The organism is Pseudomonas sp. (assembly GCF_028293835.1).
GTDB lineage: Bacteria > Pseudomonadota > Gammaproteobacteria > Pseudomonadales > Pseudomonadaceae > Aquipseudomonas.
Window position 1 is genome coordinate 1 of record NZ_JAQGNX010000143.1, and the last position, 44,353, is coordinate 44,353.

Genomic DNA, 44,353 nt, shown 5'->3' on the forward strand with positions numbered 1-44,353 from the left:
AGGTGCTGGCGGCGGGTTCTGCCATTAGTAAAAAGTCCGGCAGCGTCTCGGCGAGTTCAATCATGACCGGTGCCAGCAATCGGGTTAAGGCCACGGCGCTGTCCAGTTCGTACCAAGCGTTCTTGCGCACGCAGTTAGTGAGCCGGACATGCATCGAGAACTTGAGAAAATAGGGCAGATCCGGATGGTAAAGCGTGCGCACCGATGACGTGGGATACAGCGCCAGGCCCTGCGGCCCAAGGTACTCCAGCAGCCCCAGGTCCCGGGCTTGCAGAACCAGTGGGTTGGCAAGGATGCGCTCGACCTGCCATGGATGGCATGGGTACACATCTTTTCTGCCACCGCACATCTGTTGCAGGGTGCGGCGTGGATCTTCGCCCTGATAGTGGATCAGCGTAGGGTCAACGCGAAACCAGTGAAGTTCGAAGCACGCGCCCACTTCCGGTGAGCACGCAAGCAGTGCTTGTTGCGAGATGCCTTCGCGACTTTTCGGCGTTGGATGCAGCGCATGACCCCATATCTGATGTTGTTCCGACATCAACAGGCTGTCTGCGGATTGAGGCTGATGCCGGGAGGAATGGCGAAGGAAAGTGCGGGTAGTCTGAAGGCTGTTATCAACCTGCTGAAGCATCTCTGCGACGCGTTCCGGCTCGCTCAACGGGACGCACAGCAAACGCGCCAGTTCGGTGGCGGTCAACGGGTGCCAACCGTGTGCGTTGCCCTTGAAATACGGCGCGCTGACGAAGTGACAGCGGCCCAGGGCGCTGGCTCGGTCGACCCGCACTGCCAATCGCCCGCTGGGTAACTGAATGCTGATGCATTGCCCGTGTTCTAGTTGACGCAGGCCCATTGGAAGATCTTGGGCGCGATAGTCGAGGTCTGCCTGTTTGCCAGGCAATGCGTACTCGCGCAAGTAACAGTTGAGTAGACATTCGATAGCGTGGCGTTCCGCTTCGCCATCAAGCGCGCGTTCATGCAATGAAGCGTTAGTCAAAGCAAGTGTCATGCTGGAATCTCTCGCGGGTTAACAAGAAGAGGGCGTGCGACAGCCATTGCTGCAATGGCGGCCAGGCAAGCAACGAGGAAAGGTGATGCGATCCCGCACGTCTGGCTGACCAGTCCGGCCGTAACGCCGGCCGCCGTGCCGGCCCATTTTCCGCTGGCGTCGAACCAACCGAACAGCCGCCCGGCACTGCCTTGGCGGCTGCGTTGACTTACGCAACGGTGTAAGCCGACGAAACATAGCAACATGCCAATGCCGCTGAGCAAGCGCAGGGCAAACAGCGGTTCTGCCTGGGTGCTCCAGAACTGCAGCCCATTACTGATGGCCAATAATCCCAATCCGTGCAGCAGCAGATTGGAACCGTGCCGTTGAGCCCACGGTAGGGCGAACAGGTAAACCAGATGGGGCAGGCTATAAAGCAAGCCGATCAAGGCGTCGTTGCCAATGCCTAATGTTTCGCCATAGGGGACGAAATAAGGAAAGGTCACCACCATGGCAAAGCTGAACAAGAACTGCACCGTCAACAGGCGCGGCAGGTCTATCGGTAACTGACTGAGCGGGTCATCGGTTTTTGTCCCTTGGTTTCGCGGGGAGGGTGTGTCGGCGGGCAGTGGCAGAATCATGACGAAGGCCAATAGCGGCAACCAGGCAAGGTATCGATACAGTTCCAGGCCTAATCCCTGCGAGGTGAACAGTCCTAATAGAATGGGGCCGCTGATCATTGCCAGGCGTGCAGAATACTGGGTCCAGTTCAGGGCCCGTGACAGGTCTCCATTTCTGAATTGGGTGGACAGGTAAGCGTTTGACGCCGCCATCGCGCCACCGAACGTGCCCTGAATGATCAGTGCCAGCACGAACATCGTCAGGTTGGTACTGAAACCAGCCAGTAAAAATCCAACAAATAATCCCCCGTGGGCCCGTAACAGCGACAATCGACAGCCTTTTCGGTCCGCCCATCGCCCCCACAGTGGCGCAGCCAGAGCGGTGCACAGCGTCGGCAGTACAAACAACACACCAATGCTCCATCCCGGGATATTGGGTGCTAAATCAGCGAGAATTCGCGGCAGATATAAGGGAATACCTAGCGCCGTGAATGCCGATAAGTAGTGCCCCAGCAGAACGCTGCCAATTAGTCTGCGGCGCATAAGCTTCCCTCCAGCAAGAAGTTGGCCGCGCTATAACCATAAAACTTATTGATGTCTCGGGCGCCGGAGTGCGCCTTGCTGAACAGGCTGCCGGCGCTGAGCAGGTATTTCACCGGTAATGTCGGGCTTTCCAGCAAGAAGCGTCGGGCTTCCGAGCATTCAATGCCTTCGCGCTCCAGTTGTTCAAGGCAGTGGGTCAAGCGTAGGCGCAACGTCTGGTAAAGGTCATGACGTGGCGCCAGCTCCGCGCTAATTATCGCTTCAAGCACGGCGACAATGTTTAGCTGCAAGGTGATCGTACAAAACATCTCGGCCAGTGCCTGGGAGCCATCGACCCGAATGCGTTCGTCATGTAAAGCTGCGGGTCTGTCCGCCATGTCCGGGCATGCAGCCGAGAAGCGCTTCGGCCAAAGCCGCGCGGCGTCGTTGTCTTTCATTAACAAACGCAGGGGACGCCCGGTGTCGAAAACGAGCACGGCGTTTTGCTGATTGGCTTCCAAGGCAATTCCGTACACCAGCCATAGGCGCAAATGCACGTTTAGCAATAGGTCCAGGTAGTCTTCAAGCCAGTGCCACAATGAGCCCGAATAATACTGTTCCAGAAGTAATTCAATAAAAAGTCGGCCGTCCGCCAGTGGGCTGGCCAATGCGGCGACCGGGACTAGAGTCGCCGTCTCCAACTCTCCAGGGTAGTGGCGGGCTATATAAGCCAGGTGACGGTTTTCATCGACATGACCGCCGTGTTCTTCATCGACGTGCAGGTAACGCTGGCGTAATTGAGAATCACGTTGCGATATGGCCTGCAGCGTAAGTTGAAACCAATAGCCGTCGTATAAGGTGCTGGACTTGATCAGTCGCAAATTACGCGCCCCGAGGGTTGTGATGAGCAACGGCAACTTAATATGCCAATGGGGTCGTTCGACGCACATCACCGTACGCACCGATAATGTTGGCTCAACCTCCATCGCGCTTAGCGGTGCCATGATAGAACCCTGGGGGAGGCCGTATTTTTCCAGCTCTGGCCATGTCAGCGGGTGCACCGGCATCAAGGTATGGCTGTTTTCCAGGTTTTGCTTCAAACCCAGTTCTATAAAGCTGGGCCAATGTTTGGGCGCAGGACTGCTGACAGTAATCGCTGTTTTCGGTACCGCCAGCCAGTTGAGCTTGAAGCGTGGCGCGTATTCCGGCGCATAACGTTCAAGTGCAGCTTGATCAAAGCCGCTTTTTGCCCTTGCGGTAGGGTAGTAAGGGTGGTCAAGGTAACTTGCCAACTGGTCGATACCGATCAGGCGCTTTGCCCAGGACGGGTTGCCGAGAATGCCGACCAGGGTCGCGGCGCGTTCTCCATAGGCTATTTGGCAGAGACGTTGATGCTGTACTGCGCAATCTGCTTCCTCTATATAAGCAGCGAATAGCGCCAGGCTGTCAGCGTCCAGACCATTACTCAGGTATTCGAGCCAGGGGCCGTAGCTCTGCTGCAAAACTGACTGCTCACCTTGACGGCAAATCCAGGCGTGACTTGAGGCACTCCACGCCTGTAGCGGCGTGCTTCGATGCACCGGAAGCCAAAGCTCCTGGTTGCTCAAATGGGTTATATGCAGCCAATGGGGACTACCTGTCTTTGGCCATAGGCCGAGCAGGTCTGCTGGCAAGTTTCGGACTACACCTTGAGTCAACAGCCCCCGGATATCTTCCCTCAGGCAACAGTCGATGATGCGCCGCGTAATGACTGCTCGATCGGAATCAAGGGCTAGTTCGCTCATGCCATCACCCAGCGAAGGTCGGCCAGGGTGGCAGCGAAACGGGCTTCCAGGCCTGCGGCATCCGGTGAAATCAGGCGCAGTACGCCCAGGTAATCTTTATTCGAGTGGCTGAGATGGACGTCGTCGCCCGCTTCGCGCAGGGCGCGGTAATCGCACCAGTGGGTGTCCCGTTGATGGCTAAAGCTGGCGGGGACTTGCTGTAGGCGTCCAGGTGCATCAGCCACCACGTAGTGAACCAAGGCCTCGGCTTGGTCTGGTACGGCAGCAGGCAAACTCTCACCCAGGTGCAGGCCGAGGATGCGGTCGAACCAGCCCTGGGGTAACAGACGATCGAGCAAGAATTCCCGGCCATCGCCGATGCTGCGGTAATTGATTTCCACCAACATCGGTCCGTCTGCGGTGAGAATAAACTCGCTGTGGCAAACCCCGAACTGAACACCGAAAGCGCGGACCTGCGCCAGAGCGTTTGCCCTGTGGGCGCGACTCAGTGGACCCTTCCAGCGTGCCGATAATTCGACAAAATAGGGCGGGGGCGAGAGGGTCACGTCAAAGCCACCGACTGCCTGAAAGCGCTGCTGGTCGCCTAGGGTTTCAAGGGTGAACAGCGGACCTTCCATGTACGCTTCAAGCAACAGTGCTCGACCAGGCTGCTGCTGCCAGAAATGAGTGCAGTAGTCGTTAAGTTCATCGGCATTTTGGCATAAGCGGACGTCGAGGCTGGCCACGCCCTGTGTGGGCTTTACCACCAGTGGGAAAGGTGCGTCGCCCGGTACAGTGTTGCCTGCTGTCAGGACTTGAAACCATGGCCCCGGCAAACCCAGATCACGCATGTGTTCGCGCATGGCGGCTTTGTTTTTTGCCCTGTGACACATCAGCCAGTCTTTACCCGGGACGTTAAAGGTTTTGGCGACCAACGCGGTAGAGGTCTGTAGGTGATCGCTGTTGGAAAATACGCCAATCGGACTAAGGCCATGGGCGTTGATCAACTCGATTACCGCCAGTGGATTGAACACGTCACATTCGAGAATCTTCAATTGCTCTGCAGGGGCATCGGAGGCAGCCAGCAGACGTCTATGTTCTTGGGCATGATCGGTGATCAGCACCACTGGGAACCCGCGTTTGTGGGCGGCTGGCAAGAAGCCCTCGGTAATCGCCGCATGTGGAACATGGCTGAGAAAGACGAGTGGACGTTGCATGGTGATGAGTTTCCCGGGGGCAGCAGTCACCCGTCCCGATGGGTTGGGCGACTGGTTTACAGGGGCGCAACTGCGCGTTTAGAAGCGGTAATTTGCGCCGAGCGTAAGGGCGCGTTCCGGGGCTGGCTGCCGGCCCCAAGGGCTGGTATCGATGCCGCGGAAGTAGTATTCGCGATTGAAAAGATTGCTGATGCCGGCTGAGGCGGTCAGGACGCTTTTGTCGTCCAGCTTGAATTCACGTTCCAGTGCGGTATTGAAAACAACGTAAGAGGGCAGTTTACCGACCGTGGCGGCGGCGTCTTCGGCGCCGCTGTTAGCGGCATCGGTGAAGGCGCTGCTGACATAAAGGCCGTCGAGGCTGTAAGTCCAGTGTTCGGCGAAGCGATAACGCGCTTCGGCATTGAACTGGTTCTTCGACGCGAACGGTACTTCGTTACCTCTGTAGCTACCTGTTCGCTGCTTCGCATCCAGGTACGCATAGCTCGCATGCAGGTCCACATTGGGCAACGCAGCGGGGGTCCAGAACAGTTCTGTTTCGATCCCTTGATGGCGGGTGCTGCCAAGGTTTACGTAGCGGTCGGTGGTGGCGTTGTATTCGATCTGGTCGTCGAAATCGATACGGTACAGGCCAACGTCCACCCGCAGGCCCTTCCACGGCGTGTAGCGCACCCCGGTTTCATAGTTCCAGGCGATCTCCGCACCTACGGCGCCTTCCTTGACGATCTGCGTGACTTGCGGCGGGCGCAATGAGCGCTGGGCATTGGCATATACGAACCAGTCATCGGTCGCCTGGAAACCCACGGTCAGCCCCGGCAGCCATTCTTTTGCCAGGTTGCTGTGGGTGAATCCGGTAACACTGTCGCTATAGTCCATCCGCGCATTTTCGTAGCGGATGCCTGGCGTGATGGTCAGGCGACGATCGAACAAGCTGATGGCGTTGCTCAGGTAAGCCGCTTTTGCTTCGTCATTGAATTTCCAGTCCCGGAACACACTGGTCACGCCGGTGTTGAGGGCCTGACGATCGACTCGGTAGTCGATGTCCTCGCTGACATAGCGCGCGCCCAGCAGCCAGGTTTGTCCGACAGTGTCGCCGTCAATGCTCATGCTTAAGCGCGGCTCGGTGCCCCAGACCTTAAAGTCCCGTGGGCCATCTTGCTTGGTGACGGCCGTTGCGTCCGGGGTGAAGGGCAAGCCGACGACGAAGTTGCGGTAGCTATTGTGGGCGAAGTTGGTCCAACTCAATTGCACCGAGTCGAACGGACCCATGGCTCCCAGTTGCTGCGTATACGTACCCCAGACCCGATCGGTATCGCCTTCGAAACGGTCCAGCGGGCGGGTTGACTGACGAGGGTCGTCCTTATAGTCCTTGACGCTCAATGCGCCGGCGAGGTCCATGTCAGCTTTGTAATGTTGTACGCCGAAACTGAAGTCATGGTTTTCATCGATGTTCCACTGCCCGCGCAGGCGGTAGTTTTGAATATCAGTATCGGAGTGTTCGCGACCGTATTCGCCGTTGATGGTATTGAGGTCCAGTTGCAGCCCGAAATTCTCCGTCAGGTAACCCCCCGTGCCCAAGTAGGTGTCGAATAACTGACGTCCGCCCGGGGCAAACGTGGTGCGTTCGGAAATCGTGGTTTGTAGCGCATGAGGAATCGGCGCGCTGATGAAATTAATAACCCCGCCGACGTTGTTCGGTCCGTACTGTACGGCTGCACCGCCGCGCACGATGTCCACTCGATCAATGGTTGCCAGGGTCATCGGGAACAGGGACAGGCCAGTCTGACCGTAAGGCGCCAAGGCCAGCGGGATACCGTCCGACAGGGCCTGGATACGTCCGCTACGGCTCTCATACAAACCCCGGACAGAAATCTGCGGCAGGGCGCCGGTGCCGGTTTCATCAAAAACCTTGATGCCGGGAACACGTTGCAGTGCGTCGTCGATACCCCGCACGCTGCCTTTTCTCAAATCGGCCGAGTCAATGACGCTTCGGCTACCGGAATAGGTACGGACTTCAGGATCGCTGGCGGTGCCGAGTACATCACCTTTAATGGTGATAGGGGCCAGGGAAACGTCGTTATTTTGCTCATCTGCGAATGCTATTTGGCACACGCTCAAGGAAATCAGGGCGAGGGGGAACGCAAACCGGCTGTTTGTTGTTTTCATGAGGGCTTCGTTTAATTCAGTTAGGGGATTGGAGGCTGCTGAGGCGGTCTTTTAATGCGTAATGCAGGAGGCCTCGGTCTTCTCCGGCCAGAAAGCTTCGGATCCCCCGTTTGCGCCAGAAGGCCTGCTGTTCGAAGGTGCGTGGATTGGCACAAAACGGGACGTTCGCGGTGGCGCAGATGTCGGCCATTGACTGGAGGGCGAGCCAAACGTCCGGGTGCAGGGGGTCGGGGCCCAATCGCAGGTCAAGGGCCAGGTCGAGCGCCCCCTCAAGCACCATCCCGACTCCAGGCAGCGCTAGCATTTGCGGCAACGCGCGCAGCCCTGCGGCCGTTTCGATCATTGGTACGATCGGGCTTTGCTGGTTGGCAAGTTCAATGTAGTCCGGTAACGGGATGCGACCGAAACCGGTCATACGTCCGCCGCTAATGCCTCGTTTTCCCCTTGGCGGGAAATACGCAGCGTCGAGCGCTCGGGTCACTTCGCTGGCGCTCTCGACCCGGGGTAGCACTATGGCCTCGACGCCGGCATCCAGAGCACGACCGATCAGTTTGGCATCGACTTCAGGAATTCGCAGCCAAGCCGAAATGCCTGCCGACTCGCAAGCACGAAGGCTATGCATCAAGTCATCGTCATTGCGCAGTAAGTGCTCCATGTCGAGGATGACGAAATCATAACCGGCCAAAGCGATCATTTCGCACAAGAGGGGAGAGGGCACGGAATTAAGTAACCCGTAAACCGATTCGCCGCTTTCAAGGCGGGTTAAAACAGCTGATTTCCTAATCACTGATCTCGTTCCATGATGTAAACGTGTTCCGATGATAATCGTTATCATTCGCTTGTAAAGATTTTATTTCATCATTTTGTTTCCGGATTATTTTTTCTAGCATCGTGAGCCCCGAAAACGGGGGCCACCCCCCCAATGTTGTGCATTGCAGCTGAAGGAATTGCATTGGCTGGCGAGCAAGCCCGCTCTTGGGCTCGAGGCAATCGGCCACTGTCACCGTTCTGCACGTCTGTGAAGCATGTACCCACCTTGCGCACCGGATTCAGGCATTCCGTCTGGGGAAATCAGTGAGGTATTGAAATTGGCGCCAATATTGTATGGGTTTTTATGAAATTGGCTCACAACTTGCTCTTGGTTCTAGCCAAACACATTGAGGTGGTGACATGAGTCGTCTGTTCCCGTGTATCGACATCAGCGGTGCTCCTTTTGAGCGAGGCGTGCAATACGGCAAAGCCTGCCCGCAGATCATCGCCCGCAGCATCGAAATCTACAGCCAGCAGTTGCTCGATATGGGATATGACTGGGCGGGGATCCGGCGTCTGGTCAATCAGTTCGTGCCCAATATCGAGGCGTTTGAGCCGCAGTATCTGGAAGAAATGCGCGGAATCGCTCAAGGTTCAGGTCATGATTTCGAAGCCATCGTGCTGATCAATGCGCGCACGGAAATCATCCATCTGGGTCGACGCAATCAACATGATCGACCGGAGCTGGACGGCTGCACCGGCGCAATTGTGTTGCCCGGCGCGACCAAGAATAACGAATTGCTACATGGCCAGAATTGGGACTGGCGAATGGAATGCGCCGAGACCGGCATCGTGCTGCGCATTCGTCGTGAAGACGGCCCGGATGTCCTGACCTTTACCGAGGCCGGTGGCTTGGCGCGGGCAGGGCTCAATTCCATTGGCACCGCGATCACCGGCAATAACCTCGAGTCCGACCGCGACTACCAGACCCTCGGCGTGCCGTTGCCGCTCATCCGCCGCAAGGCCCTGGAAGCCAATCATTTTGCCCTGGCGATGAAAACCGTGGCAGTCACCCCCAAGTCCGGCTCCAACAACATGATGCTGAGTCATGCCGGTGGTTTTGCCATCAATTTTGAGTGCGCGCCGGATGAAGTATTTCCGTTGTTTGAAGTCGACGGCCTGCTGGTGCATGCCAACCACTGGCGCAGCCCGGTGGCTCAAGTCAAATTGAAAAATACCGGGATTGGCGGCGCGCCGGAAAGCTTTTACCGCGACATACGCGTCGAGCAACTGCTCAAGCAGCGCCATGGCAGCCTGACCCTGGAACACATGAAAAATGCCTTCTTCGACAGCTTCGGTACGCCGTTCGCGGTCTGTCGGCCACCGCGTCCCAGCTCCAGTGGCGAGGACAATCTGTCGGCCACCGTGGCGATGATTTTGATGCGCCCAGCCATGGGTTTCATGGAAATTGCGCCACTGCCGGCCATCAACCAGGAGTTCGGTCAGTACCAGTTAGACATGGAATCCGATTACGCCCGATACGCCGTGTGGTAAGCGTGGTCCGTTCAGGTCGCGGACTGCGCACCATCATTGAGGGATACCCATGCTCCGTTTGATTGCTCAACGCCTGGCCATGGCGGTGCCGACGCTGTTGCTGATCTCCATCGCCGTGTTTGCCATGATTCGTATGATCCCCGGCGATCCGGCACTGTTGATGCTGGGCGACATGGCCGATCCCGCCAGCCTGGCGCGGTTGCGTCAAACGCTGGGTCTGGACCAGCCGTTGGTCATGCAGTACCTGATTTGGCTCAAGGCGCTGTTTTCCGGCGATTTGGGTCACTCCATTACCAGCGGGCAAGCGGTGTTGCCACTGGTGCTGGAGCGCTTCAGCGTTAGCCTGACCATCGTCCTCAGTGCGGTGCTGCTGGCGGCACTGATCGCTGTGCCGCTGGGCATGCTTGCCGCCTGGAAGCAGGACACGCTGCTGGACCTGGGCCTGGTTACGGCGGCAACGCTGTTATTGTCAGTACCGGGATTCTGGATGGGCCTGCTGTTGCTCTATGCCTTTGGACTCGAACTGGGTTGGTTGCCGGTGGTGGGTTACGTGCCGTTCGGCGAGGATTTCGGCAAAGCGTTGGCTTACGTGGTGCTGCCCATCGCCACCCTGGTGTTGCATGAGAGCGGGGTGATCATTCGCATGGCCCGGGCCAGCACCATTGAAGTGCTGCGCCTGGAGTACATCGCCCATGCACGGGCCAAGGGGCTGACTGAACGAGCGGTGCTCTGGCGTCACACCCTGCGCAATGCCTTTGCTCCGACCTGGACCTTGATCGGGCTGATCCTCGGCAACTTGCTGGGCGGCATTGCAGTGATCGAAACCGTGTTCACCATCCCCGGTATCGGCCGGCTGATGGTCGACTCGATTTACGCCCGGGACTATCCCGTGCTCCAGGGCAGCCTGCTGCTTATCACCTTCGTTTACGTGCTGGTCAACCTGTTCGTGGACTTGATGTATCCGTTGTTCGATCCCCGGGTGAACGTATGAAAACCCTGAGTGAAATCGCTCCGTTGCCGACCATCGCCGTGGTCCGCCGACCCCGGCGTCTGCCTTCTTTCAATGCCTTGATCGGCGGTGTGCTGGTGTTGATCCTGGTGCTGATGGCGGTCACCGGTATTTTCTGGACGCCCTATGACCCGCTGCGGCTGGACCTGGCTCACCGTTTTATGGCGCCGTCCTGGCCCCACGTGCTGGGCACCGACGAATTCGGCCGTGACGCGTTCAGTCGCATCATTATCGGGGCGCGCACCAGTTTGTGGATCAGCCTGTTGACCGTGTCCCTGGCCATCAGCGTTGGCACCGTGTTCGGTCTGCTCGCCGGCTACCTGCGGGGTTGGACCGACCGCCTGTTGATGATGGTCAATGATGCGCTGCTGGCGTTTCCCGGCATGCTTCTGGCCCTCGGCTTGCTGGCGATTGTTGGCGCCAGCCAGTACGGCATCGTCCTGGCGCTGGGCATCGCCTACATTCCCACCGTGGTGCGGGTGGTGCGCAGCACCGTGTTGTCCCTGCGCGAGCGTGAATTCATCGAAGCGTCGCGGGTGATCGGCAATTCCGAGCTGTACACCATGTGGAAGCACATCGCGCCCAATTGCGTGGCGCCGCTCATCGTGCTCGCCACCAGTATGTTTGGCTGGGCGATTCTCTCGGAAAGCGCCTTAAGCTTTCTTGGCCTTGGCGTTCCGCCGCCCGCCGCGACCTGGGGCAACATGCTCGCCTCCAGTCGCCCGCATCTGGTGACTGCGCCGTGGTTGGGATTCTTTCCTGGCCTGATGATCGCCATTGCGCTGATCGGCATCAACCTGTTCGGTGACGCGCTGCGTGATCGACTCGACCCCCGGATGACCCGCTAATGGATACCGTCAAGCCGCTGTTGCGCGTCACCGACCTGTGCATCCAAGTCGGTGGCGAAGGCCCGTTGGCCGTGGATCACTTGAGCTTTGACATGGCCCCCGGCGAAATCGTCGCCCTGGTCGGTGAGTCCGGCAGTGGCAAGACCATGGTTGCCCGCGCCGTCATCGGTTTGCTGCCACCGCCGATGCGGGTGGCGGCCGGTCAGCTGTGGTTCGGCGATGTCGATTTGTGCAGCTTGCCCTACGAGCAACTGCGCAGCATTCGCGGGGCGAAAATAGGCATGGTGTTTCAGGAACCCATGGTTTCGCTGAACCCGACGCTGACCATCGGTCAACAGATGGCCGAAGGCTTGCGTCTGCACACTGATCAGGATGAGAAAACCATCCGCAGCCGTTCGCTGGAAATGCTCCGGCGCATTGGTATCGACGATCCTGAACGCTGCCTGGGCGCGTTTCCCCATGAGTTTTCCGGTGGCATGCGGCAGCGCATCATGTTGGCCTCGGTGATGCTGTTGCGTCCGGCCTTGTTAATTGCCGACGAGCCGACCACCGCCCTCGACACGCTGGCCCAGGCCGATGTCATCGCGTTGATGCTTGAACTGACCCGGGAGCAGGGCACGGCGGTGCTGTTCATCAGCCATGACTTGTCGTTGGTGGTCCGCCATGCCCATAAAGTGGTAGTCATGCGCCATGGCAAGGCCGTGGAAAGCGGCCCGACGCGGCAGATTCTGCTCGGGCCAAAGGCCGATTACACCCGGCAGTTGCTCGACGCATTGCCGACTCGCGGGCACCTGGCGCCAGCCTCTCAAGCGGCGCCATTGGTCGACATGCGCAATGTGACCATCGACTACCCCGGTCGCCAGCGTTTTTTCACCCGCAGCGTCGGCAAGCGCGCCGTCGATGGGGTGAATTTGCACATCGCCGCTGGCGAAACCGTGGCGCTGGTGGGCGGCAGCGGTTCGGGCAAAACCACCCTGGGGCGTTCGGTGGTCGGCCTGATCAAACCGTCGGCGGGCGAGATCTTTTTCGACGGCGTGGACATCCTCAAAAGCGGCAACCGCGAGCACCGTTTGCAATGCCAAATGATCTTTCAGGACCCGGTATCGTCCCTGGACCCACGCGCGCGTATTGCCGACATTCTCGTCGAACCGTTGCGCCATGTGCCGGGCTTGAACCGTGCTGAACGGGCCGAACGGGTCCGTATCATCCTGAAGGATGTTGGCCTGGACGAGATGTTCGCCCAGCGCTTCCCTCACCAGCTTTCTGGCGGACAACGGCAACGGGTTGCCATCGGCCGTGCGTTGATTCGTCACCCGAAACTGGTGATCGCCGACGAGCCGATTTCCGCCCTCGATATGACCATTCAGAAACAGATTCTTGAGTTGTTCGAACGCCTGCAGGGGCAGTACGGCTTTGCCTGCCTGTTCATTTCCCATGACTTGGCGGCGGTGGAGCGCATTGCCCATCGGGTCGCGGTCATGCAACACGGTCGAATCGTCGAAGTCGGCACCACCGCTGAGGTGTTCGATCACCCGCAACACGCTTTTACCCGACGCCTGCTGACGGCCGCTAACCCACTGCAACGCCTGGCCGATGGCGGTTATCAACTGCGCAGCAGTGTCGGATCGTGAACTATTTGGATGCCGTCGTACCCGTGACGGCGCGGATGTCTCTTGGCTTGATAAGGAATCGCTGATGAAACGCTCTTTGAAGAACGCCTTGGCCCTTGGTCTGGTGGCCATGATCGGCACGGGCGTTGCCCAGGCCCAGGCGATACGCCTGGCGCTAAATTCAGACATTCGCAGCCTTGATCCTGGGGTCAACCGCGACGATCGCACTGACCAGGTGCTGCTGCACATGGTCGAGGGCCTGATGGCCTATGGCGAAAAGGGCGAAGTCAAGCCGCTGCTGGCGGAAAAGGTCGTTGTCTCGGCGGACGGCCTGACCTACACGTTTACGTTGCGTCAGGGCGTGACCTTCCATAACGGTGAACCGCTGACCTCGGCCGACGTGCTGTGGAGCTGGAACCGTGACATGGACCCCAAGACCCAGTGGCGTTGCTTGCCGGAATTCGATGGCAGTGGTTTGACCAAGGTCAGTGAGGTCACGGCACCAGACGCCCACACCGTGATCATGCGCCTGGACAAGCCCAGCGGCATGTTTCTCGCCACCCTGGCGCGTACCGATTGCGGTGGCACCGCCGTGCTGAACAAGGCCTCCGTGAATGCCCAGGGCGAACTCGTCAAACCCATCGGCACTGGCCCCTATCAACTGGGCGAGTGGAAACGCGGGCAGTACATCAGCCTCACCAGGTTCGCCAACTATCAATCATTGCCCGGTCCGCGTGATGGCTACACCGGCGGCAAGCAGGCGCTGACCGATGAAGTGCGCTTTGTGATCATTCCCGATCAGGCCACGGTCAAGGCGGCGTTATTTTCCGGCGATCTGGACATGGCCGAAGTGACCGAGACCGACCTTCCGGAAATCAAGAGCCACGCCAACCTCAAGGTGTCCACAGCCCCCAGCGCCACCATGAATGTGCTGATGTTCCAGACCCGCGATTCGCTGCTCAAGGACAAGCGCATTCGTCAGGCGATTGCCGCCGCCATTGATATCAAACAACTGGTGGCCACCACCAGTAACGGCTTTGGAGTCGCTAATAACTCGATCATCAGCGTCGCCTCGAATTATTACAGCGCCAAAGAGCAGGCCGGCTTCAACTACGACCCGGAAAAAGCCGCGCAACTGCTGCAACAGGCCGGTTATCACGGCCAGCCGCTGACCATCGTCGCCAACCGCCGCTCCATGGTGCCGAGTTATGACTTGGCAATCATTACCCAAGCCATGTTGCAGGCGGTGGGCATGAACGTGCAGGTGGAAGTCATGGAGTGGGGCACTCAGCTTGAGCGCTACCAAAGTGGGCGTTATCAGGCCATGTCGTTCACCTATTCGGCGCGTTTTGACCCTGCGCTGAGTTTCGAACAGGTGACTGGCAACAAGGACAAAGAACCGCGCAAAGCCTGGGAAGACCCTGAAGCCATGGAACTGTTGGCGCAGTCGCTGAAAGAAGGCGACGTGAACAAGCGTCAGGCGCTGTTCGACCAGTTGCATGCGCGCTTTATCGATCAAGTGCCGATGATCGTTATGTACAACGGCCTGGACATCATGGCTCTGAACAAAAACGTCGACGGCTACAACGCGTGGATTGGTCAGAAGCCACGGCTGTGGGGCGTCAGCGTCAAGCCGTAAGCTCAGTTCGATAGCGGGATCTGGCGGATATGGGCGGCGATCAGTTGCTTGAGTCGATCACGGTCGTCGTTGCGCAGCGCTTCCACCATTTGGAAATGTTCGCGACTGGACTGCTCGGCGCGCAGGTGGGTGCGCCAGGTTCCGCCGGGTGACGAAGGCGGGCGGCTGCGCATTTCTTCAATGAATTCCACCAATAGACGATTGCTGCACAGGTCATAGAGCGAGCGATGGAAGTCCAGATTGGCGTTATAGCGTTCCAGCAGCGTGCCTTCCTGCACCAGGGTGTGGAAGCGCTGGGCGCTGAGTTCCAGTGCCTGCAAGTGCTCGGGCTGGATCACCATTTGGTTGACCGCCGCGCACTCAAGGGCGACGCGGATTTCCCGTGCGTCCGAGACCTGGGCCAGGTCCGGGGTGTGCACGTAGTACCCACGATTGGGGATGTGCTCGACCATGTGTTTGAGCACCAGTTGGTCCAGTGCTCGCCGGACATCGAGCCGCGAGTAGCCGTAACGCTGCTCCAGGTCGATCTGTTTGAGCCAGCTGCCAGCCGCGAGGATGCCAGCGTTAATGTCTTTGGACATCAGCAGGACCAGTTGGCTGCGTTCGGTAACGGTTTTCTTCAACGCAAGCACTCACAAAGCCCGGAAGGGGCGAAATCATATCCAGCGAGAGGCGTCGGCAATGCATGACCCCTCGCCAACGACGGCTGCCAATAATGGCACAAATATCAACGAGGTTTAACGATGTTGGCCATCCCTGAAGACACTCCTGCAGCGCGGCATCGCAAGCTGTACTACCGCGGCAGCACGACAATTTTTTCCTGCCGCAAGGACCCGCGTTTCGCGTACTGCCTGTATGTGCCGCAGACCTTCGATGAAGCACCGGAAGACCATCGCCTGCTGGTTGCAGTGCACGGCACTGGCCGGACCATGGTCGAGTACCGTGATGCTTTCGCTGAGTTCGGCCGTTTCAACCGCTATGTGATTCTGGCGCCGCTGTTTCCGGTAGGGCCGCTGGGCGATGGCAATCCCCACGGTTTCAAATACCTGAAGGAAGGCGACATTCGCTACGACGAGGTACTGCTGGCCATGGTCGAGGAAGTCGGCCAGGCGTTGAATGCGCGGTTCGATAAATTTTCGTTGTTTGGTTATTCAGGCGGCGGTCATTTCGCTAACCGCTTCTACTATCTGCACCCGGAACGTCTGCGCTCAGTGTCCATCGGCGCTCCTGGTTCAGTGACGCTGATCGACGAAGGCCGCGATTGGTGGGTTGGCACCGGCGGCATCGAAGCACAGTTCGGCAAAAGCCTGAACGTGGCAGCCTTGCGCGAGGTCGACGTGCAGTTGCTAGTGGGGGCGGCTGATCTGGAAACCTGGGAAATCCATTACGAACCCGGATCGGTGCAGTACATGGAGGGCATCAATGACTCAGGGCGTACTCGGGTCGAACGCAACGCCACACTGGCGCGCAACCTCCAGGCCCACGGTATCCGCGTGCAGCAAGACATCGTACCCAACACCGCCCACGCGGGGATGTCAGTCGTGCCGTATGTGCAGGATTTTCTGTTGGGGTTGGCTGACTGAATACCTTATAAATCCGCAGGTCTCGGTGTGGCGTTGGACTGGGGGTGGGAAATCACAACCCATCCCCTAGCATTTTCAAATACAGCGGGCTGTCGGAGAGGGTGTTATGGCCGCTGTCGGGGATGATTTTCATTGTCGCGATTCCACTTTTGAAATGGGATAGAAGCTCTTCGGTGCTGGCGCGGGGGATGATCTTGTCGTTTTGTGCCGCAATAAAAAGCGTGGGCACATTGATCAGCGGGGCGTAGCGCCACGACTCGTAGGTATCGCGCAACATCCATTTCACTGGGAACAGCGGCATCCTCGCGATCCCGATTTGTAGCAGGCTGTTATAGGGCGTTATCAACACCAGGCGTGCGGCGGGTCGCTCGCTGACGAGGTGGATGGCGACGCCGGTGCCCAAGCTTCTGCCGACCACGGTCACGTGGCTATGCTCCTTGTAAACCGTATCAAACAAGGCTTCGGCGTCGGCGGTGATGAGCGCTTCGGAGGGTGACCCCGTGCTGCCACCGAAACCACGGTAGTGCATCAGGTACAGCGCCTGCTCGGGAAATGCCTGTGAAAACGGCAACAAGTTCAGCGAAACATCTTCGGCGTTACCCCCTAGATAAATCATTGCGTTGGGCCCTGTGTGGGGCCGTACCGAAACCATTATTTTTGCGTCAGGTCGCGCCAGCTCCACTACCGTGGACGCGCCGCCCACCGCCCGCGGCTGGGGGAGATAGATTAACGAACGCTGAAACACCCACAGCAGGCAGCAGATCAATAAATAAAGAACAACGGCCACCACCAGCAGCAACCCGATAAAGCGCAACGTTCGGATGATCATGGCGTCTCCAGTGACATTAGTGCTTTCAGGGTAGTTCAGCTCTGAGGTTGCGTTCGAGTGGAGTGCGGCCATTCCTGTTTCTGGTGTTCGGACCTGCAGAACGTTTCTTGGTCCATATCGAAGGCGGCAAGCGTAATGGCTCCGGCGTGCACATCGACATCAGCGGCCATGAGGGCGACCTGATAGTCAGCAACACCTCGGTCAGACGCGGTGCGTATGCATAAATTCATCGATGGGGCGATTGCCCCCCGCATTTCCACCCTAGCTGCTATGCGGTCCACGCCCTTCGGCGCAGCGGTGCTTTCTCACATACTCGATTCAGCCGCCCTGGCGATATGGCGTATTCCTGACTTATAAAAAATAACAAGCGCAGTCGCGTAATGGAGAAAAACCCTATGCAGTCCTGGTATCACAGCATGGCGCCTAACCAGCGTCGCACCTTCTGGGCGTGTTTCCTCGGATGGGCGCTCGACGCAATGGATGTTCAACTCTTTGCCTTTGTCATCCCTACGTTGCTTGGGGTGTGGGGCATGACCAAAGGCGAGGCTGGCATCATAGGCACTTCGGCGTTGATCTCATCGGCTATCGGTGGGGTGATTGCCGGTGTGCTGGCCGACCGTATCGGTCGGGTCAAAGTATTGAAACTGGCGATCCTTTGGTTCTCTGTGTTCACTGGACTGTCGGCGTTCACCGATTCGTTCCATCAACTGCTATTGACCCGCAGCCTGCAAGGCCTGGGGTTTGGCGGCGAGTGGGCGGCCGGCGCGGTGTTGATCGGCGAAGTGGTGGACAAGCACATCCGTGGCCGTGCGGTGGGTTCGGTACAAGCCGGCTGGCCGGTGGGCTATGCCCTGGCGGCGCTGGCTTACTGGGTCACTTTCAGCCTGCTGCCGGAAACAGAAGCCTGGCGCGTGCTTTTTTTGCTCGGAATTTTGCCCGGTCTGTTGGTGGTATGGATGCGCCGCAACATCAGCGAGTCCGAAGCTTTTGAAGCCGCGGCCAAATACCGGGTCAAAACCAGCCCGCTGAAAACCTTCGGGTTGATCTTCTCGCCCTCGATTTTGCCCATGACGGTCATGGCCTCGCTGATGGCAGCGGGTGCGCTGGGCGGCAACTACACGATCCTGACCTGGCTGGTCACCTACTTGCGTGAAACCCAAGGGCTGACCGTAAGCATGACCTCGTTGTACTTGGCAGTGAATATTTTCGGTTCGTTCTGCGGTTACGTCGGCATGGCGTATCTGAGCGATGGCATTGGTCGGCGCAAGACCTTCGCCTGGTCCGCCGCCGGTGCAACCTTGACCGTCCTGGCCTATACCCAATTCCACCTGCCCATGAGCGTGTTGCTGCTGTTGGGCTTTCCACTTGGCCTGTTCCAGTCGGGTATCGTTTCCGGCATGGGCGCGTGTTTTACCGAGCTGTTTCCTACACAAGTTCGCGGCACTGCCGGTGGTTTTTCCTACAATTTTGGTCGGGGCGTGGGTGCATTGGTTCCGGCTGGCGTCGGCATGACCAGCGGCTCGATTGGCCTCGCGGTATCCATTGGTATTTGGGCGGCCTGTTCATACCTGTTGGTGTTTGCGGTCGCGTTGGTCTTGCCTGAAACCCGTAACAAGGAGCTTGAAGTTCATGTCTGAAGTCACTCAACCACGCAACGGTGGACAGATCCTCGTTGAAGCCTTATTGCGTAACGCGGTGGATACCGTTTACTGCGTTCCTGGCGAAAGCTACTTGCCGGTACTCGATGCCCTGCACGATGCCCAAGCGATTCGAACCATCGTTACTCGTCACGAAGGCGCCGCCTCGAACATGGCTGACGCCTATGGCAAGTTGACCGGCCAGCCGGGGATTTGCTTCGTGACCCGCGGTCCTGGCGCCACCCATGCCAGCAACGGCGTGCACACGGCCAAACAGGATTCGACGCCGATGATTTTGTTCATCGGTCAGGTCGAAAGCAGCTTCAAGGGCCGGGAGGCTTTTCAGGAAGTCGATTACCGGCAGATGTTCGGTGGTCTGGCGAAATGGGTCACCGAGATCGACAGTCTCGAACGTATTCCGGAAATCGTCGCTAAGGCGTTCAGCATCGCGCTTTCCGGACGTCCGGGGCCGGTGGTGATTGGCTTGCCGGAGGAGGTGTTGTTCGGCAGCGGATTGTGTGTCGATGCGCCGCCGGTACGGATTGCCCATGGGGTGCCGGACCCGGCAGCCTTGGATGAGTTGCGGGGATTGTTGGCAACGGCCAGGCAGCCGTTGGTGATAGTGGGCGGCACTGCCTGGGACGATGAGGCGCTCCAGGCCATAAAGCGCTTTGTGACCGCCAACAACTTGCCGGTCGCAGCTTCGTTTCGCCGTCAGGACTTGTTCGATAACCGCGATCCGCATTACGTTGGCATGCTCGGCCTGGGGGTGTCGCCCAAACTTGCTGAGCGTTTGAAGACCAGCGATCTGCTGCTGGTAATCGGCTCGCGGCTCAGCGAAACCGTCTCCAACGGCTATACCCTGATCCAAAGTCCGGTGCCAACCCAGCCGATGGTCCATGTGCATCCTGATCCGCAAGAGTTGGGCCGGGTATATCAGGCACGCTTGCCGATCTTGTCTTCGTTGCGTGGCTTTGCCCATGCCTTGGAACAGCTGACACCGCTGACGGAGCAACCGTGGAAAGCCTGGACCGAAGCAGCACGCGCCGACTATGTGCAGCACTCAACGCCGCTGCCGCCGCACCCGCAACTGGTGGGTGTGGACATGGCGCAAGTGATCGCTCATCTGAACGACGTGCTGCCGGATGATGCAGTGATCAGCAACGGTGCCGGTAACTACACCGTATGGGTTCACCGTTTTTACCGTTATCGTCGGCCCGGCACGGAACTGGCGCCTACCAACGGTGCCATGGGCTACGGTTTTCCGGCTGCGATTGCCGCAAAACTGCAACATCCGGAGCGCACTGTAGTGTGCTTCGCTGGCGACGGTTGTTTCATGATGTACCCCCAGGAATTGGCCACCGCCGTACAATTTGGCGCGCCACTGGTGGTGATTGTGGTCAACAACGGTATGCTTGGGACCATCCGTATGCATCAGGAACGCGAATATCCAGGCCGAGTCTCAGCGACCGACCTGGTCAACCCGGACTTCGTCAACTTGGCCAAGGCCTTTGGGGCTTATGGCGAATTGGTTGAACGAACCGAGGATTTCCCCGCTGCCTTCCAGCGTGCCCAGCAAGCGGGCGTTCCTGCATTAATTGAACTGCGTACGGACTCACGGCAGATTTCGCCCCAGGCGCGTCTGGACTGACAGTTTTCTCTACCAAGGATTCCATCATGCAGATTTCAGGTGAAATGATCATCGGCCAACGTGCCGTCAAAGGACAGGGCGAAGGTGTGTATGCACTCGCAGCCGTTACCGGTGAGCGGCTGGAGCCAGTATTTGGCGCCGCTCAGACCCGCGACATCGACCAGGCGTGTGAACTCGCCGAGTCGGCGTTTGACGCGTACCGGCAGACACCTGACGACAAGCGCGCCGAGTTCCTGGAAGCGATTGCCCAAGGCCTGATCGATCTTGGCGACACCCTCACAGAACGCGCCCATCTGGAAAGTGGCTTACCCAAGCCTCGCCTTGAAGGCGAGCGGATGCGCACGGTGACTCAGTTGCGCCTGTTCGCGACCGTGCTGCGTGAAGGGCGCTGGCACGGCGCGGTGATTGACAGCGCGCTGCCACAACGCGCGCCGCTGCCACGCGCTGATTTGCGTCAACGGCGAATTTCTGTAGGCCCGGTAGCGGTGTTTGGCTCCAGCAACTTCCCGCTGGCGTTCTCGGTAGCCGGTGGCGATACCGCCTCGGCATTGGCCGCCGGTTCGCCAGTGGTGGTCAAAGCTCATAACGCGCACTTGGGTACTTCTGAGTTAGTCGGCCGTGTCATTCAAAAAGCCGCCCACAGTACTGGCATGCCTGAAGGCGTGTTCTCGTTGGTTCTGGGTACAGGTAACGATGTCGGCCAGGCGCTGGTCAGCCACCCGGCCATTCAAGCCGTCGGTTTCACCGGTTCGCGTCAAGGGGGGTTGGCCTTGCTGCGCGCTGCACAAGCACGTTCGGAGCCGATTCCGGTGTATGCCGAGATGAGCAGCATCAACCCGGTATTCCTGATGCCCGCGGCATTGCAGGCGCGCGGTTCGGCTATTGCTAAAAGCTTCGTTGATTCATTGGTATTGGGCGCTGGACAGTTCTGCACCAACCCTGGCCTGTTGATCGCGGTGGAAGGCGAAGCGCTGGAAAATTTCCTCAAGGTTGCAGCCAACGAACTGGCAGAACGCGCCCCGACCACTATGCTCACGCCCGGTATCCACGGCGCGTATTGCAAGGGCCTGCAACGCCTGCGCGACAGCGCTGACGTGAAACCGGTGGCTGAAGGTCTGGCGCCGAAAGGGTTGTACGAAGCGCAGCCCGCAGTTTTCCGTACCGACTCGCAAACCTTTCTGGCCAATCGCTCGCTGGAAGACGAAAACTTCGGTCCGAGTTCGTTGGTGATCGTCTGCCGCGATTTTGCTGATGTGCGCAAGGTCGCATCGCGCCTGGACGGTCAACTGACCGCTACGTTGCAGTTAGACGAAGCGGACTATGCCCAGGCGGCCGAATTGATGCCGACGCTGGAACGTAAAGCAGGGCGCATCCTGTTCAACGACTTCCCCACCGGTGTCGAAGTGAGCTACGCCATGGTCCACGGTGGTCCGTTCCCGGCCACTTCAGACAACCGCACCACCTCAGTGGGCGCTGCGGCCATCGAGCGCTTCTTGCGCCCAGTGTGCTACCAGAACGTCCCGGACCAATTGCTCGCACCCTCGTTGAAAGACGCTAACCCGCTGGACTTGTGGCGGTTGCGTGACGGTGAGTTGGTTAGAGGCTAAGCATTAAGCGCGGCGCGGTGTGTTTTTGGACACCTCAAATTGTAGGAGCTGCCGAAGGCTGCGATCAACCGGGAACCGGCTGCAGCGGTCGATGGCATGAAGGCCATATCGGCCTTATCGCAGCCTTTGGCAGCTCCTACAGTTAATCGGTTTGCTCCCGTGATTCTCCATTGTCCCCTGCTGTATGCAACACCGCATCCGGCCAGTCTCCTCGACGAACCAGTTCCGCCGTACGTTGACGAATAATCTGTGTAACCGCCCACAACCCATCCGGGCTGACGCGGTTTTTTGGCCAGACCATGGCCACGTTACGGCGTATCTCCGGGTCCTGCAGGCGAAAGCTTTTCAGTCTGCCGGCCGCCACTTCCTCGATCACCGCCGCTGACGGCAGCACCGTACACCCGCATTTGGCCAGCACCAGACGCTTGGTGATCGAAATCGAGCCATCGCACTCCAGTGCGATATTTGGCGAAAACCCATAGCGCGCCGCCAGGGTTTCCACCATCACCCGCAAACCGTGGTGTGTGCTGGGCAAAATCAACGGAATATCGGCTAAATCCCGGACGGAAATCGAGTCGCCCTCCAACGGATAGTCGATCGGGGTAATCAGATGGATCTCTTCGCTGAGCAATAAATCGAACTGCAGTGCGCCTGGATGCTCCGGCAAATACAGAATCGCGATGTCCACTTCGCCATCGCTCAAGCGCCCCAGCACCTGGCTTGCCAGTCCCTCGATAAACCGCACTTGGGTCAGCGGAAAACGTTCCTTCAGCGCATGCCCGAGGCTACCAAACAAAATGCGCGCAATGGTCGGTTGGGCAGCGATGCACAAGCGTGCCGGACCCAGTTCGGCACTGTCGCGCATGCCTTGCTGCGCTTCGTTAAGGGTTTGCGCCACCGTATGGGCATACACCAATAGCTGTTGTCCACGTTCGGTCAAACTGACGCCACGCCCGCTGCGATGGAACAACCTCACGCCGAGTTCCGCTTCCAGCAGCCCAATACGGCGACTGACCGTCGATTGGTCCGCGCCCAATTCCATGGCCGCGCGGGAAATGCTGCCGCTGCTGGCGACCTGCGCGAACAGGCCAAGATCATCCGAATTCATGGGGGCTCCTGAGGTGAACAAAAGGGCGCCGACATGATGCCTTGCAATCAGCGGTCGCCGATTGAGATTCGTCAGAATGATTGAAACGAGCATTTTGTCTGATTGGTTTGCGCATTATTTGCCTGTGAGCTAGGATTATTTGATTGAATCAATCAGTGAATTGATCAAGTCCGTCACCCTTAACGTGACGTTGCTCGGCCCCCATAATTATAAGGAGCACCGTGTGGCCCAGTTTCCAATCAAACGCAGCATTGAACGCGTCCCCGGCGGAATGATGATTGTCCCGTTGCTTATCGGGTCGCTGGTGGCTACGTTCATGCCGGACATGCCAAAATTTTTCGGTTCGTTTACCAACGCGCTGTTCACCGGTGCGCTGCCCATTCTCGCCGTATTCTATGTGTGCATGGGCGCCAGCATCGACGTCAAGGCCACGCCTTACTTGCTGAAGAAAGGCGGCGCGTTGTTTGCCACCAAAGTCGGCGCCGCGATCATCATGGGCATCGTCTTCGGCCATTTTCTTGGGGAACAACCCATCTCGTCCGGTTTCTTCGCGGGCATCTCTACGCTGGCGATTGTCGCGGCGATGAACGACACCAACGGTGGCCTGTATATGGCGCTGATGGGTCAATACGGGCGTTCCGAAGACGTCGGCGCCTATACCGTAATGTCCCTGGAGTCCGGCCCTTTCCTGACCATGGTCACCTTGGGTGTTGCCGGGCTGGCGGCGTTCCCGTGGCCAACCCTGTTAGGCAGTATCCTGCCGCTGCTGGTCGGCATGTTGCTCGGTAACCTCGACCGCGAAATGCGTGAGTTCCTGGCCAGGGCTGTGCCGGTGATGATTCCGTTTTTTGCCCTGGCCCTGGGCGCGAGCCTGGATTTGCACAACGTTTGGCAGGCCGGCTTGCTTGGTATCGGAATGGGCGTAGCCGTGGTGGTCGTGACCGGGATTCCATTGTACTTTGCCGACCGGCTTACGGGCGGTACCGGGGTTGCCGGGGTCGCGGCAGCAAACACCGCAGGCAATGCCGCCGCGGTGCCTGCATTGATCGCGGCGGCCAACCCGATCTATGCCGACGCCGCTAAAAGCGCGACGTTGCTGGTGGCGGCCTGCGTAGTGGTTACCGCAATTCTGTCGCCAATCCTGACGGCCGCGGTTGCCCGGCGCTACCAACAACGACAACAGGCAAAAATCCACGCGCAGGCCCTGCCAGAACGAGAGACAACGCGATGACCATGTTGATCATCGCTGACGATTTGTCGGGCGCAGCGGACTGCGCCATTGGTTTCGCCAGTGCGGGCCTGCACACCGTGGTCACCCTGGACCCGCTGAACGCTGGCGCTGATGCCCAAGTGATTGCGGCCGATACGGACACCCGGCGCTTATCACCAGCGCAAGCTGCGGCGCACACCACCGCAGCGTTCAATGCATTGATCAAACCCGGCCAGCGCTTGTACAAAAAAATAGATTCGACCTTGCGCGGTAACTGGGCGGCGGAAGTGGCCGCGCTGCAACAGCTTGCCGGTCTGGCCATTGTCGCCCCCGCATTCCCTGCCACCGGGCGCACCTTGCAGGGCGGCCGCGTGTACGTGAATGGCGAGCCGCTGGAGACTACCGACACCTGGAAGCTGGAAAATTTCGATCGTCCGGCCGACGTTGACGCCATGCTGATGGCTGCCGGGTTGCGTACTGCTCAGTTGGGTGTCGAAACGTTGCGCGGCGACCGCGAAGCGCTGGCTCGGCATATCCTGGCGGTGGCTGACGGTGGGGTCCAGGCGCTGATCGTCGACGCGCACACCGCTGAAGACCTATTGCGGCTCGCCCAGGTGACTGCGCATTTAGAGCAGGCTTTGTTTTGGGTCGGTTCCGGTGGCCTGGCCCGTGAAATCGCTAAGCTGCCTGACTTTTTCCAGTCACTGCCACCGCTCGCTGTGCAGACGCCCCAAGGCAAAACACCACGTGCTTGCGTGCTTGTATTGGTGGGCAGCCTCTCGGCCGTTTCCGGTCGCCAATGCGCCATGCTTCGAGAGCGTGGTTCCGTGGATGAGCTAATGGTGCCTCCTGGGGTATTGCGCGAAGGCCCATGCCACGCTGACTGGTCTAGTTGGCAAGCGCGGGTCGGCGAAGCCCTCGACCGAGCAGACCTGCTGTTGCGCATTGGTCGCGATCAGGCTTTCGATCCGCTCGAAGGCGCGCACCTTTCCACTCAGCTCGCAGAGTTGGTAGCGCCACACTTTGGCAAAGTCGGCGGGCTGATTGCCACGGGCGGGGAAACCGCACGGGCCATGCTGACGGCGGTAGGCATTGGCAGCCTGCAATTGCTGGCCGAAATCGAAGCCGGTGTGGCCTTCGGTCGCCCCATCAGCACTCGCCATGGACATTGTCCCGGCGTTATCACCAAAGCGGGGGCCTTCGGCACCGATCACGCGCTGTATGCCGCCTGGCTGCATATGACTGGCGCCGTTGAACCCAACGGCCTTACGCCACACGAATCGCACATTTATGAATCCAAGGGGTCAAGCACATCATGAGTAATTACCTTCCGATTATTGGCATTACCATGGGTGACGCCACCGGCGTAGGTCCGGAAATTATTGTTAAAAGCCTGACCCACGACGTTGTTTTTCAGCAATGCCGTCCGCTGGTCATCGGTGACGCCCGTCGTCTTGAACAAGCCAATGCCATCGTGGGTGGTAGCGTAAAAATACGGCGCATTAAAGAAGCGGCCGAAGCGCTGTACGAAATCGGCGCCATTGACTGCATCGACCTCGACCTGATTCCTGATGATCTGCCGTTCGGCGTGTTGTCGCCTATCGCCGGTGATGCGGCGTATCAATACATTGCCCGTGCCGTCAAGCTGGCCCAGGCCAAACAAATTGATGCCATTTGCACCGCGCCGCTGAACAAGGAAGCCCTGCACGCCGGTGGTCATAAATTCCCGGGTCATACCGAGATGCTGGCCCAACTGACCAATATCGACGAAGTTTCCATGATGTTGGTGGCACCTCAACTGCGGGTGATTCACGTCACTACCCACATAGGGATCATCGACGCTATCCGCAAAATCGAACCAGGGCTGGTGCAGCGGACCATCGAGCGTGGCAATGCCACCTTGATCAAGGCCGGTATCGCCAAGCCGCGAATCGGTGTCTGCGGGATCAATCCCCACGCAGGGGAAAACGGTTTATTCGGTTATGGCGAAGAAGAAGAAAAAATTATTCCGGCCGTGAAGCTGTTGCAGGAAAAAGGCCTTGATGTGACCGGTCCACTGCCGGCCGATACCTTGTTTTTCCGCGCGGGCCGTGGTGATTTCGACCTGGTGGTGGCGATGTATCACGATCAGGGCCATGGCCCGGTGAAGGTGCTGGGGCTTGAGGCTGGGGTTAACGTCACGGTGGGCTTGGACGTTATCCGGACCTCGGTTGACCACGGCACCGCTTTTGATATCGCGGGCAAGGGCATCGCCGATGAGCGCAGCTTGCTCGAAGCGCTGCGCCAGGGTGCGGAGCTTGCAACGCGACGCTGAGGCGGTCCCGTAGCGGGGCGTGCAGCCATTCAGACGGCGTGCTGGTGTAAGATCGCCGACTGTCTTGAATATGAGCCTTAGCCTGCCATGAAAGTTTCCGAACGTCACCGCGCCATCCTCGACCTGGTGCGCACCCGCGACACCAACGTCGAGCAACTAAGCGCTGCGCTCGGGGTGTCAGAAGCGACGGTTCGCCGTGACCTCACCATGCTCGCCAAGCAACGCCATCTGGTCCGCACCTATGGCGGCGCTACTGCACTGGTCGGTTCGCACGAGCCGGAAGCCTCGCTGGACGAGCGCACATCGGCACGGCGTGATCAAAAAGACGCGATCGCCCAAGCGGCGGCGGCCCATGTGCGTGATGGCGACACCGTATTGCTGGACGGCGGCACCACCTGCGCGGCGCTGGCCGTGCATCTTTATTCGCGACAAGACGTGCATGTGGTGACCAATAATTTGCTCGCGGTCATGACCCTGGCCAATGCACCAGGTGTGCGCCTGACATTGATCGGCGGCGACTTGCGCGGTTCGAGCATGAGCACGCTCGGCCCCTTGGCTGAGCTGACCTTGAGCCGACTCAGCGTGGACAAAGCCTTTCTCGGCGCCGATGGGGTGGTGGCGGAATTTGGCTTGTGCGAAGCCAGCGCCCAGCAAGCCTACCTCAAGGAATGCATCATCAAGCGCGCGGCGGAAATTATCGTTTTGGCTGATTCGGACAAGCTGGGTCGCGCCCGTCAGCAACACTGGACGCCTATCGAACGAGACTGGCGCCTGATCACCTGCGCCGCTGCCGATGAACCGAATCTGGCGGCTTTTCGCGCCATCAAACGGATCATTGTCGAGATCGCTACAGTCAATAACTACGATTGATTCGTTACTTCGACAACTAATCGTACTAAAGGCTATAAAACTATTGAAAAAAGTGTCGATAAGCTTTAAATGAGACGTTAACTGGCGCATCGCTAGCAACAAACAAAAGATGAGTACCGCCATTTCTTGGCATGGAGCGCTGATGAGTATTCGTCTCGTGACCGACGCGGCGCAAGGATTAACGGCAGGCGGTGGGGTTGTACCTCAATCCATCGGCAAGCCGGGCACCAGGATGACAGCTGCTGGCGGCGAAGAATCGATCAAATATCTCCTGGACGCAGCACGCTGCTGGTCCCATACCACCGCTTGGGTTGTTTACCGGGCGGGTGAACAATTACACCTGGTCGGGCAGGGCGATGCGCGGGTGCAATGGCCCTCGAGCATTGCCAACGAAGCGTTCGAAGAATTTTGTGCGGTCTGGCGGCTGCATCGCTGGCCAACCGGCACTGGCGAAAGCGTGCTCGGTTGGTTATTGGCCCCCCTGGACGACGAAAAAGAGCCGGCACTGGCCGACTTTGCCATGCGCCTGGGTCGCCAGGTACAAACCGACACCCTGGCCCGGGCGCAGATTACCCAGCGGGTGTTGTATGAAATCACCTACCTCGCCAGCTCAACGCGGGACCGGTCGGTCTTTCTCGTGGGTATCCATCAGCTTCTCGCCACGTTGATTGATGCGGAAAACTTCTACCTCGCGCTGTATGACCCGCGCACCGGCAAAATTGCCTACCCCTACTATGTCGACATTATCGACGTGGATGCGTTGGAAGCCGAGAACTACGAGTTTCTTGACACCACGCACTTGTCCATGACTGGGCAGGTATTAACTTCAGGTCAACCTCTATTGATCGACGCGGCGGCAATTTGTGCCGCGCAGGCCGAAGGACGGTTTTTTTGCGTGGGCGAGCGTCCGGAATTCTGGATGGGCGCACCGCTGAAAAACGCCTCGGACGATGTGTTCGGCATGTTGGCGATGCAGGTCTATGACGTCTCCCGGGTTTACAGCGCTGAAGACCGAGCATTGTTTCTGGTGGTAGCACGCCATGTGGCAATGGCACTTGATCGGCTGCTGCACCGCGCTGACCTGGAGGAAACCGTCATGCGCAGGACGCTGGAGCTGTCGGAGCTCAATAGCGCCCTGCGCCAAGAAGTCGCCGACCGAGAGCGTGCCGAGCATTTGCAGAACGTACTGTTCCAGATTGCCGAGCTGTCCAGCAGGCCCGGCGACATGGCGGAGCTGTTTCAAAGCCTGCACGTTATCGTCGGCGATTTGCTGTTTGCAAAGAACTTTTACATCGCTCTGTTTGACGAAGCCACGTCAGAGGTGACCTTCCCGTACTACGTCGATGAACAATTAGGCGGTCGCCCATTTGCGCGCCGTGGTCAGCGGGGTTACACCGAGTATGTGATTCGTCAGCGTCGGCCATGCCTGATTGACGCCGCCGAAGCGATCAGGCTCAAGGAAGTGGGTGAAATCGACATTTTCAATGACGCGACGCGCTCGCAGTCGTGGCTAGGTGTTCCACTGTTCGAGAGCGGCGTGGTTCGCGGCGTGTTGGTGGTGCAGAGCTACAGTACCCAATTCAGTTATTCGCTGCGTGATCAGGAACTGTTGACCTTTGTTTCGAGGCACATCGAAACCGCATTGTCGCGACGCAGCGCCGCAGATGCCGTTCACGCCGCTAATTTGAAGCTCGAAGCGCGGGTTCGTGATCGGACCCGGGAGCTGGACGACGCAAACGCCCAGTTGCAGCATGAAAACTCCCACGACGGATTGACGGGCTTACCCAATCGCACGTATTTGCAGCAGCGCCTGGATTCCGCCTGGAGGCGGTTCTGCAAAGACAGTCGACCGTTGGCCGTCATGTTTATCGACCTCGACCGTTTTAAGGTGGTCAACGACAGCCTTGGCCATCATTTCGGCGACCTGCTGCTGTGCGAGGCGGCCAACCGTCTGCGCAGCTGCTTGCGTGACTCGGACATGTTGGCTCGGCTCGGCGGTGACGAGTTTGCGGTCATGGCGCCAGAGGCGCCGCTTGAGACCGTGATCGACATCGGCGAGCGAATTCTTGCGGCATTCGACCTGCCGTTCTTCATCAATGGGCATGAAGTATTTTCATCCTGCAGCATCGGTATTGTCAGCGCGGATATCCAGTTTCACCACGAACCGGCCGACTTGTTGCGCGATGCCGACATGGCGATGTACCGAGTGAAAAGTGGCGGTCGGGACAGCTACGCCGTGTTCAATCAAGAAGTACGGCGTGAGGTGTCCGATCAGGTCGAGCGCGAGGGTGCGTTGCGCAATGCGCTCAAACGCAGCGACGAATTATTACCGTATTTTCAGCCGATCGTGAACGTCGAGACCGGGAAACTGGTGGCGCTTGAAGCCCTTATTCGTTGGCATCAGGCGGATGGAAAGGTGATCCCGCCGGGGGATTTCTTGCCAGACGTTGAGGGTTTGCGTCTGATCGGACGGTTGGATCTCTACATGCTGACCAGCATTGCGCAGATTCTGGCGCAGCCTGAGCACAGCCAGTGGCCACCGGTTCACGTGAACTGCTCGAGCTACAGCATGACCCGCCCGGAATTTGCCGGTGAAGTGCTGTCGTTATTGAAACGGCACGACGTGGCGCCGTCGCGGATATGCCTGGAATTGACCGAAGGTGCGCTGGTGGCGGAGCCGGCGATCGCCCGGCAGACCATGCAGCAACTGGCCGACAATGGAATGTCGGTGGTGCTGGATGACTTCGGCGCGGGATTCTCTTCCCTCAGTTATGTGCATCAATATCGCTTCAGCGGTTTGAAAATCGACAAGTCGTTCATCCTTGAACTCACCACCAGCCCGCGCAGCCGCGCGATTGTCCGGGCCATTGTGCGAATGGCCGAGTCGCTTGATCTGTCAGTGGTTGCCGAAGGCGTTGAAGATCAGGCAACCCTCGACCTGCTGCGGGAAATGGGCGCCGGCCAGGCCCAGGGTTATTATTTTGCGAAACCCATGTCCCTGGAAAAACTGATCGCCCCCGCCGAGTCCGCCCGATTGTGGCAGTTGGCGATGCCGGTTTAGCCCTGGCAAGCCAAGGGCTTGCGGGCTTAACCGGTCGGCGGTTTGACCAATACCGGGTCGTCGGGGTTGATCTTGATCAGATCCACCAGTAACTGCTGTGCGCGGGCCGCCTTGGCGTTCTCCTGCAGGTAGCGCACCAGGGTCAGGCGCACATCACGGTTTTGCGGGTGCTGCGCCAATAGTTTTTCAAGCTGCTCGCAAGCCTGGGCCAATTGACCGTTGTCATGGGTGGCGATGGCCAGTACAAAGCCAAACTGGGCGTTCTCAGGTGCTAGCCGGGTGGCCGCTTGCAATGCGCCCATGGCGGGCTGCGTTTGACCCGCACGTATCAGCGCAAGCCCTTGGGTGTGATTGAGCAGGGCTGAATCGGGATGTTTTGCCAACTCGCTGCTTAGCAGTAATGAAGCCTCAGTGGAGCGGTTATTGCCTTCCAGCCATTGCGCCAACGCGATCACCGCAGGGTAAAAGTCTGGGTCACGCAACAGCGCGCTACGCAGGCGTGGTTCGACTTCTGCCGAACGACCATTGGCTTGGTAAAGTAGTGCCAGGTTCAAGTTAGCTTCCGCGCGTTCCGAGAGATTTTTCTGTACCTGTTCGTACTCGCCGATGGCGGCTTGCCAGTCAGCCTGGGCGACACCCAAACCGGCATTTGCAGCACCCAACAGATCCCGCGCTGCTGCAATACGTACCGCCAGGACCGGGTCCCTCAAGAGCGGCGACAGTAGCCCGGTACGTTGTTCTGCCGGGATAAACGCGCTGACCACGTGAACGGCACTTTCGCGAACTTGCGGCGCGCCGTTTTGCAGGTCTTTAATCGCCAGTTTCAGTGCTCGCTCGCTGGGATAGGCGGGTAATTCAGCGAGCAAAGTGGCGCGACGGATGGCCGGTAAATTGTTGCGCTGCAGTTGGTCGATCAACGCTTGGGCCGCGCCGGGAAGCCCATTACGAATCAGCAGCAAGCTTTCGTCATAACGGGAAGGTTCCAAGGCTTTGCTCGCATACCATCGGTTGAATTGCTCGCTGACTTTACTCACAGCCGTGTCTTTATGACAGCCTAGGCACGCGTCCGCAGTGCCCAGCTTTTGTGCGCGGTCGGGGTTGGGAATGGTGAAGCTGTGGTCATGGCGGTAATCGTTAATCATGTAAAGCTTGCCGGGCATATGGCAATCCACACACTGTGAGCCGGCCTGGCCCATCAGATGGTTGTGGTGCTCCGGGGAGTCGTAGTTCTTCGCCTGCAGACCTGCACCGTCGACCCCTGCAATGGGTGTTTTGCCCGACGGGTTATGGCATTGCACACAAACGCCGTTACCCACGACTTTAAGCTCGGTGCTGTGGGGGTTGTGGCAGTTGCTGCAGCGCACGCCTTTGTCGAACATTTTGCTTTGTAGAAATGAGCCGTGTTCGAACACTTCATCCTTGATCTTGCCGTCCAGCCCATACAGCTCGCGGGTCAGCGCGCTGGGTAGATAGTCATCCATCAGCCGCTTGCCGACACGGTAGCCATCACCCAACGGCGCGCGTCGCGAATGACAACGGGCGCAGGTTTCGATTTCAGTGGTGGAGTCCTTATCTTTTAAATTCACCGCGAAACCAGCATTGAGCAAGCCGTTGGGTTTGGCGGTCCATGCCAAGTGCTGAGAGGCCGGTCCATGGCATGACTGGCAACCGACACCGAGGCTGTTCCATTGGCTGGCAAAGCTGTTGTTGACCGGGTCGAAGTTGCGTTTGAAACCGGTGGTGTGGCATTCAACGCACATGAAATTGGCGTTTTGCGCGGGCTTGGTCCAGTGCAGCGGATTTTTGAAGTCGACGCCTTGGCCTGGATACAGATGAAACCAGTGATTTTTCTCTGTATCCCATGCCACACCCAGGGCTTGCAAGCGTCCGCCAGGAACTTCGATCAAGTATTGCTGCAAGGGCGCGACGCCGAAGGTATAAGCCACTTTGAAATCAGCTGGCTTGCCATCGTTACCTGGAGTGTTGACCCAAAAGGCTTGGTCTTTGCGGAAGAAGCGGGTGATTTCTGTTTCGTCCTTGAACGATTGGTCACTGAAGTTGGCGAGCACTGTGTGTTCATCAGCAGCCTGCATCGCCAGTTGGTGATGCGAGCCTTGCCAGTCTTTGACTTGGGCGCTATGACAGCCTTGGCACTGTTGTTCGTTGACCATAACGGCCGGGCTGGCGTGCGCCGTTTCTATCGGCTTCACGGGCTGCGGCGGTGAAACCTTTACGGTCGGTGCAAGCATGACGCTTGGCGTGCTGTCTTGCAGATAGATCCATACTCCCGCAACCATCAGCAGAAGAACGGCCAAAGCCGGATAAACAAGATTGAAAGACCGATGAGGCTTGGGGCTGGAAAGTGGCTTCTTGGTTTTATTTACAGATTTTCGCATGCCAACGTCCATTGTCCCGATGAATGCGCTCAGGCGCTGAATGCAGCTTTGACGTGAAGCGTGGGCTCTGTCAAATGCAGCCGGTGGTTAACGAACGTGTTCGCGAAAGCCATAACGGTTTTTCAAAATAACCGCGCCGCTGAATTCCCGGACTGATTCGGTCCCGCTGGCGTGGACAGGTTCACCGTCCACCGCCCATAAACCACCAATAATACGGATTGGCCCCGTCGTCTTCGGCCACTTCGCCCATGTCTTTGGCCCAGCCGGCGCGGTCGCCTTGGTAGGCGTGCAGGCTGGCGGCATAGAACTGCATGAGTCGCAGATGGTGGTCGTTCATTCGTGCGTTGAAATCCGCGTCGGTATTAATCAAGGGCGGAGGTTGATAAAACGACAGCAGCGTCGGCAACACCCGAATGATTTCATCCGGCCTGACCCACGGCGCGTATTCGATGCGTGGTTGATCGTCAGTCACTGGTAGCGCGGATTTGGCGAACCGCTCCAGACCGCTGCGGTCGGTCACCCACGTCGCCATCAAGGCTGCGGAAGAACTGATACCCACCTCCTGTAATGCATCGCGCACCGATGGTTGATTGAACCGTGCGCTAATCCGCGCGGCATCGAGTTCTATGGGCTCAAGGGAACCCACCAGCAGCATTTCGTGGAACTCGCTGGTCCATAACGTGGCATAGGGAAACACGTCGAGGAAGCTGCGCACCAGCGAGCGGGTTTCCTCAATATTCTGCGTCGGCAGCGGTAACCACTGAGCTAGCAGCCCATTGTGTTGCAAGCGCTTGGCGGCCAGTTGGTAAAAATCCCGGGAGTAAAGGTTAACCACACCCACAGCAGACGGCGGCGGCGGTTCAAGGGTGATCAGGTCATAGCGGGCCTCGCTGGACAGCAGTTCCTGGCGACCGTCGCGTAAGCGAACATCGATGCCGGGTGCGCTTGCGGCGTTGTAATTACCTTTAAACAGTGACGCTGCCTTGATTACCGTGGGCAGCAGCTCCGCGACGACCCGTTGGTGCAGCGCAGGGTATTGCAGCAAGGCCCCCGCAGTAATCCCCGTACCGAAACCAATGACCAATGCCGAGCGTGGCTCCGCGTTATGAATCAGCAGTGGCAGCAGCGCTTGGATGCGCATATAACGCAACGACGGCATCGCATCGCCAGTGTTTGAAACACCCTGAATATACAGGCGGTGGAACGCGCGTTGCCCTTGGCCTTGAGTCACCACCGCCACGGTGCCGCCCCGGCCCTCCTGGTAAAACGACAACTCGCCGTTTCGGGCGCCGGGCAACAACTGCGCCAGTCGGTTAACCGGGGTGAAACCAGCCACGATCAATGACAACGCGGCGACCATCAGCACGCCGCGACGTCGTCCTTTACTAACCGATACCCCACGTTCAACCGCGACTATTGCGATGACCGCCGCGATGCAGGCCAACACCGCGAGGCTGCGGACCAGGCCCAGGGTTGGCACCAGCACAAAACCACTGAGCAACACCCCGACGATGCCGCCCAAGGTGTTGAACGCCACCACCGCGCCTACGTCTCGGCCGACCTGTTGGCTGTTGACGCAAAGCCGAAGCGCCACGGGAAAAGCTGCGCCGAGCAACACTGTTGGAACAAACACAATGCCCAGCGCCGCCACCGCGAATCGCCCGCTCATGCTACTCAGACCGCTGCCTCCCACAGCCAGAATCATGGCTTCGGCCTGGGTTTGTAAAAGCACAAGCCACCGACCGAGGACGGCGATTTCTGCCAATGCCACCAGCCCGGCCGCTGCAATCAGCAGTCCGAACAGGCCCCATGGGTCGCGCAGCTTATCCACGCGCCGGGCGATCAACGCGCTGCCGATGACCAGGCCTGTAAGGTAGGTCGCCAGCACCACGGCAAAGGCAAAGGTGCGGGTGCTCATGAACTGCACGATGGACTGCGACCAGACTACTTCGTAACCCAGCGCGACACCGCCTGCGATGGCGTACAGGATCAATGCCAGACGTGTCGAAGGGGGGCTTGCGGTTGGCTTTAGCGCGGGCGCTACGGTTGCCGACGAAAAGGTTCGGCGTACTATCGCCAACGCTCCGGCCCCTGCAATGAGATTGAGCGCTGCCGCGAAAAAGGCGCTGCCCTGGACCCCGAATGCCGGGATCAACACAAAGGATGTCAGCACCGTGCCGGTGATCGCTCCGGCGGTATTGGCGGCGTATAACCGGGCACCGGCGGCGCCCAGATGGCTTGCATCTGGCGCCAGCGCGCGAATCATCATCGGTAGTGTTCCGCCCATGAGAAACGCCGGAATTCCGACCAACGAAAACGGCAGCAACCACGCCAGCAAGCCGACCTGTTGTTGCAGCCAAACGAACGGGTTGGCGGCGTGACCCAGGGCCAACGTAGCGCCAATGCCCAGGGCAGCCACCAGAAGTTCCACCGCCGCGTATAGAAACACCGGCTTTGCCAACCGGTCTGCCCAGCGGCCGAAAGCCAGCCCGCCCAAGGCCAGGCCGGCGAAAAATGCGCTGATACCCACGGTGATGGCGTACACCTCGACGCCGACCACCAAGGACAATTGCTTGATCCACAGCACTTGGTAGATCAGCGCGGCACTGCCGGAAACGCCCAGTAATAAAGCCGGGATCAGCACCGAGGGGACAGTTCGTACGGCGCTGACGGAGGATCCAGCCTTGGCGGTGGCGATGCGGCGTGAAGGGTGGCGCGCTGATGACATCGGTAACTGCCTTGTACAGATACAAGAAACATGCGGCCATTGGCAGCCACAGGGCGAGGAACAAGGCCGCCCACCGAGGTTAACAGTGGGCGGTGATAACGCGTTTACTCTTTAGGCTGATCTTTCATTTTTTCTGCGATTTTTGCATCCACTGCAGCACGGATCTGATCAATGCTGAAGCTGGCCGGTTTTTGGCTGGGTGGGTATTCAATGAAGGTCTGCAAGAACTTCGCCGATTTGGTGACTGCTACTGCGGCGAGATAAATGTTTTTGGTGCTCCAGTCATAGAACTGATCGGACACCACGTCCGCACGCTCGTAGGGGTCCATGCGCAAGTTGAGAATTTTTGGCACGCGCAGGCACACGAATGGCTCGCTCCAGACCCGGAAGCCGCCCGGTTGGCGTTGCTCACAAAACACCACTTTCCAATTGTCGAAGCGCATGGACACCAGCATGCCGTCATCGTTGAAGTAATAGAACTCGTGCCGCGCACTGGTGGGTTGTTGGCCGGTCAGGTACGGTAGCTGGTTGTAGCCGTCGAGGTGCACCTTGAACGTGGTGCCCCCAGCGGTGGGTGCCCAGCCCTTGAGCAGCTTGTCTTTGACATCGGCATCGCCTGCCGCTGCCAACAGCGTCGGGAACCAGTCCATGCCGGACATCATGTCATTGGAGACCTCCCCGGCCTTGATCTTGCCCGGCCAGCGAACAATGGCAGGCACTCGGTAAGCACCTTCCCAATTGGAGTTTTTCTCGTTACGGAAGGGCGTAGTCGCGGCGTCCGGCCAAGTGAACTGGTTGGGGCCATTGTCGGTGGTATAGACGACGATGGTGTTATCGGCGATCTTCAGTTCGTCAACGGTCTGCAACAGTTTGCCCACATCATTATCGTGTTCAATCATACCGTCGGCATATTCGTTCCCCGGCATGCCGCTTTGGCCTTTCATCGACTCCCGCACGTGGGTGAACGCGTGCATGCGCGTGGTGTTCATCCAGACAAAGAAAGGCTTGTTGGCCGCCACTTGTTTTTTCATGAACTCTTGAGCGGCTGCGGTGGTTTCGTCGTCAATGGTTTCCATGCGTTTGACGTTAAGCGGCCCGGTGTCCTCGATTTTGCCATCGGCGAAGCTGTGGATCACGCCACGGGGCGAGTTGGCTTTGACAAAGTCGGCGTCGTCTTTGGGCCAATAAGGGCGTTCCGGTTCTTCTTCTGCGTTGAGGTGGTACAGGTTGCCGAAGAACTCATCAAAGCCGTGGGCGGTCGGCAAGTATTCGTCGCGATCACCCAAGTGGTTCTTGCCGAATTGACCGGTGGCGTACCCCAGTCCCTTGAGCGCCTGGGCGATGGTGATGTCGCGTTTTTGCAAACCGACAGGAGCGCCCGGAATACCCACCTTCGACAGGCCCGTTCGCAGTGGCGTCTGGCCGGTGATAAAGCTGGAACGCCCGGCGGTGCAGCTGTTCTCCGCGTAATAATCGGTGAACATCGTGCCTTCTTTGGCGATTCTGTCGATGTTAGGCGTTTTGTAACCCACCACGCCCATTGAATAGGCGCTGATATTGGTTTGCCCAATATCGTCTCCGAATATCACCAGGATATTGGGTTTTTCTGCGGCCCCGGCGGCCGCCGAAATCCCCATTACCGCCACCGCCACCAGGGCGAGTTTGGGTAGCCACTTGCGTATGCGAGTCATGAGACCTGCTCCTTTCTGCGCTAGCTGAAGTCGCCTTCATGCGACCAAGGGTTCTGCGGGTTTACGGTGTTGTTTTGCGTTATTGCGTTAACAGCAGCATCGTCGAGTAATCGCGGCAGACCCGAGGGTTGATGCCAGTCATGGGAGTTCCTTTTTTTGACTGGGATTAAGCGGGCGCAAGTGAAAGCGCGCTGCGTTGTGTCGCGGGTGTAAAGCAGATCGGTCACGCAGCTTGGGTAATTCGTTCTTCAACTGTTGCAGGGCGCGCGGGCCATCGGGCTTTTGGCCATAACAGGCGCGAAGCAATCGTTGCAGATGCAGGCTCAGCGGTGATTGAGGCGAATCGACCAGGCCCAGTAGGCCGAGTTGTTGCTGACTGCGATGGGCCCAGAGATACAGGGCGCTGAGTTGGGGAGGGGATTGCTCCAGTTGCTCCGGAATCTGCTGCCAGGCGTAATCGGCAGAGGCCAGCCAGGTTAACTGTCGGGCGCTGCGCCAGCCTTGCCAGCAATGCCGGCCGCGCTGCCACCCTGTCCGGGCAAAGAAGCCCAATGCGCCCAGGATGATTAATGTGCAAACCAGGCCTAACCAGTGGCGTGACAGATGGAAGCGGCTTTCCTCACCCAGTTGCTGCAGGTCGGCGGCGACAGAAAATACTGGCTTAAACAGGCTGCCACTGAATGCTTCGAAGTCGATGGCGGGAACAGAGGCCATGCGCACTTGTTTGGCGTCGATGTCCCACCATTTCAGTTGTATCGCCGGAAGGCTGAACGTGCCTGGGTGGTCGATTCGGTAGCTGGCCGAATCCACACGTTGCGCACCGCTCAGGTTGCCACGGCCGTCGTCGAGGGATTTGATTTGCGGATCAGCCAAATAGCGCCGCAGGTGCTGCACCTCAACCAATGCAGGAATGGGCAGCGACAGCGCCAGTGCGCCATCGACTTGCAGCGTCAGCTCTCGGGTAATGCTGTCGCCGATGCGCAAAGGGTCGGCAGAACGTCGCAACTGTTGGCTGAAACGCAGGCCGCGGGCTGCCAGAACGGTTTCCCCGGGGCTGAATCCAGGGGGTAGTTGCGCATTAAAACTGATGGGTTCGCTGTGTGCGGTTTGTTCCGCGTTGGCTTGACCGGGCGTGACACGCACCGACAGCGCCGGGATGTCGAATGCTTGGGCCACGCTGGGCGTGATCAAGTAGGTATAGCGCAGGCCGAACAGCGTTTTGCCCTCCACGGTTTGGGTCAGGTGTTGCGCTTCGCCACCGGGTGGAATCACCGTTGCGCCGGATAATGTCAGTTCCGGCAGCTGCGGTGCGCCGGTAAACCAGGTGTCTACCAGCACGTCCACTTGCAATTGCAACGTGGCGCCGACCACTACCGGGTTACTGCCGCTCAGGTGCGCTTGAACCCGCAGTTGCGGCTCGGCGGCCCAGATGAAGGTGGACAGCAGACAGTAGGCCAACGCCCATGGGTGCTTCATGGTGCGGCCCCCGATACCTTGGCAGGTTGCGCTGCGGCCTGATCTTGCAGGCTGAATTTTTGTTTAAGAAACCGGGCCGGGGAAGTCGTCAAATTTTGCAGCCAACGCTCATCCGACGCGGCTTGTGGGGTTTGCAGTTTCCGCGTCTGGCCTTTGCCCGGAGCTTTATCGAACTTGACCTCGTCGGGTTTTATCTCAGGGGCGTCTTGCTGCGCTTGTTCATAGTCTTTTTGCAGGGCGACGGCCAAGGCTAGGTTGGCTGACGCCTCAGGGAAGGAATTTTGCAGTTTCAGTGCGTGGGTGTAAGCCGCAATGGCTTGATCGAATTTGAAGCGGCGGGTGTAGATGTTTCCCAGGTAAAAATAGGCCGGCGCAGTGTCCAGTTGAGCAAAGCTCGCCAGTGCCAAATCGTAATCGGCAGCGTTGTAGGCGGCGATGGCTTTCCAATACGGGTTGGAAAACTCTGTGGCCGCAACGGGGAAGTGCCGATGTTCAAAATCCCAGCGGCCTTGCTGGTCAGGGGTGAAAAACGCGTCGGTCAACGCTCCGGCCTGAACGGTTGCGGGTTGCAAAGTGAAACCGAGTGAAAACAGCAGAGCGGCGGCCCAGTTCAGGCTCCATCCACGTCGTACGCTGAAAAATGCAATCAGCAACAGTGGCCAGCTCAGCCAGTAACCGACATCTTTCCATTGCAGAGGGTGTTGTTGATCGCTGGCAGACTGAAAATGCCGTTGCGCGTGCAGCTCAATCCAGTCCAGATCGTCGTGGGTGTCAGGGTTCAAGCTGCCAAGCGGGGCATCGGTAACGTTAGCCAGTTGTTTCAATCCCTGGGCGTCGAAACGGCCAATGATCGGGCGGCCGTTGCTGTCGGTACGTATCTGCCCCGATGGGTCGTGAACAATTCCGCCTTGTGCGCTGCCAACGGCCAGAATCAGCACCTGCAGTTGGCTGTCGTCCAACTGTTTGCCCAGCGTCGGAAACTGGGTCGCATCGGCGCCATCGGTGATCAGCAGCAGCGAACCGGGTTGTTTTTCCGCCGTTAACAAGCGCTGGGCCTGGTCGATAACCGCAGAGGCATTTTTGCCTTGGCGCTCGATCAGCCCGCTAGACAGGGCCTGTACAAAACTGTCGAGCAGCGCTGGGTCGTCGGTGGGCGGAAGTACCAAATGCGCGCTGCCGGCATAAACCATCAGTCCGGTACGAGCGCCTTTGCGCCGCTGGATAAGGTCTTGAATTTTGTGTTTCGCCGCTTCAAGGCGCGTGGGTTTAACGTCGTCGGCGTCCATGGAGGGCGACAAGTCCAGCGCGACGATCAATGGCGCCAGGTTCTCGAGAAAGTCCGGTCGATCCTGTTCCCATGTTGGCCCGGCCGCCGCCAGGGCGCCAATGATCAAAAGGGAACTGGCCACATGCATCGGACGCAACCAGTGTGAGTCTTGCGGGGTGGTTAATAGATGAGGCAATAAGTGTTCAGCAATGTTGCCGCGCAAACGACGTTGCAGGTCATGGCATCGACGCCATATCAATGGCAGCGCGATTCCGGCCAATGCTAATAACAGCCAAACGGGACGCAGAACATGCAGCTGACTGAGATCGATATCCATCTCAGCCCTCCCGCGCAGTAGAGGGTGCCACCAGGCGTGTGCTCAGCAGGGCGATCAGGTGGTAGACAAACAGCAGCATAATGGCGGCGCCCAACGGCCACCAAAATAAGTCACGTTTGGGTTGATGGCTGAACACCTTCACCTGATGAGGGGTGATTTGGTCGAGGGTGGCGTATACCTCATCCAGTCCATGCAGGTTCTCGGCACGGAAAAATTGTCCGCCAGTGGCGGCAGCAATGCGTTGCAGCGCTTGCAGATTGACTTTGTCCTCACCGGTGCCATTGGGGTCACCAATGCCGATGGTATGAATAACTACACCTTTGGCCGCGGCTATGGACGCCGCATGGTCGGGGGTGATGGCGCTGCTGGTATCGTTGCCGTCGGTCAACAGGATCACGACTTTCTGCGGCTCCTTGGCTTGGTCGAGGAGTTTCAAACTCAAACCGATGGCATCGCCGATGGCGGTGTTGGGACCTGCCATGCCGATCCCGGTTTCATCCAGCAGAATCGACAGGCTGCTGTGATCCAGGGTCAAGGGCGCCTGGGGGTATGCACCGGTGCCGAATACGATTAAACCGAGGCGATCATCCTTGCGCTGATCGATGAAGCCATGCACCACCTGCTTGACCGCCGTCAGCCGGTTGATTTGCTGTCCATCGCTGCCGGTGAAATCGGCGGTTTCCATGGACTGCGAAATATCGATCGCCAACATCAGGTCGCGCACCGGTTGCTGGCGTTCGATAGGTTGTTCAATCCACACCGGGCGTGACACTGCTATTAATAGCAGCGACCAGACCAGTACGTTGAGCAGCAGTTGCCGCAGGTTGTGGCCGCTACCGGGTTGATTGGGGGTTTGTCCAACGGCCAGGCTCATGGCGGCGAAAAACGGTACGCGGACAGCGTTGCGGGCTTCTCGGTAATCAGGCAGGTAGCGGTAGCCAATCCACGGCAATGGCAGCAGAAGCAACAGCCATGGGTAATCAAGCTGCCACATGATGGTGCTCCACCCAGCGTTGGCATTGGCTCAGCAACCGTTGGCGTTGCACGGCGGATAAAGCTTGCAGCTGTGCATCCGGCGCGTAAGCAAGGTGGGCCAGTTGTTGGCTGAAATCGGCAGGCAGCGTTTCGTGGCTGTGGCGGGCGAGGAACTGTTGCCATGCGCCGCCGCTCAGGGTGGCAACCAGGGGTTCGCCGGGCATCGACAATGCCACGCGTTTGAGCACTTCCGGCAGTTCGCGCAGGGCCGTCAGTTGGCCGCTGTCGTTGGTCAGCGCCCGCTGCAGTTGGGCAAGGCGGGCGAGGGCGTCGCGTCGGTAAGCATCGCGGTGCCATTGCTGGTAACGTCGAATGGCCCACAGTGTCAACCCCAGCACGATAATCAATAGTAACGCGGCCCAGCCCCAGGTTTGGGGCATATAGCTTACGGGGGGCGCAAGGGCCAACTCCTTCAGTTGAACAATGCTCGGCGCCGCGCTGCTCATCGTCGTGCGCCCCCACGTTTGCCCAGTTCGGCGCGCAATTGTTCCGGGGCGTCGAATTCGGTGCTGAACATCATCAGCGGTACCTGGCTGCGGCGCAGCAGCGAAGCAACGTCCTTGAGACGGCCACTGAGAAAGTCACCCAAGGGTTGCTGCACCTGTCGATGCTCGACCGCCAGCTCGACTTGCAACTGGCCTTGGGTGACCAGCAACCGGCCTTTGGCAGGAAGTTTCAGGGCCAATGGGTCATAGACTTGCATGGCGATCACATCGTTATGTGCCGCCAATTGACGCATCAGTTGCAGAGTGCGTGGACCGATGCCGGCAAAATCACTGACGATGCAGATCAGGTGATCATGACCGGCAACGTTCAAACAGTGCTGCAAGACTTTGTCGAGCTGATCTTCGCCTTCGCTGTCTGGATTTGCGGCGTCCAGCGCTTGATTCTGCTGGACCATTTTCGAGCACAACGCCTCGATGCGCTTACGGCTGCGCAGCGGGGCGAGGCTATCGATACGCTGATCGTTAAACACCAGTCCGCCGACGCGGTCACCAGCATGAAATACCGTCCACGCCGCGAGCGAGCCGAGCTTGGCGGCGAGGGCAGATTTGAAGCTGCGTTTTGAGCCAAAGAACATCGACATACGCTGATCGACCAAGATCAACGCGGGTCGGTCGCGCTCTTCGGTGAAGGTACGCACTACGGGTTTGCCGGTACGCAGCGAGGCGCGCCAGTCTAAATGCCGTAAATCATCCCCGGGTTGATAGCGCCGCAACTCATCGAAATTCAGCCCACGCCCCCGCAGCCGTGATGCATGGTTACCGGCCAAAATGCTGCCCTGTGGCTGGCGCGCTATAAAGCTCAAATCCCGAGCGTTGAACTCCAGGGCCATTAGCTGCGCCAGTGATACATACACCAAGCCATCCGGATCCTTTCGTTGAGCCTGCATGGTGCTGCTCCTTGTCAGGCGGGAATAGCCACTTTGTCCAATAGCCGCTCAAGCACCTGATCAGCCCCGACGCCATCGACGACCGCGTCGTAACTCAATTGCAGGCGGTGCCTTAATACCGGGTACAGCACGGCGCGCACGTTGTCCGGTGAGACGAAATCCTGTCCTTGCAGCCAAGCGTCGGCCCGGGCGCAACGGTCCAGGCCAATTCCACCGCGTGGGCTGGCGCCAATGGCGATCCAGCGGGCGAGGTCCGCGTCGTAGTCGCGTGGATGACGGGTGGCGTTGATCAAGTCGATGATGTAGCGATCAATGGCCGGCGAGACATGTATTGCGCCGACCTCTCTGCGTGCGGCAAATACCACGTCTTGGGCCAAAGCAAATGGGCGGGATACCTTTCCGGCTTCGATAAACTGCTCTTCTTCACGGAGTAAACGCAGCACCTGTCCCTCGTCTTCGGGTTTGGGGTAATCAAGCAACACCTTGATTAAGAAGCGGTCCATTTGCGCTTCGGGTAGCGGGTAAGTGCCTTCTTGTTCGATGGGATTTTGCGTGGCGATGACGATGAACAGTTCTGGCAGACGGTGACTTTCGCCGGCCACGGTAATTTGCCGCTCCTCCATGGCTTCCAGTAGCGCGGCCTGGACCTTGGCCGGTGCACGGTTAATCTCGTCCGCAAGGATCAAATTGCCAAACAACGGGCCTGGCTGGAAGCGAATCTGATGTTCGCCTGCGACTTGGTGCAGCACTTCAGCACCGGTGATGTCGGACGGTAAAAGGTCAGGGGTGAACTGGATGCGGCTCATTTTTGCGTCCAAGTGCTTGGCCAGGGCTTTTACAGTTCGTGTCTTGGCCAGCCCCGGCAAGCTTTCCAGCAGGACGTGACCATTGGCCAACAGCCCGATGATGATCTGACGGATCACCTGGTCTTGTCCCAACACGGCCTCGGCAATGCTGGCTTGCAGGGCATTAATGTCGCTAAGTGCCGTCATGGAGCGTTCCTTGGGAGTGAGCGGTGGACGCGTCCCAACGGAACAGGTCGTTCCTTGCTGTCTCGCTCGGGTGTTTCATCAACATAAGCGAATGAGCCGTTGAGCAGCAGAAGGGTCATGGGCGAGAAGAGCAGGGGCGAGGACTTGGGTGGTGCGGCATTTGCGGTCCATGACGAATCCTGTTTAAAGCATGAAGGTCGGAATAACCGGGATAAGAAAGGCGTAATGGCATGCTCCGGCTCCCTGCAAACGCGGTGATCCACGTGTCCGTTACAATTGGGATTGGCGGTGATCAAAAGCTAGCAGCGATCCTCCAATATTCCAGTAATTGACTGGATAATCAGAATTCTCCCGTCAATCTCAGATTAAGTTGGATTAACCCTTGACGTAACTTTTTCCGGGCCTATAATTCGCACCTCTTCCGGAGCAGATGAAACGGAAACTCCTTGGTAATCAACGAGTTAGCCAGTTCAGATGCGAGCAAGAGG

At 58.5% G+C, this 44,353-nt stretch carries 32 protein-coding genes; 14 read left to right on the forward strand and 18 right to left on the reverse strand.

All coding sequences use genetic code 11. The annotated features are described in order from the left end of the window. From JWR17_RS19535 to JWR17_RS19560, 6 genes are all read right to left on the reverse strand, one after another. Nucleotides 1-1,006 (reverse strand): IucA/IucC family protein (locus tag JWR17_RS19535; protein ID WP_299833909.1); only part of this gene is annotated, 1,006 nt, incomplete at its 3' end. Continuing rightward, nucleotides 1,003-2,148, reverse strand: a complete 1,146-nt coding sequence (locus JWR17_RS19540) for an MFS transporter (protein ID WP_299833911.1) — start codon at nucleotides 2,146-2,148, stop codon at nucleotides 1,003-1,005. The genes JWR17_RS19540 and JWR17_RS19535, both read right to left, overlap by 4 nt. Then, nucleotides 2,133-3,911, reverse strand: a complete 1,779-nt coding sequence (locus JWR17_RS19545) for an IucA/IucC family protein (protein WP_299833913.1) — start codon at nucleotides 3,909-3,911, stop codon at nucleotides 2,133-2,135. Before JWR17_RS19545 ends, JWR17_RS19540 begins: the two co-directional genes overlap by 16 nt. Next, the gene (locus tag JWR17_RS19550; RefSeq protein WP_299833914.1) at nucleotides 3,908-5,107 is read right to left on the reverse strand and encodes a siderophore biosynthesis protein PvsA; all 1,200 of its coding nucleotides are present in this window, start codon (nucleotides 5,105-5,107) and stop codon (nucleotides 3,908-3,910) included. Before JWR17_RS19550 ends, JWR17_RS19545 begins: the two co-directional genes overlap by 4 nt. Nucleotides 5,108-5,185: 78 nt before the next feature. Continuing rightward, on the reverse strand, nucleotides 5,186-7,270 hold the full coding sequence (locus JWR17_RS19555; RefSeq protein WP_299833916.1) for a TonB-dependent siderophore receptor: 2,085 nt from the start codon (nucleotides 7,268-7,270) through the stop codon (nucleotides 5,186-5,188). A 16-nt stretch (nucleotides 7,271-7,286) separates the two neighbouring features. Continuing rightward, nucleotides 7,287-7,988, reverse strand: a complete 702-nt coding sequence (locus JWR17_RS19560; protein WP_299833918.1) for an aldolase/citrate lyase family protein — start codon at nucleotides 7,986-7,988, stop codon at nucleotides 7,287-7,289. Between the two features lie 452 nt (nucleotides 7,989-8,440). Here JWR17_RS19560 and JWR17_RS19565 point away from each other — a divergent pair, with 452 nt between their 5' ends. The 5 genes from JWR17_RS19565 to JWR17_RS19585 all read left to right on the forward strand — a co-directional run bounded on the left by JWR17_RS19565 (nucleotide 8,441) and on the right by JWR17_RS19585 (nucleotide 14,680). After that, nucleotides 8,441-9,574, forward strand: coding sequence for a C45 family peptidase (locus JWR17_RS19565; RefSeq protein ID WP_299833920.1), 1,134 nt, complete (start codon nucleotides 8,441-8,443; stop codon nucleotides 9,572-9,574). Nucleotides 9,575-9,623: 49 nt separating this feature from the next. Continuing rightward, nucleotides 9,624-10,565 (forward strand): ABC transporter permease, encoded by a 942-nt coding sequence (locus tag JWR17_RS19570; RefSeq protein ID WP_299833922.1) that lies wholly within the window; start codon nucleotides 9,624-9,626, stop codon nucleotides 10,563-10,565. Then, a complete protein-coding gene (locus JWR17_RS19575; RefSeq protein ID WP_299833925.1) occupies nucleotides 10,562-11,431 on the forward strand; it encodes an ABC transporter permease in 870 nt (289 codons plus the stop codon). The genes JWR17_RS19570 and JWR17_RS19575 overlap by 4 nt, the downstream gene beginning before the upstream one ends. Continuing rightward, entirely contained in the window at nucleotides 11,431-13,062 is a 1,632-nt protein-coding gene (locus tag JWR17_RS19580) for an ABC transporter ATP-binding protein (protein WP_299833928.1), read from the forward strand. Before JWR17_RS19575 ends, JWR17_RS19580 begins: the two co-directional genes overlap by 1 nt. A gap of 64 nt (nucleotides 13,063-13,126) precedes the next feature. Then, entirely contained in the window at nucleotides 13,127-14,680 is a 1,554-nt protein-coding gene (locus JWR17_RS19585) for an ABC transporter substrate-binding protein (RefSeq protein WP_299833930.1), read from the forward strand. Between the two features lie 2 nt (nucleotides 14,681-14,682). Here JWR17_RS19585 and JWR17_RS19590 read toward each other — a convergent pair whose 3' ends face one another. Continuing rightward, nucleotides 14,683-15,312 (reverse strand): GntR family transcriptional regulator, encoded by a 630-nt coding sequence (locus tag JWR17_RS19590; RefSeq protein WP_299833933.1) that lies wholly within the window; start codon nucleotides 15,310-15,312, stop codon nucleotides 14,683-14,685. Between the two features lie 111 nt (nucleotides 15,313-15,423). On the opposite strand from JWR17_RS19590, the gene JWR17_RS19595 reads away from it, so the two are divergent. Beyond that, complete coding sequence (locus tag JWR17_RS19595) at nucleotides 15,424-16,263, forward strand: alpha/beta hydrolase (RefSeq protein WP_299833935.1); 840 nt, start codon at nucleotides 15,424-15,426, stop codon at nucleotides 16,261-16,263. 52 nt (nucleotides 16,264-16,315) lie between these two features. Here the strand turns inward: JWR17_RS19595 and JWR17_RS19600 are convergent, their stop codons facing one another. After that, nucleotides 16,316-17,092 (reverse strand): alpha/beta hydrolase, encoded by a 777-nt coding sequence (locus tag JWR17_RS19600; protein WP_299833937.1) that lies wholly within the window; start codon nucleotides 17,090-17,092, stop codon nucleotides 16,316-16,318. Between the two features lie 395 nt (nucleotides 17,093-17,487). Between JWR17_RS19600 and JWR17_RS19605 the strand changes: the two genes are divergently transcribed. Genes JWR17_RS19605 through JWR17_RS19615 form a run of 3 tightly spaced genes read left to right on the forward strand, consistent with a single transcriptional unit; the run spans nucleotide 17,488 to nucleotide 21,987 of the window. Continuing rightward, the gene (locus tag JWR17_RS19605) at nucleotides 17,488-18,729 is read left to right on the forward strand and encodes an MFS transporter (RefSeq protein WP_299833939.1); all 1,242 of its coding nucleotides are present in this window, start codon (nucleotides 17,488-17,490) and stop codon (nucleotides 18,727-18,729) included. Then, entirely contained in the window at nucleotides 18,722-20,380 is a 1,659-nt protein-coding gene (locus JWR17_RS19610; protein WP_299833942.1) for a thiamine pyrophosphate-binding protein, read from the forward strand. Before JWR17_RS19605 ends, JWR17_RS19610 begins: the two co-directional genes overlap by 8 nt. A gap of 26 nt (nucleotides 20,381-20,406) precedes the next feature. After that, nucleotides 20,407-21,987: an aldehyde dehydrogenase (NADP(+)) gene (locus JWR17_RS19615; protein WP_299833944.1), complete on the forward strand. Its 1,581-nt coding sequence runs from the start codon at nucleotides 20,407-20,409 to the stop codon at nucleotides 21,985-21,987. A 142-nt stretch (nucleotides 21,988-22,129) separates the two neighbouring features. On the opposite strand, the gene JWR17_RS19620 is transcribed toward JWR17_RS19615, so the two are convergent. Continuing rightward, nucleotides 22,130-23,095: a LysR family transcriptional regulator gene (locus JWR17_RS19620; protein ID WP_299833945.1), complete on the reverse strand. Its 966-nt coding sequence runs from the start codon at nucleotides 23,093-23,095 to the stop codon at nucleotides 22,130-22,132. Between the two features lie 223 nt (nucleotides 23,096-23,318). Between JWR17_RS19620 and JWR17_RS19625 the strand changes: the two genes are divergently transcribed. The 5 genes from JWR17_RS19625 to JWR17_RS19645 all read left to right on the forward strand — a co-directional run bounded on the left by JWR17_RS19625 (nucleotide 23,319) and on the right by JWR17_RS19645 (nucleotide 30,550). Further along, nucleotides 23,319-24,326, forward strand: coding sequence for a 2-keto-3-deoxygluconate permease (locus JWR17_RS19625; RefSeq protein WP_299833946.1), 1,008 nt, complete (start codon nucleotides 23,319-23,321; stop codon nucleotides 24,324-24,326). Then, the gene (locus JWR17_RS19630) at nucleotides 24,323-25,624 is read left to right on the forward strand and encodes a four-carbon acid sugar kinase family protein (RefSeq protein WP_299833947.1); all 1,302 of its coding nucleotides are present in this window, start codon (nucleotides 24,323-24,325) and stop codon (nucleotides 25,622-25,624) included. Before JWR17_RS19625 ends, JWR17_RS19630 begins: the two co-directional genes overlap by 4 nt. Beyond that, nucleotides 25,621-26,619: a 4-hydroxythreonine-4-phosphate dehydrogenase PdxA gene (gene pdxA, locus JWR17_RS19635; protein ID WP_299833948.1), complete on the forward strand. Its 999-nt coding sequence runs from the start codon at nucleotides 25,621-25,623 to the stop codon at nucleotides 26,617-26,619. The genes JWR17_RS19630 and pdxA overlap by 4 nt, the downstream gene beginning before the upstream one ends. Before the next feature lie 87 nt (nucleotides 26,620-26,706). Next, complete coding sequence (locus JWR17_RS19640) at nucleotides 26,707-27,489, forward strand: DeoR/GlpR family DNA-binding transcription regulator (protein WP_299833949.1); 783 nt, start codon at nucleotides 26,707-26,709, stop codon at nucleotides 27,487-27,489. Nucleotides 27,490-27,631: 142 nt separating this feature from the next. Continuing rightward, nucleotides 27,632-30,550 carry an EAL domain-containing protein gene (locus JWR17_RS19645; protein WP_299833950.1) on the forward strand — a complete coding sequence of 973 codons (2,919 nt, stop codon included), beginning with the start codon at nucleotides 27,632-27,634 and terminating at the stop codon, nucleotides 30,548-30,550. A gap of 26 nt (nucleotides 30,551-30,576) precedes the next feature. Here JWR17_RS19645 and JWR17_RS19650 read toward each other — a convergent pair whose 3' ends face one another. From JWR17_RS19650 to JWR17_RS19690, 9 genes are all read right to left on the reverse strand, one after another. Further along, nucleotides 30,577-32,946, reverse strand: a complete 2,370-nt coding sequence (locus tag JWR17_RS19650) for a tetratricopeptide repeat protein (RefSeq protein ID WP_299833951.1) — start codon at nucleotides 32,944-32,946, stop codon at nucleotides 30,577-30,579. Between the two features lie 181 nt (nucleotides 32,947-33,127). Then, a complete protein-coding gene (locus tag JWR17_RS19655; protein ID WP_299833952.1) occupies nucleotides 33,128-35,674 on the reverse strand; it encodes a fused MFS/spermidine synthase in 2,547 nt (848 codons plus the stop codon). Nucleotides 35,675-35,778: 104 nt separating this feature from the next. Next, nucleotides 35,779-37,365: an arylsulfatase gene (locus JWR17_RS19660; protein ID WP_299833953.1), complete on the reverse strand. Its 1,587-nt coding sequence runs from the start codon at nucleotides 37,363-37,365 to the stop codon at nucleotides 35,779-35,781. A 138-nt stretch (nucleotides 37,366-37,503) separates the two neighbouring features. After that, nucleotides 37,504-38,841, reverse strand: a complete 1,338-nt coding sequence (locus tag JWR17_RS19665; protein WP_299833954.1) for a BatD family protein — start codon at nucleotides 38,839-38,841, stop codon at nucleotides 37,504-37,506. Then, nucleotides 38,838-40,445: a VWA domain-containing protein gene (locus JWR17_RS19670; protein WP_299833955.1), complete on the reverse strand. Its 1,608-nt coding sequence runs from the start codon at nucleotides 40,443-40,445 to the stop codon at nucleotides 38,838-38,840. Before JWR17_RS19670 ends, JWR17_RS19665 begins: the two co-directional genes overlap by 4 nt. Nucleotide 40,446: 1 nt before the next feature. Further along, nucleotides 40,447-41,439 carry a VWA domain-containing protein gene (locus JWR17_RS19675; RefSeq protein WP_299833956.1) on the reverse strand — a complete coding sequence of 331 codons (993 nt, stop codon included), beginning with the start codon at nucleotides 41,437-41,439 and terminating at the stop codon, nucleotides 40,447-40,449. Then, entirely contained in the window at nucleotides 41,426-41,926 is a 501-nt protein-coding gene (locus JWR17_RS19680; protein ID WP_299833957.1) for a DUF4381 domain-containing protein, read from the reverse strand. Before JWR17_RS19680 ends, JWR17_RS19675 begins: the two co-directional genes overlap by 14 nt. Beyond that, complete coding sequence (locus JWR17_RS19685) at nucleotides 41,923-42,873, reverse strand: DUF58 domain-containing protein (RefSeq protein ID WP_299833958.1); 951 nt, start codon at nucleotides 42,871-42,873, stop codon at nucleotides 41,923-41,925. The genes JWR17_RS19680 and JWR17_RS19685 overlap by 4 nt, the downstream gene beginning before the upstream one ends. A 14-nt stretch (nucleotides 42,874-42,887) precedes the next feature. Further along, nucleotides 42,888-43,865 carry a MoxR family ATPase gene (locus JWR17_RS19690; RefSeq protein WP_299833959.1) on the reverse strand — a complete coding sequence of 326 codons (978 nt, stop codon included), beginning with the start codon at nucleotides 43,863-43,865 and terminating at the stop codon, nucleotides 42,888-42,890. Nucleotides 43,866-44,353: the final 488 nt, after the last annotated feature.

Excerpts from the sequence above, each read along its gene's own strand:
- JWR17_RS19610 (WP_299833942.1), top strand. The coding sequence starts at position 18,722 with ATGTCTGAAGTCACTCAACCACGCAACGGTGGACAGATCCTCGTTGAA.
- pdxA (WP_299833948.1), top strand. The coding sequence starts at position 25,621 with ATGAGTAATTACCTTCCGATTATTGGCATTACCATGGGTGACGCCACC.
- JWR17_RS19685 (WP_299833958.1), bottom strand. The coding sequence starts at position 42,873 with ATGCAGGCTCAACGAAAGGATCCGGATGGCTTGGTGTATGTATCACTG.
- JWR17_RS19575 (WP_299833925.1), top strand. The coding sequence starts at position 10,562 with ATGAAAACCCTGAGTGAAATCGCTCCGTTGCCGACCATCGCCGTGGTC.
- JWR17_RS19565 (WP_299833920.1), top strand. The coding sequence starts at position 8,441 with ATGAGTCGTCTGTTCCCGTGTATCGACATCAGCGGTGCTCCTTTTGAG.
- JWR17_RS19615 (WP_299833944.1), top strand. The coding sequence starts at position 20,407 with ATGCAGATTTCAGGTGAAATGATCATCGGCCAACGTGCCGTCAAAGGA.
- JWR17_RS19675 (WP_299833956.1), bottom strand. The coding sequence starts at position 41,439 with ATGTGGCAGCTTGATTACCCATGGCTGTTGCTTCTGCTGCCATTGCCG.
- JWR17_RS19580 (WP_299833928.1), top strand. The coding sequence starts at position 11,431 with ATGGATACCGTCAAGCCGCTGTTGCGCGTCACCGACCTGTGCATCCAA.
- JWR17_RS19570 (WP_299833922.1), top strand. The coding sequence starts at position 9,624 with ATGCTCCGTTTGATTGCTCAACGCCTGGCCATGGCGGTGCCGACGCTG.
- JWR17_RS19690 (WP_299833959.1), bottom strand. The coding sequence starts at position 43,865 with ATGACGGCACTTAGCGACATTAATGCCCTGCAAGCCAGCATTGCCGAG.
- JWR17_RS19555 (WP_299833916.1), bottom strand. The coding sequence starts at position 7,270 with ATGAAAACAACAAACAGCCGGTTTGCGTTCCCCCTCGCCCTGATTTCC.
- JWR17_RS19655 (WP_299833952.1), bottom strand. The coding sequence starts at position 35,674 with ATGTCATCAGCGCGCCACCCTTCACGCCGCATCGCCACCGCCAAGGCT.
- JWR17_RS19645 (WP_299833950.1), top strand. The coding sequence starts at position 27,632 with ATGAGTATTCGTCTCGTGACCGACGCGGCGCAAGGATTAACGGCAGGC.
- JWR17_RS19600 (WP_299833937.1), bottom strand. The coding sequence starts at position 17,092 with ATGATCATCCGAACGTTGCGCTTTATCGGGTTGCTGCTGGTGGTGGCC.
- JWR17_RS19640 (WP_299833949.1), top strand. The coding sequence starts at position 26,707 with ATGAAAGTTTCCGAACGTCACCGCGCCATCCTCGACCTGGTGCGCACC.
- JWR17_RS19620 (WP_299833945.1), bottom strand. The coding sequence starts at position 23,095 with ATGAATTCGGATGATCTTGGCCTGTTCGCGCAGGTCGCCAGCAGCGGC.
- JWR17_RS19545 (WP_299833913.1), bottom strand. The coding sequence starts at position 3,911 with ATGAGCGAACTAGCCCTTGATTCCGATCGAGCAGTCATTACGCGGCGC.
- JWR17_RS19540 (WP_299833911.1), bottom strand. The coding sequence starts at position 2,148 with ATGCGCCGCAGACTAATTGGCAGCGTTCTGCTGGGGCACTACTTATCG.
- JWR17_RS19585 (WP_299833930.1), top strand. The coding sequence starts at position 13,127 with ATGAAACGCTCTTTGAAGAACGCCTTGGCCCTTGGTCTGGTGGCCATG.
- JWR17_RS19630 (WP_299833947.1), top strand. The coding sequence starts at position 24,323 with ATGACCATGTTGATCATCGCTGACGATTTGTCGGGCGCAGCGGACTGC.
- JWR17_RS19665 (WP_299833954.1), bottom strand. The coding sequence starts at position 38,841 with ATGAAGCACCCATGGGCGTTGGCCTACTGTCTGCTGTCCACCTTCATC.
- JWR17_RS19595 (WP_299833935.1), top strand. The coding sequence starts at position 15,424 with ATGTTGGCCATCCCTGAAGACACTCCTGCAGCGCGGCATCGCAAGCTG.
- JWR17_RS19670 (WP_299833955.1), bottom strand. The coding sequence starts at position 40,445 with ATGGATATCGATCTCAGTCAGCTGCATGTTCTGCGTCCCGTTTGGCTG.
- JWR17_RS19550 (WP_299833914.1), bottom strand. The coding sequence starts at position 5,107 with ATGCAACGTCCACTCGTCTTTCTCAGCCATGTTCCACATGCGGCGATT.
- JWR17_RS19650 (WP_299833951.1), bottom strand. The coding sequence starts at position 32,946 with ATGCGAAAATCTGTAAATAAAACCAAGAAGCCACTTTCCAGCCCCAAG.
- JWR17_RS19605 (WP_299833939.1), top strand. The coding sequence starts at position 17,488 with ATGCAGTCCTGGTATCACAGCATGGCGCCTAACCAGCGTCGCACCTTC.
- JWR17_RS19680 (WP_299833957.1), bottom strand. The coding sequence starts at position 41,926 with ATGAGCAGCGCGGCGCCGAGCATTGTTCAACTGAAGGAGTTGGCCCTT.
- JWR17_RS19660 (WP_299833953.1), bottom strand. The coding sequence starts at position 37,365 with ATGACTCGCATACGCAAGTGGCTACCCAAACTCGCCCTGGTGGCGGTG.